Here is a 48,831-nt window from a genome sequence, read left to right on the forward strand (position 1 = left end):
GGCTGACAGCACCAGATAGTAGTCTCAACCGCTACTTCTGTTGGTCCATAAGCGTTATATAATTCACAGTTTAACTGCTGAAAAAATCGTTGATTGAGTTCATAAGATAAGGCTTCTCCCCCGACAATTACTCGTTTTAAATAGTGGCAATATTTGCTCTTGGGATGTTGCAGAAAAACTCGCAATATTGAGGGAACACAAGTGAAATAAGTTACTTGTTCTTGCACAATTAAATCTATTAAATAATCTATATCTTTATACCCGTCAGGTTTAGCCACGACTAGAGAAGCACCAGATATTAAAGACGAAAAAATTTCCCAGACTGAACCATCAAAACTCAAGGAAGTAATTTGGAGAATGCGCTCTTCAGAGGTAATATTATAATGACCAATAGTATATTTCAGAGTATTACAAATTCCTCTATGAATATTCATCACGCCTTTGGGTTTTCCCGTTGAACCTGATGTATAAATAACATAGGCTAAATTCTCAGGAGTCGTTAGATTGAAGGGATTTTCTGGACTATAGGTAGCTATCTTTTCCCAATCCCTATCTAAACACAGTAACTCGGGCCCAGTTTGGGGAAGAAAATCCCCTAAAGATTCCTGAGTTAACACCAAAGAAACCCCCGAATCTGAGAGGATATCCCCCAAGCGCTCGGTAGGATAATCCGGAGCTAAAGGTACATAAGCTCCCCCGGCTTTTAATATCCCTAATAAACCGATGACCATCCCTAGGGAACGCTCCATAAAAATCCCGACCAAACTTTCTGGACCTACACCCTTATCTCGTAAACAGTGAGCTAACTGATTGCCCCGGTTATTTAACTGTTGATAGGTTAATTTTTGGTCTTCAAAAATAACCGCTATTCCCTGCGGATTCTGTGCAACTTGTTCCTCAAATAATTGATGTAAAGACTTATCTAAAGGATAATCTGCCTCGGTATTGTTCCACTCTACTAATAACTGATGTTGCTCTTGTGTTGTCAATATAGGTAATTGTGTTACCCGTTGCCGAGTATCAGTAACAATCCCTGTTAAAATAGTCTGTAAATGTGCTGCCATCCGTTCAATCGTATCCTGAGTAAAACGGCTAGTATCATAGACTAACTGAATCAGTAACTCCTGTTTAGGAATAGCAACCACCGTCAAAGGATAATTAGTTTCCTCAAAATTCTCCACATCCTTAACCCTTAAGGATTGACGAGAATCTCTCGATAACGCTTCTCTAGGATAATTCTCAAAAACGACCAAACTCTCAAACAGGGGAACCCCCGGTGGAATATCACTTAATCTCTGTATTTCAGCCAGAGAAACATAAGCATAATCCTGAATTTCTGCTTGCTTTTGCTGTAATTCCTGTAACCAAGATAGCAATAAATCTGATTCTCTGATGGAGACTCGCAGCGGCAATGTATTAATAAATAATCCTACCCTATGTTCTACCCCTGATAAATCATGGGGGCGACCAGAAACCGTAACCCCAAATAAAACTTCTGACTCCCCACTATAGCGACTGAGAAGAATCGCCCAAGCGGCCTGTACTAGAGTAGATAAGGTCAGATTATGCTTTTGCGCCAAAGATTGCAGGTCTTTGGAGTGAGAAGCCGATAAATGACAGTTATACTCTTTATAAGTCGGCTTACCTTCAGATTTCATTAACTGGAGTCTGTCCACCCTCAGGGGGGTGGGAGTCATAAACCCTTCAAGAGTTCGCTGCCAAAAACTCTCAGCAATAGATGGGTTTTGCTGCTGTAACCAAACAATATAATCTTGATAAGGACGCGGCAAAGGAAGATGATAACTTTTCCCTTGAATACCTGCCTCATAAAACCCTAAAACTTCTTGATAAATAATAGGCATACTCCAACCATCCAGAATAATATGATGATGATTGCAGAGGAATTTATAAGTTTGGTCCGATAGTTGAATCATCAAGCAGCGCATTAAAGGAGCAACTTTGAGTTCAAACCCTTGTTGACGCTCTGTTTCTAACAATAAATCTAAACGTTGTTGTTGTTCTGTGGGGGAAAGATTGCGCCAATCTTGATAATCCCAAGGCAAATCAACCTTTTTTCGCACAATTTGCAGAGGGTTTTCCCGTTTTTCCCAAAGAAATAGAGTCCTTAATACCGAGTGACGCTCTACAACTTTTTCCCACGCTTGCCTAAAAACTGCAAGGTTAATTTCTCCCTCCAGAGTAATTAGAGTTTGACTACAATAAATCCCTGAATCAGGAGTATAAAGACTATGAAAGAGCATCCCTTCCTGCATGGGGGAAAGAGGATAAATAGACTCCACATTTTTGGCGGGTTGATTTTTTGTGTCTGCCATGAAAGATTCTCCTTATTAGTCAATTTCTGCCAGAATATCGTCTAATTCCTGTTGATTCAAGTGCGCTACTGGAAAATCTGAGGGAGTGTAACCCCCAGCATCAGGAGATAAACAATGCTCAATCAATTTCAGCAAAGCTTCTTTATAGCTGCGCCCTAAATATTCTACCGTCGAACGTTCATAGATGAGATCGCTATAAGTCCAGTGTACTTGTAACTGTCCCTCGATAACTCTGGCCGTAATCTCTAATAAATGACTACGATGTCCCTTAAGACTGTGATTGGGCCCCTTAGACTCATCCGCTAATTTCCAATCCCCTTTTTGCAATTGTCCTTGCTCAAATTGACCTAAATAATTAAACAAAACTTCTCTGGCAGGAATTTCAGCTAATTGAGACTTAATATCAGCATCATCACTCAAATATCGCGAAATTCCATAGCCAATTCCCCTGTGAGGAATAGCTCGTAACTGTTCTTTAATAGATTTGAGCCGCTCACCGGGGTGATTTTCGGGGGGGAGTCGCAAAATAACCGGAAAAAGACTGGTAAACCAACCTACCGTCCTCGATAAGTCAACCTCACTGAACAAATCTTCTCGTCCGTGTCCTTCTAAATCAAGAGATATGGTCAAATTTTCTGTCCATTGTGTCAAAGTTTCCGCTAAAGCGGTTAACAAAACCTCATTAATTTGAGTGTTATAGGCAGCGGGGACTTTTTGCAAGAGAGCCCGGGTTTGTTCTTCATCTAGAGTCACCGTGACATCATTTGCCGTCGCTACTGTATTGTATTGTTTTCCAGCCTCGTCATCTACAGGTAAATTTCTCGCCTCTAACCAAGGTTGAGTTAACCAATAGTCTAATGGCTCTTTCGCTTTTTCCCCTTGTCCATAATCCCTCAAGAGAAGCGCCCAATCCTGAAAGGCTATGGTTTTAGGTGGAAGTTCTACATTCTCCCCCCTTTCTAGCTGTTGATAAGTCATCAATAAATCTTCTAACAAAATTCGCCAAGATACACCATCAACCCCCAAGTGATGAATAATAATCAGTAACCGACTGGGTTGATAGGGTGCCAATTCCAATAGTACCGCCTTGATTAATAGTCCAGTAGAGAGGTTTAAACTTGCCTGTTGAGTTGTTGCCATTGCTAAGAGAGTTTCCCTTTGCTGAGATTGAGGAATAGAAGACAAATCAATCACTTCAAAAGGTACTTCCTCCGGCATTCCTTCATTAACTTGTTGCCATTGTCCTTCCTCCACAGTAAACCGTAACCGCAAAGCGTCATGATGTTCAATTAATTTTCTCAGAGATTGAGCTAACAAATCAGCTTTCAGGTGATGGGGAACTTCTAAGAGGACAGACTGATTAAAGTGGTGCATTTCAGCGCGATTTTGCTCAAAAAACCACAGTTGAATGGGAGTGAGAGGCACAATACCCGTCACTAAACCCTGTTTAGCTAATTCGGCTGTGGAATAATCGGCAACTGTAGCTAGTTCAGCAAGAGTAGGATATTCAAATATCTGTTTAGGGGTAATCTTCAACCCGGCTTGACGAGCGCGAGCGACAACCTGAATACTGAGAATAGAATCGCCCCCAACTTCAAAAAAGCGGTCATAACGACTCACTTGTTTAATGCTGAGAACATCTTGCCAAATACTGGCCAAAATCTTTTCTTTCTGAGTATGCGGGGGGACAAAATCCTGCTCAGATGTCCAAGGTATCTCAGGGAGGGGTAAACTGGAACGGTCAATTTTTCCATTGGGAGTCAGAGGGAGAGCTTCTAAGGAGACAAAAAGAGCCGGAATCATATACTCTGGCAATTTCTGTCCCAAGAAACGACGCAAATCCTCAGTATTTATCGGGCTATTTTCTCCTACTAGATAAGCGACTAACCTCTTATTCCGATAGGAGTCTTCCCAAACCTTCACCACCTTTTGCTTAACTTGGGGATAAGTCCCTAGAGTTGCCTCAATTTCTCCTAATTCAATGCGGAAACCCCGCAATTTTACCTGATTATCACCCCGCCCCAAAAAATCAATATTTCCATCGGGTAAATATCGGGCTAAATCTCCTGTTTTATAGAGTTTGGCATTGGGTTCATTACTAAACGGATTGGAGATAAATTTCTCGGCGGTTAATTCAGGTTGATTCAGATAACATCGAGCTAACCCTTTACCCCCGATATATAAATCACCAATAGTTCCTAGAGGAACCGGTTGCTTAAAAGAGTCCAGAATATAAACTTGAGTATTGGCAATAGGCCGGCCGATACTCGGTTGTCCATGGTGTCCTTTAGGCACTAAGCTAAAAGTGGAATAAGTGGTATCTTCTGACGGACCGTAGAGATTATAAACATTCTTAATGTTCTCCTGCTGGTAAAGCTTCTGGACCAATTGATTAGACAAAGCTTCTCCGGCGAGGTTTACCGTTTGCACAGTCTCAGGTATCGCCTCAATTTCCAGCAGTTGAGCGATCGCTGTAGGTACGGTATTAATTAATGTTACCTCTTTGGCTGCACTTAAACTAGGCAAATCTAGAACATTCTGGGCCAGAATAATCTTACCCCCCACAGCCAAGGGCAAAAATAGTTCAAATACTGACAAATCAAAACAAATAGAAGTAGCTCCCAAAACCCCCGCTAATTCCTCGCTGCTAAAGACTTCCTTGGACCAATTCAGTAAGGTTGTGGTGCTGTGATGCTCAATGACAACCCCTTTTGGTTTCCCCGTTGAACCGGAGGTATAAATCACATAAGCGGTATTACTGGAACTTACGGGTAAAGAGAGGTTTTCGGGACTTTCTAGGGCTATATTTCTGGCTTCTGCCTCTAATATCACCAGATTCCCTGGATAATTCCCTAATTTCTCTACTAATTTTGCTTGTGTTAGCAACAAGGAAACTTGAGCATCTTCTAAGATAACATTGAGGCGTTCAGTTGGATAAGCTGGATCTAAAGGTACATAAGCTCCCCCTGCTTTGAGAATAGCTAATAACCCTATAACCATCTCAGGGGTCCGTTCTAGGCAAATTCCCACCAAAGACTCCGTTTTTACCCCTTTTTTGCCTAAATAATGCCCTAATTGATTCGCTTTTTCGTTTAATTGACGGTAGGTTAATTGTTCATTTTCTGTAATAATAGCGATCGCATCAGGACTGCGCTTAACTTGCTCCTCAAACAATTGATGAATACACCCATCCGGATAGTGAACCTCAGTATCATTCCATTCTTTTAATAATTGATGTTGTTCTTGCTCAGAAAGTAAACAACAAGTTTCATAACGTTCTAACCCTTCCGTTGCCATAGCGATGAGAGTTTTCTCGTAGTATCCTCCGATTAACTCCATCTGCTTTTCCCCTAGATAATTCCCATCATATTTAAGGGTAAGTTCTATTTGAGATGAAAGGGGATGAAGACTAAAATTAGCTAACAATGTAAAATTAGTTTGATTAAAAAACTTCCCTCCTAAGACCTCTAAATCTTTCACCCCGATGATACCTTGATAAACATGGAAATGAATAAAATTAAAAGCCGTATCAAACAAAGGTTGACCTGATTTTTGTAACTCAGCGAGGGGATATCTTCGCCAAGATAAGCATTCTCTTTCAACATCAAAAGCTTGCTTAACTAAATCGCTCCAAGGGCCTCCAGATAACTCTAAACGTAGGGGCAAAGTATTCAAAAATAAACCTAATATCTTTTCCCCATCGGCTGCTTCTAACCGTCCATTAGAGACTAAACCCGTAACAATATCCCTCTGATTATTCAGTAAACTTAATACCCGAAAATGAGCCGCCAATAAAACACTTTTTAGGGGGACTCCCACTTGTTTACCGAGTTGTTTTAATCCCTGAGATACCTGACTAGATATAGGAACTAACCAATCCCAATCTTGATTAACTCGATTAGATTTCGACCACTGAGGAAGTTTAGTCAGCGTCACATCTCTGAGTTTTTCTTGCCAATAATTCTGGCATTCTGGCGATTGGACAGTTTTCTTTTCTAAGGCGACAAAATCCCTAAAACTGAGAGCGGGAGGTGGAGAGAGAGGGAGAACTTTTTTGTCGAGAAGATAGAGATACTGTTGTAACAATTCTGTGAGCAACGAAGCCACACTCCAACCATCTAAAATAGAGTGATGAAAACTGAAAGTTAGGTTAAAGTTATCCTGACTGCGGCGATGGAGATGAAAGCGAAATAAAGGAGGACTATTCCAGTCAAAAGTGCGGATTTTTTCCCGCTCAATCCAATCATCAATAGCCGTATCTTGTTCAGAAGGAGATAAATGGGTTAGGTCATCTAATCCTAAAGGAACATCGATTTGTCGGTGAACTAATTGTAGGGGTTCCTGATATTCAAAGAGTGCGAAACTGGTTCGTAATACCGGATGCCGCTGGACAATCTCCTGAATAGCACTATGTAAAGCGGGAAAACTAAAATCAGCACGAATATGATAGGTAAACACATCATGGTACACCGATAGATTCCCCTGATATTCACTATGAAATATCATCCCCAATTGTAGAGCAGTTAGAGGATAAGCATCCTCCACTTCCTCCGGTAAATTGAGGCGAACTTCTTGAGAAATTAAACTAAAAACTTCCGTTTTTTCAGTCCCTAAAGTATCAATTTCATAGCTAACGCAATTGGCCAATTCTTGAATGGTTTGATGTTGCAATAATTGGGGTAAAGAAAAATGAAAACCCATTTGTCGCGCCTTAGCGATCACTTGTATGCCCCGAATCGAATCCCCCCCAAGTTCAAAAAAATTATCGTGAATACCAACCTCTTCGATGCCCAAAACTTCAGCCCAAATCAGTGCTAAAATTTCCTCAAGAGGGGTACAAGGTGCTACAAAATTCTCCGAATTCCTTAAACTGTTATAGCTTGGAGAGGGTAGGGCGCGACGGTCAATTTTTCCACTATTTGTCAGAGGAATAGCATCCAATTGCACAAAGGCATGAGGTATCATGTATTCTGGGAGTTGGTTTTGCAGATAACTCCGCAGTTGGGGAATCAGTTTACTGTTTAACTTAGACCTTAAAGGGTGATTTGCATAAAGTTGCCATTCAGGTTTTGCGGTGTGGGTGGGGGTAAAAGCGATGTAATTTCTACGGGAATTTTCCAGCGGGGCAAAAATCACATCGTAACGGTCTGGAGTATCCGACCAAGTTACCCAAACCGAAAGGGATAAATCCTCAGCTAAAGCCGAAAAATCTTCAGGTTCTACGGCATTTTCTGGTATAATGTCCGATTTAATAGCTCTAAATTCCTCGGTCGTCCCCAAGTCTTGAGAATTCCTCAACAATTCCGCACTTTTTAAAGGTCTGAACAAGCGAGAATTAGGGACACCTATCACCCTTAACCCCTCAGATTTCCCCAGTTGATTTCTTACCTCAGATAAAGTCAGCTGCTGTTCAGTCCAGTTTAATTCTGGAAAGTCGGTGCTAAAATCCAGAATCGTTTCAATCCGCAGAACAACATTATAACGGAATTGAGTTAATTCGTTGTGGTGTTGACCTCTCTCTAGATGAATCTCGACTTCAGTAATCTGAGGAAAATAGGACTGAATTGCTCTAAAAAAATCCGGGTCAATGAATAACTCATTTTCTTGCTCAATTTTTCTCTGTACACGCTGTTTAAAATCCTTAATCGCATCCTCAGGGTTAGCCTTATAAAGTTCTACATCAGCGTGAAAAGCTTCCATGAGTTGCAAGTTTCGCACATCTCCAAGGAAAATACACCCCCCCGGAGTTAGTACCTTGATAGCTCCCTCTAAAACCCGCAATAAGTAATCTATATGGGGGAAATACTGCACAACCGAGTTAAGGATAATTGTATCGAATCTTTCTGACTCCAAACCCTCAAAATTATCGGCTGTGCTATGCAATAGCCTGACTTGCTCTAGCTGAGGCCCTTCTTGATTAATTCGCTGAATATCGTCTAAGGCTACTGATGAAATATCGGTTCCCCAATAACACTGGCAATGGGGAGCAACTTGGAATAATATTAACCCGGTTCCACAACCTATTTCCAGAACTTTTTTAGGTTGTTGAGCGAGAATAACCTTAACTTTATCATCTAGCCATTCTCGCATCTGAGCAACCGGGATAGGTTCCCCCGTGTAACTACTATTCCAGCCAACAATATTAAATATCCCTTGAGAATCTGCCGATGTTTGGCTGTAAATTTGGTTATAGAGGCTTTGCCATTGCTCGATTTGCTCATCGAATAATTGCCCTTTTTCTGAAGTCGCCAAGAGTTCCCCCTCTTGAGACTGACCCACAACATAAGCAATTAGTGTTTTACTCCCTGTTTCTGTCTCCGATGCAATGACTACCGCTTGCTCAACTGCTGGATGTTCACTGAGTATAGTTTCAATTTCCCCAAGCTCAATCCGGAAACCTCGAATCTTAACTTGATGGTCAATACGCCCCAAAAATTCAATATTTCCATCGGGTAAATACCGGGCTAAATCTCCCGTTTTATATAATTTTGCCCTAATTTCTCCCCCTATTTCTCCTTCGACCTTAGCAAAAGGATTAGGGATAAATTTCTCGGCCGTCAATTCGGGACGATTGAGGTATCCACGAGCTAAACCTATGCCACCAATGTGTAATTCTCCCACAATTCCTATAGGAACTGGTTGTAAATCCGGATTAAGAATATAAATCTGAGTATTGGCAATTGGTTGACCAATACTCACTAGAGCTTTTTGATTCTCCGGCAAACAGGGCCAGTAAGTCACATCAATCGCCGCCTCAGTCGGACCGTAGAGGTTGTGAAGTTCACAGTCAAAATGCTCAAAAAAGCGTTGTGTTAAGTCTAATGACAAAGCTTCCCCACTACAGAAAACCCGCTTGAGAGAACTACATTCTTTTAGCTCTGGTTCTTGCAGAAACACTCGCAACATTGAGGGGACAAAATGAAGGGTAGTGATTTGCTGCTTTTGGATCAATTGTATTAAATAGGTACTATCTTTATGACCTTCTGGTTTAGCTACCACTAGGGTTGCACCGGCTAATAAGGGCCAAAAGAATTCCCAGACTGAAACATCAAAACTAAAAGGGGTTTTTTGTAAAATGCCATCACTCTTAGTTAACTGATAAGTATCCTGCATCCACAACAAACGATTCCTAATCCCCTTATGATTATTCATTACGCCTTTAGGCTTACCTGTGGATCCCGAAGTATAAATAACATAGGCTAAATTTTCCCCCGTTACGCCACTGTCACAATTGTTCTGACTTTCTTGAGAAATTGCTGGCCAATCTGTATCCAAAGCAACAACAATTCCCCGGTATTCCCCCAACAATCCCCGCAGCGATTCCGCAGTAATGATCACTTTTACCCCAGTATCTTCTAATAGATAACTTAGGCGTTCTTGAGGATAATTAGGATCTAAGGGGACGTAAGCTCCTCCGGCCTTCAAAACAGCCAATAATCCTACTACCATTTCTAAGGAACGCTCTAGATAAATTCCTACTAATTCCTCTGGTTTTACTCCTAATTTTTGTAGGTAATGACCAAGTTGATTGGCTTTTTCATTTAATTCTTGATAAGTTAATTCTTGATTTTCAAAAATGACCGCCACTCTCTCAGGGTAAAGTTTGGCTTGCTCTTCAAATAGCTGATGAATCCATTGCTTTTCAGGATATTGAATGGCCGTATCATTCCAATCTCTCAGTAATTGTTCTCGTTCTTTTGTCGTTAATATATCAATTTCTGACAAATCTATATCGGGATTACTCGTCACTGTTTCTAAGATTTTCCGGTAATGTCCTAGCATTCTCTCGACAAAATCTCTGGGAAATTTATCTTGAATAAAAGTGACAGAAACACCACTATCATCCGCTGCTATGGCAAAAACTAATTGAAACCGATTTAAGGAAGAAATGTCGGCGCACAGTCCTTCTTTGATCACAGCAACGTCAAAAATATTCTCTAGATTTCCTCCTCTTGCTGCCAAGGTTTTGACCAAACTATCCAGCGTATAGTTTTGATGGCGATATCCTTCTTGTAAATCTTTACGAATGATTCTTAGTAAATCTTTAAATGAACTAAAATTCTGTTGATTGAATCGGCAAAATATCAGGCTATCTAATTTTTCTGTATTCAAAGCTGCTGTAGCCGTGGCAAACTCGACTTGAGCAGTATATTTAAACATTAAAACCTGGACAACAGCCAGATAAAATGCTAATTTATTAACGGAATTGTTTGCCGTTAAACTGTTGATTTTTTCCTGTAAATCTGTAGAGATAACTTCAATAACGCTATCTTGCTCCCCGGTTTTATTCTGACTTACATTACCAAATAGAGTAGTTACTGGATCTATTTCTTGAAGTTGCCGAATTTGGTAATCAATTGAAACCAGATGTGCTTCCATTGCTGTTCTAAGTAGTTGGACAAAAGTAAAGTTAACTGTAGGGTAAGGAGTCAGGAGACAGGAGACAGGAGACAGCTTTTGTGTATTCTCCCCACTTGCCACTTGCCACTTTCAAGTCAGGAGTCAGTAAGAATTGCGGCAATTTACATTTCTTAAGATAGACAACAGAATTTATGTCCGACTACTTAACCTTTTCCCTAAATAGTAGTTGATGGCGGTATTCAGAGTCATGGGGTACAATGCTTTTTTCCCCGTTCCCAGTTCCCTTAAAGCGATAATTCCCGTCTCTGACGAGTGGGATTATTGCTATACGAACTACAGGAAACCCGCCTAGGGCTAAGGTCGAGGTTTCTGTCGCTTGTTCAAAATTGTTCTGAGCCTCGACATCATAGCATATTAACCGACATTCCGCACATCTTCATAATATACTTTTACATATTTTTACATTCCCCAAGCTGTTTTGACGAAAAATCTTCATTGTAGAAACTACTGTGGGAGCAATAAATTAGTAAAAATTATTAATTGAATATTAAGAAGTGCGGAAAGTGTGACATTTAAAGATAGATTAGCGCAAGACTATCAGATCTGAGGATGCCACACCCCATAAACGTTTATTGCAGATGTCTATTGACAATTACTACCTTGATCAGGTACGATTAGCTGTCTGGTCGTAATAGCTGAAGGGGTGACAACGAGGTGGAAATTTAAGTGAGGTGGGGGAAAAATTTCCTCACTGTAAGCCATACTGTAAGCCATCAAATTAATCGACTTACCAGGTAAAAACCAAATTCCCTCGTTATCTTTCGGCGAAAGTCTAAAGCTTTTTCCCTACACCCGACACTCTACACCCTGTTTCACTTTCCATCTGCTTGTCACCCCGTCAGTCGCAATAATTATTCTTTTCCAAGTCGATTCTAACACTATGGACTTTCAAGATAAAAAGAACTTATCCGAAAACGACCAATCAATCCAAGCTAGAGTTTTTAAAGCTCTTAGTGAAGCTAAAGAAAAATTAAAAGCTTTCGAGTCTCAACAAAGCGAACCCTTAGCTATCGTCGGTTTAGGTTGTCGTTTCGGTCATAATATTGCGACACCTGAATCCTTCTGGTCTTTCCTCAAAGCGGGTAAAAATAACCTCAGAGAAATACCTAAGGAGCGCTGGAACCAGCAGGATTTTTATGATTCAGATCGGAATAAAGTGGGTAAAATCTATGTTTCTCAGGGGGGGTTTCTCGATGATGTCTCCCAGTTTGATGCCCATTTTTTCGGAATTGCTCCCAAGGAAGCCGTCGCTATGGATCCTCAGCAAAGGTTGCTTTTAGAGGTAGCCTATGAAGCTTTGGAAAATGCAGGAATGGCAACAACGACGGCTAGAAGGGGAAAAACAGGGGTTTTTATCGGGATTACTAACAATGACTATGCCCGTATTCTTACCTCAAATGAGGACTATAATGCCATCGGAGCCTATCATATTTCGGGCAATCATACTAATGCGGCAGCTGGGCGTATTTCTTACCTTTTAAATCTTAATGGTCCGAGTTTGGCAGTAGATACCGCTTGCTCTTCCTCCTTAGTCGCTGTTCATCTCGCTTGCCGTTCCTTACGTTCCCAAGAATGCAGACAAGCTTTAGTCGGAGGAGTGAACTTAGTTTTAACTCCAGAAGTCGTCATCGCCTTGTGCCGCAATCAGATGTTAGCCGCAGATGGCCAATGCAAAACCTTTGACGAAAGTGCCGATGGGTTTGGAATCGGCGAAGGTTGCGGAGTCATCGTCTTAAAAAGACTCAGTGACGCTCTTCAAGATGGTGATCACATTTGGGCAGTGATTCGAGGGACCGCAGTCAACAACGATGGAGCTAGTGGCGGCTTTACCGTTCCTAATGGGCCTGTGCAGAGAGAATTAATCAGAGAAGCTCTGGCTGACGCTCGTTTAGATGCCGAGGCGATCGATTATGTTGAAGCTCACGGTACAGGAACATCTTTGGGAGATCCCATCGAAATTAAAGCCATAGCCGAGGCATTATGCGTCAATCGTCGGAAATCTAACCCGTTATTAGTCGGTTCTCTCAAAACTAATTTAGGTCATCTGGCGGCGGCGGCTGGAATTTCAGGATTAATTAAAACCGCATTATCGCTACACTACCGTGAAATTCCGGCTCATCTAAATCTCAAAAAACCCAATCCTCATATTAATTGGGATGCCTTACCGATTAGTATCGTCACGCAAAATTGTCCTTGGAATGTTAATAATGGCAAGCTCAAAGCGGCTGGAGTCAGTTCTTTTGGAGCATCGGGAACCAACGCTCATGTTATTTTAAGCGAACCGCCTCAACCGCAACCCCAAAACCCCAAAATATCCCCCATTCTCGTTACTTTTTCGGCTAAAGAACCCGAACGTTTACGTCTTTTTACGAATCAATTTGTGGATGAGCTTGAGCAGAAAACAGTTCTCAACGTCAAGGACATTGCTCTATCTTTAAATACTGGTCGTTTTCCCCATAAACATCGTCTCGCTCTTTTAGTTTCTAATCAAGAGAATCTGCGCCAAGGCATTCAGGCTTTTCTCAAGAGCGATGGGGATGAAAAGCAATTTCGAAATATTCAAAATAATAGCTTCGACATCATTTATGGAGAAGCGCAAAGCCATCCTAAAATTGCTTTTCTCTGCCATGACGAGCAAGAAATTAGTCCAGAAATCATTGAAACCCTGCTCAATAATGAGCCAGTATTTCATGAGGCTTTTAGGCAGTGCGAGCATCTGTTTAAAAAATATTTAGAATTTTCTCTTCAGGAATTATTGTCATCTAAAAAAGCCTTAGAGCCTCAGATTTCTTTGTCTGTACAACCGGTATTATTTGCCTATCAATATGCTCTTTGTGAACTCTGGAAATCGTGGGGAATTTCTCCTTCTGCGATTTTAGGTTCTGGATTAGGGGAATATCTCGCCGCTCAACAAGCGGGCGTTTTTTCCCTTGAAGATACCGTCAAGCTGGTGGCGAAACGCGCTCAAATTAGCCCACAAAACCCCAACTCAGAAGACCTTTTATCCTTGCTCAAAAGCACCCCAGAAGTCGATTCTAACTCTCCCGATATTACCCTAATTTATCAGGGTGAAGTGGTGAAAAAATCTCTCAAAAATTCCGTGAATAGAGGGGAAAGGATTAGGCAAAAATCCGACGAAATCGCCCAGGGAATTTCTACTTTGCATCAAATGGGATATCAAATATTCCTAGAAATGGGAATCAGTGCCAATCTCATTAATATAGGTCGTCAAAAGTTAGGGGTAAATTCAATTCTATGGTTATCTAGTTTAGGGGAAGATTGTCACAGTGATCAGCATGAGCAAAGGGTGCTAGGTCAACTCTATGTACGAGGATTTAATATTAACTGGGAAGCCTTTCATCGCTCACATCCGGGGCAAAAAATTAGTTTACCTAATTCGCCTTTTATCCGCAAACGCTACTGGATAAATTCTGGCAATAAATCAGAGTCTTCTAGCTATAAAAACCCTAATTATTACTCTGGACATCCCTTACTAGGCGATCATTTTCCTTCTCCCTTAGCTCTCCTTCAATATCGAGGGAGCATTAGTCAACATAAACCTGCATTTTTAGGAGAACATCAGGTTTTTGATCAGGCCATATTGCCAGCATCTGCCTTGATAGAAATGGCTTTAGCTGCCGGGGAGAATCAAAGAGTTATTTTAGAAAATGTTGAATTTAAGAAGGCATTAATTTTAAAAGATACGGAAGACACATTACAGTTAATCATTGAGCAAAAAAGCTTTAAAATTTACCATGAACTTGAGCCAAATTGGGAAATATTAGTTACTGGAAAAATTGAGGAATTGAAATCAACTAATTTAACCCATTGTCATCTAGAAGAAATCGCCAAAAATTGTTCCGAAGAAGTCGATATCAACTCCTTTTATGAAACTTATCAAAAATCAGGGATAAATTACGGGAGTAACTTTCGGCTCATTCATCAACTGAAGCGCGGAGAAAATACAGCTTTTGCTCAAATCAAATTAACCGATAGGTTAGAGCGGGAAAAATATCATTTCCATCCCGCTATGTTAGACGCTTGTTTTCAAGGGATTGCTGCCATTTTATTTCAAGAAGAATCCTCAGTAACTTATGTTCCTGTTCGCCTTGGGCAATTGGCATTTTTCCACCCTCCTGATGAGCAGGTAATCAGCGCGGTTCGACTGAAAAACTCCTCCCCTAACCCTAACATTATTATCGCTGATATTGATATCTATTCCCCCCAAGGTCAACCCTTAGCATCCCTCACCAACTTAGAACTAAAAGCCGTTCAATCTCAAGAGATTATCCCCCAAGAAATCCCCCCTCAAATCTATCTAGAAGAATGGATACCTTCCGAGGAATTATTAGGGAATGGCAGAGACACTTTAGTAGCTCCCCAGGTGATTAAAAATCAAATTCACCCCGCACAGTTAGAACAACAACTAGGGGAAAAATTGGGGCAATATGAGCGCTTAATGGAGGCCTTAGAAAAGTTAAGCGTAACCTATATTTGGGAAGCCTTAACAAAACTTAATGGACAGCCAAAATCAGGTCAAACTTATTCCGAAGCACAGATAGCAAATCAAGGTCAAATTGTCGATTTTTACCGACCTTTATTATCTCGATGTTTAAGCATTTTAGCTGAAGAAAAAATCGTTAATCAGACAAAAGATGGCTGGTTATTCGTCAAAGAATTAGAAGCACCTTCATCGCCATCGCAAATTAAAATTCTCCGCCAAGAATTTGCCGATTATCCAGCAGAAATTAGTCTCATGGAGCGTTGTGGCTCTGCTTTGGCAGCAGTCATGAGTCGTCAAGTTGAGCCATTAGAATTACTCTTTCCTCAAGGGGATTTAGAAGTGATCGCATCAATTTATTCGGAAGCCGCCGGAGCTAAATTGATGAATCAGTTAGTCGCCACCACAATCAGCCGTGCTATTGAGAATTTACCCCCCCATTATACCCTAAGAATTCTCGAAATTGGAGGAGGAACAGGAGCCGTTACTGCTGGCATTTTACCTCACTTACCCACAGAACATATCGAATATGTATTCACCGATATTTCCTCTAGTTTCTTAACAAGAGCCAAGGAAAATTTTAGAAACTATCCCTTTATTAAATATCAAACTTTAGACATTGAAAAAAATCCCTTTACTCAAGATTTTCTCCCCGGCAGTTTTGACATAATCATCGCCGCTAATGTTCTTCATGCCACAGCCAACCTTCAAAAAACCCTGGAAAATGTGCGCTCTCTCATCGCTCCTAAGGGACTACTAATCCTCTTAGAAAGTACAGGGGCAAGACGTTGGGTAGATTTAACCTTTGGCTTGACAGAAGGATGGTGGTTATGTAGTCAAGATCTGCGGCGGAATGGTTATCCGTTAATCAGCACAAAAGATTGGCAAAATTTACTGATTGAGAATCAATTTGAAGACATTAATATTATCGAACCAAGCCAAGCAAAAACCCGAAATTTATTAAAACAAAGTGTCATCATTAGTCGCAGCAGTGAGCAATTACCTTCTCTTCCGGCAAAATCTTACTATCATCAAATAATCTGGGCAGATAGTCAAGGAATTGCTAACGGTTTAATCCCTCTATTCCAACAGAGAGGAATAAGTTGTTCCTGCGTCTTTTCCCAAGATATTAACCCGGAGATGGCTGAAGATTACCTATCAATATTGAGAAACTCGATAACTTCAGAAACTCGTCAAATACTGTACTTCTGGGGCTTAGAAAAAATCCCTGGAGAAATGGATCAACAAGTCGAGATTCATTGTCAAAGATTTCTCTTTTTCTTACAAGCGTTATTGCAGCAAGAAAATCCGCCGGCTCTGATTTTAGTGACTCAAGGAGCAGTACCAGCAAAAGCCATTAAAACCCTGACCTCTCCCTCTCAAGCATCCTTATTAGGAATAGCCTTCAGCCTAGTCTTAGAACATCCTGAACTTAATTTTAAGGCGATTGACCTAGATCCAGATGAAGTAAACTCAGCCGACAAACTGCTGCAAGAAATCTACAGTAATCCCCAAGAAAACCGGGTTGCTTTGCGGGGGGAACAGCGTTTTTATCCCCGTTTAGTGCAGAGAAAACTTGAAGAGGGAAATATCAATTTTAGTCCTGATGGCTATTATTTAATCACAGGAGGCACAGGGGGGTTAGGATTAGCAACAACCCGATGGATGATTGAAAAAGGGGCGCGGAATTTAGTTTTGTGTAGTCGTCGAGGGGCAGAAGGAGTTAGCCCTGAAATATTAGCCAATCTCTCCTCTAGTGGGGCAGAAATTACCCTCAAAAAACTTGATATTACCGATGCTGAAAAACTGCACACTGTCTTAGAAGAATGCCGTTCTAAATATCCTGTACGGGGCGTTTTTCACATTGCTGGAACCTTAGACGATACCACCTTATTAAGACTAACACCAGAGCGCTTTAATTATGTTTTAGCTCCCAAAGTTAAAGGAACTTGGTTGCTTCATCAACTCACCCTAAATGACCCATTAGAATTCTTTGTCTGTTATACTTCTGCTGTATCTTTAATTGGCTCAGCTGGACAAGCCAATGCCGCGGCAGCTAATGCCTTTGAAGACGCTTTTATCTATTATCGTCAGGCGCATCATTTACCCGGAACGGTCATAAATTGGGGTCCTTGGAGCGAAATAGGTGCAGCAGTAGATCGCAATGTTTTGGAGAGATTAGCCGCTAAAGGATATGGGGCTATGAAACCCGATTTAGCCCTTAATGCTCTCGAAAAAATTCTCCTAAATCAGATTATTCGCGCTGGTGTAATTAAGATTGACTGGCAACAATTTCCTTATATTCATCAAAGCTTTTATAAAAACTTTCTGCCTCAAGGAAACCCCCAAGCAGCCCCCTCATCTGAGTTTTTAAAACAATGGCAAAATTTAACCTTAAAAGAGCGTCCTAATTGGCTAACTAATCATATCATTATGCGTGTTTCTACTGTCTTAGGACGCTCAAATGATGAAACTTTTTCCCCTCAACAAGGCTTTTTTGATTTGGGGATGGACTCTCTCACTTCTACAGAGTTACGAAATCTGTTACAAACTGACTTTAATTGTTCTCTCCCTTCGACAATTACTTTTCGTTTTCCGAACGTTGAAGCCTTAGTTAATTATTTACAGCGAGAAGTTCTAGATAATTGTCAACCAGTATTTACCCCTCAAATAAAAGCAGAAATTTCTCAAAAACAGCCAGAAAAATCACAACTCGATGATGATCCTATTGTTATTGTCGGCATGGCTTGTCGATTCCCCGGCGGTGCTAAGAATTTACAATCTTTCTGGGAACTTTTAGAACAGGGAAAAGATGCTATAACAGAAATTCCTCAAGAGCGCTGGGATCAGGAAACATGGTATGATCCTAATCCCGATGTCCCCGGCAAAATATACGCTCCTTACGGTGCATTTCTAGAACAAATTGAGGAATTTGATGGAGAATTTTTTGGCATTATTCCTAGAGAATCTGTCGCTATGGATCCTCAGCAGCGTTTACTCTTGGAAACCACCTGGCAAGCTTTAGAATCTGCTGGACAAAATCCCCAAAAATTACGCAACAGTCAGACGGGAGTTTTTATCGGTTGCATGACTCAAGATTATGCCCAATTAAGTTATTCTCCTCAAGCCATTAATGCTTATACTGGTTCAGGAACTTCTGTTAGTATGGCGGCGGGTCGTCTTTCTTATGTCCTTGGTTTACAGGGTCCATCAATGACTATTGACACCGCTTGTTCCTCCTCATTAGTAGCGATTCATTTAGCTTATAATGCCTTACTTAATGGTGAGTGCGATCTGGCTTTGGCTGGAGGGGTTAATATGATTTTAACTCCCATTATTTCTTTAATCGAAAGTCGCGCCCATATGCTTGCCCCTGATGGACATTGCAAAACCTTTGATGAGAGCGCAAATGGCATGGTGCGAGGAGAAGGCTGTGGAATAGTTGTTCTGAAAAGATTGAGCCAAGCACTTAAGAATGGAGACCAAATTTTGGCGAAAATTTATGGCACAGCCGTCAATCATGATGGTCCAAGTAGTGGGCTAACTGTTCCTAATGGTCAAGCTCAAGAAAAATTATTACATCAAGCCCTTAAACGTGCTAATCTCAAGCCTGAACAAATCGATTATATTGAAGCTCACGGCACTGGAACAGCCCTTGGTGATCCCATTGAATTAGAAAGTATGTCCGCCGTTTTTGGTCAACGCTCCCCTAATCGGCCTTTAATTATTGGTTCAGTAAAAACGAATTTAGGCCATTTAGAAGGTGCTGCTGGAATTGCCGGATTAATTAAAACCGTTCTAGCGTTACAACACCATAAAATACCTCCTCATCTTCACTTTAAAAATCCTAATCCCCGCTTTGATTGGAGTTCTCATATTTTTGAAGTTCCTGTACAAGGAAAACCTTGGGATATCAGCGAACGTCCAAGGATTGCTGGAGTAAGTTCCTTTGGATTTAGTGGAACGAATGCTCATATCATTGTTGGGGAAATTGACGCTGATTTACCTCAACCTTCGGAGAATAATTTTTATCTATTACCCCTTTCGGCTCGTTCTGAAAAATCGCTGCAAGAGTTAGCGAGAAATTATCAAGATATTTTGACTGAGTCTATCAATTTAGCTGATGTTTGTTTTACCGCCAGTACAGGGCGGGGGATTTTTCCGCAACGAATCTGTATTTTAGCAGACTCAATAACCACGGCACAACGAGCATTAATTGATTACCAAGATGGTGAAAATTCTGACTCATTAATCCGACCGATTTTATCAGAGACTCCACAAAAGATAGCTTTCCTCTTTTCTGGACAAGGCTCTCAATATTCCGGCATGGGAGAAACCCTTTATAACCGAGAAGTTGTTTTCAAGGAAACATTAGATCTTTGTGATCAAATTTTAGAACCCCTTTTAGAAAAATCTCTCTTAGATTTAATCTTTCAAGAGCAAAATAGTGAGTTATTAGAGGAAACCCAAATCACTCAGCCGGTGATTTTTTCCCTTGAATATGCACTCGCCAAATTATGGCAATCTTGGGGAATACAACCTTCAGCCCTTTTAGGACATAGTATTGGGGAATATGTGGCGGCTTGTTGGGCAGGAGTCTTTTCTTTAGAAGATGCCTTAAAATTAGTGACTCAACGGGGTAAATTAATGGGAAAATTGCCCCACAATGGCAGTATGTCCGCTATTTATGCTGATTATGAGACGGTAGCAAACGCTCTAACTTCGTATGAAAATCAAGTTAATATTGCTTCAGCCAATGGCTCAATTACCGTCATTTCTGGATTTAAAGAGATTGTTGAGCAACTCGAAAAAGACTTTATTGATCAAGGGCATAAAACTAAACGTTTAGCGGTATCTCATGCTTTTCATTCGCCTTTAATGCAGCCCATTCTTGATGATTTTTCCCAGGTCTTAAAAACAATTTCTTTTCATGAACCTAGCTTAACGATTATTAGTAATCTGACGGGGAAAGCTGTAGGTTCAGAAATTACAACTCCTGATTATTGGGTAGCTCATCTGCGTAATACTGTACAGTTTAGTCAAGGATTTCAGTCTTTAATTGATCAGGGTTATCGTTGTTTTCTAGAAGTCGGTTCTAAGCCTGTATTACTGAGTATGGCTCGCCTTATTGCTGCCAACCAGGATCTATTATGGTTGCCTAGTATTGTACCCGGGCAGGATGAACAGGCACAAATGTATAGAAGTTTAGCGACACTTTTTGTTAATGGTTATTCTGTAGAGTGGACTAAAGTATTTAAACAAGGTAAGCGAATTAGTTTACCGACTTATCCCTTTCAAAGAGAACGGTATTGGCTATCTAATTCGGAATTTTCTCTAGGGTCAATCAAGACTCAGTTACATCCTTTCATTAGAGATTTTAAAAAGTTAGCAACGGGAGACATGATCTTTGAAGGTGAGGTGAGTTCTCTTAACCCTAGTTATTTAGAAGAACATAAGGTATTTGAAAACATTGTATTTCCAGCTACCGGTTTTATTGAAGCCATTTTAGCCGCAAGTCAGAAAATATTTAATGGGCATTTTGTCACCCTTGAAAATGTCTCTATCCATCAGGGATTAATCTTATCTCCAACTCCCTCAATAATCCAAATAATTTTTAAACCTAAAAAATCATCTCAACTGATTTATACTTTTGAGATATTTAGCAGTGATTCTGCACAAGAACAATGGGTTCTTCATGTTACAGGTGAAGTCAAACCTAAGGATATACAAAGCTTGGCTGCCTCAGAATTAAACCAAACTAAATTAGAAAGGGAAAACTCTAAAGAATCGATTTCTATTCGTGAATTCTATGAGCTTTATCAGCAGATGGGTATCAGGTATGGAGAGCAGTTCCAAGCGATTCAAGAGTTATATTCTTTCAAAAAAGGCTCTCAAGCTAAAATTAGTATTAACCCTAGTTTAGCGGATCGGCGTTATTATTTTCATCCAGTTCTTTTGGATGCTTGCTTACAGAGTATTGGGGCAGCTTTCCCCGAAATTCATGGTCAAGAATTGCATCTACCTTATGGATTCTCTTCCTTGGAAATATTCCTAAATCCAACTTCGCAAGTTTGGACGGAAGTTCAGGTCATCTCAGATACTAATGGTGAAATGAGAGTAAATGTTAATATTTATGATGAACAAGGACAGCTTTGCGCTCGCTTTACTGACTTAACAGCACGGCGCATAAATCCAGCTATTTTACAGAGTTTATGGCAAGAAAAGTCAAATAATTGCTTTTATAAAGTGGAATGGAAAAAACTTTCTTCAATGCCAACTGTTGCCGTCGATCCTCAAAATTCTTGGTTAGTCTTGGTTCGTCCAGAAACAGACTTAAATTCCCTAATTAATTTATACAAAAAGGCAGGAGAAAAAGTAATTACTGTAGAAATGGGGCAGAATTATCAATGTTATTCTCAAGATTCTTTTGTGATCAATCCGGCTCAGAAATCTGATTTTCAGCGTCTCTATCAAGAAGCTTATCCATCTGGAGAATTTCCGACTGGTGTTGTTTTTTGTTGGGAATCTTCAGAAGCTGAAGAAGTTCTAGATACAGTATATCAGAGTTCTCATGCCGTCTTAAATTTAGTGCAAACCCTCACTAATAACTGGGAGAAATTACCCCATTTATGGCTGATTACTCGCGGGGCTAATAAGATTAGCAATGATACGGCTTTATCTCCTCAACAGTCCCATTTATGGGGATTAGGAGCAGTCATTAATCAAGAGTATCCTAAAATGGGTTGTGTTTGTTTAGATTTACCAATACATAAAGAAGCTAATGAAGCTGCACTTTTATTCAATGAATTAAAGTGTTTCCCCCATGAATTCCGTTTGGCTTTACGTCAAGGAAACCGCTACGCAGCCAGGTTAGTTTCTGCATCTCTTCCTATCTCAGAAAAACGACAGTTTATTAATCAGTCAGGGGCTTATTTAATCACGGGAGGGGGAGGAAAACTCGGCGGATTAGTGGCTCAATGGTTATCAGAAATGGGAGCAAGTCACCTAGTTTTGTGTAGTCGCCATGTTAAATCTTCAACAGAATTGATCGCCCCATTAGTAGAGAAAGGAACAAAAGTAACCTTGATTGAAGCTGATATTACTTCCCCCACAGATATGAAAAATTTATTCTCTCGTTTTGGGGCAGACTTGCCCGTCTTACGAGGAATAATTCATGCAGCAGCGGTCTTAGAAGATGGGCTTATCAGTAATCAAAGTTGGCAAAAATATCAAAAGGTAATGAGTCCAAAAGTAGCAGGAACTTTATTATTAGATCGTTATACTCGCTCTCTATCTTTAGACTTTTTCGTAAGCTTTTCTTCTGCGGCTGTCATCCTTGGTTCACCGGGTCAAAGTAATTATGCGGCGGCTAATGCTTTCATGGATGCTCTAATGCAGCAACGGCAAAGTTTAGGATTACCTGGTATTAGTATTAATTGGGGAGCTTGGGAGACGAGCAACCAAATTGATCAACAACGTTTCGCTAATTGGGGTTTGCAGATGATGCCTTCTGAGCAAGCGTTTCAATATCTCAACCAGATAATTTTAGATGATATTACCCCAGGGATAGTTCTCGATATTAATTGGTCGATTTTTAATCAAACTTTCAATATTAATCAACCCTTCTTTAGCGAGGTATTAACCCTAAAAAATCAAAAACAAACAAGTCCAGCAAAACTATTAGAACGATTAAAATCTGTCTCTATAGACGAACGAATAAACGCTTTAGTAGAAGGACTGGAGAAAATATTAAGAGAAGTGACAGGGTTAAATGGGAACAAAGTTATTCCTCAACAAACATCATTCTTAGACTTAGGTTTAAACTCTCTAATGGTCATAGAATTTAAAAATCGCTTAGAAACAGATTTAGGTTGTAAATTGCCATCTTCGATCATTTTCGATTATCCTAATCTTCTCAGCTTAAGTACCTACTTAAGGGAACAAATTCTAGCCAATCATCTCGATTTTGAGATTAAAATAAATCCAATTCCTGACAATCATAATCCCTATGACAGCCTCAGTGAAGACGAACTGGCAAGATTACTTAATCAAAAATTAACGGAGCTTGATCAATATGGAGGTTAAATTTTAAAAATAATGTTTCAAAAGCCATAAGATGTGGTAGGCTAAGTAGGTGAACATGAGTAAGCTTAACTCTGTGGGGTTAAACTTTTGTTTATATTCACTGATAGTAGCATCCTAATTTATGTTTAACGGCGTATAAACTTAGAAATTATCGAGAATGGGGCATGGTTGAGAGTATAGATTACAAAAAATTAATGGCAACGACCTTAAGCAAAATGGAGGTAATGCAAGCTCGTATCCATGAATTAGAGACGAGACAAAGTGAATCCATTGCGGTGGTCGGAATGGCTTGTCGTTTTCCTGGAGGTATTAATTCCCCAGAAAAGTATTGGAGTTTTTGTCAAGCCGGACTTGATGCTATAGTAGAAGTTCCTAAAAGCCGTTGGGATATCTCAAAACTGTATTCTCAAGAACCAACTTTAGGAAAAATGAACACCGCTTATGGGGGATTTCTTCAAGAGAATATCACAGAATTTGATGCCCGTTTCTTTTCGATCTCAGCAAGAGAAGCAGCCTCCATGGATCCTCAACAAAGGTTACTCTTAGAAGTTGCTTGGGAAGCGTTAGAAAATGCCAATTTACCTCTGAAAAATTTAGCCGATAATAAGGTAGGGGTATTTGTGGGGATTACTAGCATTGATCATGCTCTGAAGGTTTACGGCACAAACTATGATCAAATTGACTCTTTTTTTGGCACTGGCAATGCTCTAAGCGCAGCCGCTGGAAGGCTATCTTATTTTCTCAATCTTCACGGTCCTTGTCTCTCCATTGATGCAGCCTGTGCATCCTCATTAGTAGCCGTCCATCAGGGGATTCGTAGCCTGAGAAATCGTGAATGTGAACTCGCTTTAGTGGGTGGGGTAAACCTCATTTTAGAACCCGCAATTACGATTAGTCTTTCTCAGTCGGGAATGATGTCCCCCGATGGGCGTTGCAAAACCTTCGATGCCTCTGCTAACGGATATGTGCGAGGGGAAGGCTGTGGGGTTTTGATTTTAAAAACTTTATCAGAAGCCCAGAAAAACGGGGATCAAATTCTTGCCCTGTTGCGAGGTTCGGCGGTGAATCATAATGGTGCTGCTGCCGGTTTAACCGTACCCAGTGGACCCGCTCAGCAAGAATTGCTCCGTCAAGCTCTAGCTGATGCCAGAATAGTCCCTGAAGATGTCAGCTACATAGAAGCTCATGGCACAGGCACTTCTTTAGGAGATCCCATCGAATTGAATGCCATTGCCTCAGTTTATGGAAAGCGCTCTGACCCTCTTTATGTCGCCTCAGTGAAAACCAATATCGGCCATCTTGAAGCCGCTGCTGGCATGGCTGGAATGATTAAAACAATTCTGATTCTTCAACAGGGTGAAATCCCGCCCCATCTTCATTTCCAAAGCCCTAATCCTCTGATTAATTGGCAAGACCATCCTATTAAAATTCCTACTCAAAATATACCTTGGCCGAATAACAATAAAGTCCCTGTAGCTGGGGTAAGTTCTTTCGGGTTTTCCGGCACAAATGCCCATGTCATTGTTCAACAAGCACCCGTCAGCAAAATCTCAGAAATTCAACAACAAATTCCTAGTCATCTCTTAACTCTTTCAGCCCACAACAAAACCGCTTTAAAAGAATTAGCTAAACGTTTTCATACCCTCCTAGAATCTCATCCTGAAATTGGAGATATTTGTTATAGTGCAGCTGTCGGAAGGATAGATTTACCTGAACGTTTAGCCATTGTTGGTGATACTTGTCCAGAATTACAACAAAGATTAGCCGCTTTTGCTGAAGAAACCCCGCTTGATGATTTGACTTTTTATCAACGTTTTACATCGGAAAAATCCCCTAAAATTGTTTTTCTTTTTACAGGGCAAGGGGCTTGTTATCCTGGCATGGGACATCAACTCTATCAAACTCAGCCGACATTTCGTCAATATATTGATCAATGTGCCGAAATATTAGCGAAGTATTTAGACCATCCTTTAACTGAAATATTATTTGGTGAACAGACCGATTTACTCAATCAAACCGCTTACGCTCAACCGGCTATATTCGCCCTAGAATATTCCCTAACAATGCTATGGAAATCTTGGGGAATTACCCCCAGTTTACTGATTGGCCATAGTGTGGGAGAATATGTAGCAGCTTGTATCGCAGGAGTATTTAGCTTAGAAGCTGGACTCGCCTTAGTTGTCAAACGGGGGCAATTAATGCAAACCACGACCTCTGGGAAAATGGCTTCAATTTTTGCTGATGAAGAGACAGTAATTTCCCTAATTAAAAATTATACTCAAACAGTTTCAATAGCTGCCATTAATCACCCTCAACAGATTGTTATTGCTGGAGAAAGTGCCAGCATTGAGGAAGTTATTAGCACCTGCAAAAAGCAAAAAATTCCCGCTCAATATCTCCCCGTTACTCAGGCTTTTCATTCCCCTTTAATGGAGCCAATTTTAAAAGAATTTGAAAAAGAGGCTCGTCAAATTTCTTATCAACGCCCCCAAATTCTGCTACTTTCAGGACTTGATGGAGAGCTTTTAGAAAATGCACCAGATGCCGCTTACTGGAGCAAACAATGCCGAGAACCAGTAAGATTTTTGTCGAGTTTAATAACCGCTTTCAACAAGGGATATAACCTATTTTTAGAAGTGGGACCAAGACCAATACTGGCAGAACAAGGTCGTCGTTATAAAGATGAGGTCATCTGGTTAAGTTCTCTCAATCGTGGCTTAGATAACTGGCAGACAATTCTTTCAGCCTTGGCACAACTCTACCTCAATGGCCTGCCTTTCAATCCAGAACAATTCAATCGAAATTATGGCTATAAAAAAGTCAGATTGCCGAACTATCCCTTTCAAAGGAAACCTTTCCAATTTCAGCCTAATCCTCGAACAGAAAATCAGAGCATTGACAAAATATTCCTAGACGCACAAACCTCTAACCTTACCGATACCGAAACCACAGTTTTCAATATGCAAAAACATCAACAGGAAATCCGTAATCAATTAAAATCAATTTTGGCTTTACTTCTGAAAGAAGATGAGAACGAACTGCCGGAGGATGAGACATTACTAAACTTAGGAGCAGACTCAATTATCTTGACTGACTTTTCTCGCAAAATTGAAGAAAAATTTCAAGTCAAAGTGAAAATAGATCAACTCTTTACCGATTTACAAACTCTTGTTGATATCGCCGAATACCTCTGCCAATTTGTCAAAGAAAAACCCTTAGAAAATGCTTCAGAAATAACGGCTAAAGTTATCGATGACGAGACAGAATTAAGCAATTATCTGCAAGTCATTGATCAATTGCAACCCATCGCTACAGCCTATATCATCAAGGCTTTAGAGTCCTTAGGGAAAAAACTTAATCAAGGGGAACAATGGACAATAGAAACCCTAAGACAAACCTTACCTGTTGCCCCCAAATATCACATTTTGCTCAATCGTTATTTGCAGGATTTAGAGCAAGCTAATATTCTTCAAAATCAAGGGAATATTTGGACTGTCAAAAACTTGCCTGACTCTTTTTCCTTACCCCAAGCCCTACAAAAGCTAGAAAAAACTTGTCCATCTGCAAAACCTGAATTAGAAATGTTGCAACGCTGCGGCGAAAATTTAGCAGAAGTTCTCAAGGGAAATATAGACCCCTTGACATTAATTTTCCCAGAAGGTTCCGTTGCTCATGCAGAAAGTATCTATGGCAATTCTCCCGTATCTCGATTGATGAATCAACGAGTCGCCCAAGCTATTAACCAGATTTTAACCAACTTTTCTAATAGTGATCGCCCCTATCAAATTCTCGAAATAGGAGGAGGAACTGGTGCCACTTCAGAAGCAATTCTTCACCACTTAAACCTCGATCATGTCACTTATTCTTTTAGCGAAGTTTCTCCCTTCTTACTGCATCAAGCTAGGCAAAAATTTCAGAAAAAATATAACCTAAACTTTCATCAACTAGACATTGAAAAGTCCCCCATTTCTCAGGGGATACCTGCCCATAATTATCATATTGTTGTCGCCGCTAACGTCCTTCATGCGACCCGAAATATTACAGAAACTCTAACCCATATTCGGGAACTTCTGCGCCCCGGCGGTTACTTAGTTCTCCTCGAAACCGTAGAAAATAACTCATGGCTGAATTTAACCTTTGGATTAACCCCCGGATGGTGGCGCTTTCAGGATCAACAATTACGCTCAGATACACCCTTATTAAGGGGTGAAAATTGGTGTTCCGTTTTAAAAAGTTGTGGGTTTGCTACGGCGAATAGTTTCTCTAAACAAAACAATATTCCCATTAACAATGGACAAGAATTAATTCTTGCTTGTGTGCCAGATGAACCCCTCTCAATTCCTGCAAGGACTAAGCTTACTGTCTCCGGTGAAAGCTCCGGTAAAGAAGCCTTAATGATGGCTCAATTACAATCTTTAAAAGACCTAAAAGAACTCCATGAGAAAACCATTATCAAGCAATTAGAAGTTCTTCAAGCTGCCCCCGTTTTTCCAGGTATAGTCCCCGAAATATTAACGAATCAGACTCAAATCATTCCTGCCCAAAGCTCTAAAATAGAAACTTACCCGCCGGTTTCTCAAGAGAAGCCCAAATCTCCTGAGAAACCTAGTTCTCCCAATTTAAACCCCTTAGCCTTAAAGCTCACTGAGAACAAATCCTTAACCGAACAACAACAAGCCTTTATTCAAAATTTACAGAGTATTTATAACCAGAAAACCGCCAAATCAAAAGCCTATTCACAAAATAGCCGTAAGACAATGGTAGATGTTAAACCGACCATTGACTTCCGCATGGCCTTAAAAGAATTTCAATATCCGATTGTTTCAGAATCCGCTCAAGGGGCTTATTTTAAGGACATTGATGGCAATAATTACATTGACTTAGCTATGGGGTTTGGGGTTAACTTTTTTGGGCATAGTCCTGATTTTGTCATTGAAGCAGTTCAAGAACAAATGAATCGAGGAATAGGCTTAGGAATGCAGTCAAATCTGGCCGCCGAAACCGCCGCTTTAATTAGTGAAATGGGCCGAGTCGAAAGAGTCGCTTTTAGTAATACGGGAACCGAGGCGATTATGGCGGCTGTTCGCATTGCTCGCTCCCGGACAAAACGTCAAAAAATCGTTATGTTTGCCGGCTCCTATCATGGAACTTTTGACGGCATCTTAGCACGAGTAGGAGAAGATAAAACCACTGCTCAACCCTTAAGTCTAGGCACCCCTTTAGGAATGGTTGAAGACGTAATAGTCTTGAGTTATGGAGTTGAAGAAAGCCTCGATATTATTGCTACTCATGCTGATGATTTAGCCGCCGTATTAGTCGAACCAGTTCAAAGTCGCAAACCCGATTTACAGCCTCAAGAATTTCTGCAAAAACTACGACAAATAACCCATAAAAAAGGAATCACACTCATTTTTGATGAAATTATTACCGGCTTTCGGATTGCTCCGGGAGGAGCGCAAGAATGGTTCAATGTTGAAGCTGATATAGTCATTTATGGTAAGGCCATTGGAGGAGGTTTACCAATTAGTATGATCTGCGGTAAAGCAGATTTCTTAGATACCGTTGACGGCGGTTTCTGGCAATACGGAGATGACTCTCATCCGCAAACCGAGTTAACCGCTTTTGGGGGAACTTTTTGTCGTCATCCTTTAGCCCTTGCTGCTTGTCGTGCTGTGCTGTTACATCTTCGGGAAAACAGCCCAACGATTCAAGAAAAAGTGAATCAATTAACTCATCGATTAGCCACCCAAGTCAATCAATTCTTTCAAGAAATAGGCATTCCGATTCGGGTTGTTAATTTTGGGTCTTTATTCCGCTTTGAACCCTTTGGAGCTTATAGTATCTTTTTACAACCCATCGAATTACCCCTCTTTTATTACCTATTAAATCTTAAAGGAATCTACACATGGGAAAAACGAGTTTGTTTTCTCTCCACCTGCCATACTAATGAAGATATAGACAAAGTTATAGTAGCCGTCAAAGAAGCGATTACGGAATTGCAGCAAGCCGGTTTTTTTGCTAATGCTAAACGCCCCCAAGTCAAGAAAGAAGAAAAAAAGCCGCTTTCTGAAGATGAAGATGGTAGGGGACATTTACCATCTTTAAATCAATCCTTTCCCACCAGTGAAGCTCAACGTCAGCTTTGGTTATTAGCTGAATTAGACCGTAATGCTTCAGCATCCTATAACGTCACAACATCTCTAGAATTACGAGGTTCTTTAGATGTTTACATTTTAGAAAAAACGATTAATCAAGTTATTAATCGCCATGAAGCTTTGCGAACCCAAATTATAGAACAAGGAGAATTACAGGAAGTTGTCAATCAAGTTAAAATTAAATTAAACTTCATTGATTTGAAGGATGAAGATAATCCCGAAGCGACGGCCTTAGCGTTACGATCTCAGTTTTCCCAAAAACCCTTTGACTTGTCGATTGCTCCCTTATTTGCTGTGATTTTAATGCGCTTAAAACCTGACCATTATCTGCTGTCTTTAAAAACTCATCATATTGTGGCAGATGGTTGGTCACTAGGATTAATTTTGCAGGAAATTGGTCAACTTTATTCATCCCAAAATAACACAACTAAAGAGGTTCTCACACCACCGATGCAGTTTCGGCAATATTTAACTTTGCGAGCGCAAGAGACGCAAAGTCCACAAATGTTAGAGCATCGGGATTTTTGGTTGAAAACCTATCAGGAAGATCTCCCAACCTTTGAGCTTCCCACCGACTTTCCCCGTCCCGCCGTTAAAACCTACACTGGCGGACAAGAAAGTCAAGTCATTCCCTCTGAAGTTGGGCAAAATTTGCAGAAAGTAGGACGCAAAAATAAAGCTACATTATTTATGACGATGTTCGCCGCTTATACTGCTTTTTTGCGTCGAATTTCTGGTCATAAGGATTTAGTCATTGGTATTCCTATTTCTGGGCGACAAATAGAAGGCAGTGACAACTTAGTAGGCTTTTGTTCTCAATTTTTACCCCTGCGGATACAAGTCGATGCTACCACCTCTTTTATTGAACATTTACAACATACTAAACAAACCCTGATCGACGCTTTTCGCCATCAGAGTTATACTTTAGAGGATTTATTAGCAGCTTTACAATTACCTAGAGATTTTTCTCGTTCTCCTCTCATTTCTGTATCTTTTAACATGGATCCTAGTTTAACTCTGCCTGAGTTTAAAGACTTAAAAGTATCCTTGCCACCGTCACCAATTAGTTACACCCCTTTTGATCTAGGATTTAACTTAATTGAACTTAATGATAACCTCATTATTTACTGCAATTACAATACAGAACTATTTAAACAAGAGACAATTAAACAATTTATTGAAAGCTTTCAAATTTTGCTGAGGGGAATCATTGACGATGCTAATCATCTCCTTTATCAGTTACCTTTATTAACCCCAGTCCAACAAGAGAAGTTACTCAGACAATTAACGGGAAAAACTCGCAAACTCCCAGAAAAAGCCACCATCATTGATGACTTTGTAGCTCAAGTTAAATTAACCCCTAATGCTCCCGCCTTAATTGCGGGAAAAATTAGCCTTAGCTATCAAGAATTAAATGAAAAAGTCAATCGTCTTACTCATTATTTACAGCAGGAATATCAGCTAGGTGTAGGAAAAGTGATTGGGGTCATGCTCCAGCGTAATCACCACTTAATCATCGGGATTCTGGCTACCTTTAAAACTGGAGCGACTTACGTTCCTATAGACTCTCAATATCCTCACAGTCGCATTGAGTTTATTTTAAAAGATAGTGGCTGTCATGTTTGCCTAACGGAGAGTAATTTTATCTCTAAGTTACCTGAAAAAATGGAGAAAATTTGCTTAGATAAAATCGATCCTATTGTTGAAAAATATGACAAAGATGAGCCTAAAATATTTCGCAATTCTAGCCAAACCTCCTATATTTTCTACACTTCAGGTTCAACTGGTAATCCTAAAGGAGTCATGGGCCGTCACATCTCAATTTTGAATGTTATTCAAAGCTTACGACTTACCTTTGATTTAGATAAACATCCTGAATGGCGCTATATTTTCACAGCTGCTGTTACTCATGATCCATCTATTCGTAATATTTTTCTCCCCTTAACCATAGGTGCATCCCTATATATGTACGAAATAAAATATATAGGACATTTGGTTTCTTTCCTACAGGAAAATCAAATTAATGCCCTACACACCACCCCATCTATCTATCGAGAAATCTTGGGGCTACTTGAACCAGGAGAAACCATTTCCAGCTTAAAATATATCTCGGTAGGAGGGGAAAAATTAGATCGGGAAACTGCCTTAGCTTTGCGGAAACGTTTTCCAGCAGAAATTATTAGCAATGTTTACGGATCTACAGAAACTTGTGTGGGAGTATCCCAGTATGAAATCAAGGAAAACTTAGACAGCGAAATCCCCCTCGGTCAAGTTTTCCATAACAATCGCTTAGGGGTTCTTGATGAATTTAATAATCCCGTTCCCCTCCATGTAATCGGCGAAATTTGTGTAGAAGGTGCCGCCCTAGCATCGGGTTATCATAACCAACCCGAAATGACTCAAGAAAAATTTAAACCTAGCTTTCTTGATGAGACAAAAACTCTCTTTAGAACCGGCGATTTAGGCAAGCAAACTGCTCCCGGTATCATTGAGTTTATGGGACGAAAAGATAATCAAGTTAAGGTCAATGGTTATCGAATTGACCCCGGAGAAATTGAATATCAATTGACTCGTTATGCTCCCATTGAAAGAGCGATTGTTTTACCCGTTCAAGTTAATAATCAAACTCAATTATCTGCTTACTGTCAAACAGACAAAACTCTAGAAATTGCTGAGATTCGAGAATTACTTGCCAAATTTTTACCAGTTTATATGATTCCGAGTTACTTTATTTTTTTAAAGCAATTCCCCTTAACTCGACATGGGAAACTTGACCTGCACTCCCTGAGAGAACTCAGAGAAACTGGTAAATCTCTGGTGAATTCTAATTATGTTGCACCCCGGAATTATTTAGAATCCAATCTCGTTAGTATCTGGGAAAAAATTCTCTCTAAACATCCTATCGGTATTTTTGATAACTTCTTTGAAATTGGCGGTCATTCTCTACTCTTATCAAGGGTTGTAACCCGGGTTCATAAAGAACTAAATGTATCCGTAAAATTGGCTGACTTCTTTAAAGTTCCAACCATTGCTGGATTGGCGACTTTAATCTCCCAGACTCAATACAATTATCAAGAACCCATTTCGGCAATTCCCCCCCAAAAATCCTATCCGATGTCTCATGGTCAGCGTCGTCTTTGGGCTTTAGAATTTCTAGATCAAAATCATAATGCTTACGGAATGCCCAGTGCTTATCAATTCAAGGGCAATCTCAATATTGATGCTTTTGAAAATGCCTTTCAACAGTTAATTCAACGCCATGAAATTTTGCGGACAACCTTTACTTTAATCAATAATCAACCCCGTCAAGTTGTCCATAATCAAATGAACTTTGTCATTAAACAAATAGACCTGACAGCTTATGTTAGCACAGAACAAGAAAACTTGATCGAAGAAGCGATCAGCCATAATGCCAAAACGACTTTTGATTTAGAAGTCGGACCGTTACTTAAAGTTAACTTACTTAAACTAAGCCAAGAGAATTACATCGTCTTGTTTAATATGCACCATATCATTTCTGATGGTTGGTCAGCAGGGGTTTTAATTAAAGATTTCCTCAGCCATTATCACGCCTATGGACAAGAAAATTCCCAATTAATGCCCCCTCTCAGAATTCATTATAAAGACTATACTTCTTGGCAAGAAAGTCAATTAGAAACCTCGAAACTTCAAGATCAACGGGATTACTGGTTAGCTAAATTAACTCCTGTCCCTGTGCGTCTTAACTTACCTGTTGATTATCCGCGCCCACCTGTTAAAAGTTTTCAAGGAAATACAATTACATGGCAACCTGAACCCGAATTGATCGATACTTTTGAGAAGTTAATTAAAGCACAAGAAGCCAGTTTATTTATGGGTTTAGTTAGTTTGGTTAAGAGTTTTCTATTCCGTTATACTGAGCAAAATGAAATTACAATCGGCTCTGCTATCGCCGGCAGAAATCATCCTGATTTAGAAGATCAAATCGGATTTTATGTTAACACTCTCGTCCTGCGGGATCAGATAGCAGATCACGACAGTTTTACGGATGTCCTTAGCAAAGTAAAAACCACCACTTTAGAGGCTTATGATAATCAAGACTATCCCTTTGATCAGATCGTATCTGATTTGAATTTACAACGAGATCCTAGCCGGAATGCTCTCTTTGATGTGGCAATTGTCCTGCAAAATAATCAAAATATAGATCTGGCATTGAACGGAATTACAGTTAACTCCATTGACCCCAAAATGATGACCGCTAAATTTGATTTAGAATTTATCTTTGTTGAGGAAGAAGAACTTTATCTCAAGCTAATCTACAACACAGATATATTTATCCATGAGCGAATTTTATTGCTCATAGATTTGTTCAAAAACTGGCTAGAGCAAGTTTTAAAATTTGCCCATGAACCTTTGATCAACTTATCCTTAGCTTCCTCAGAAAATCTTATTCAAGAGGGGCAGGATCTGTTCACAGAAGATTTTAATTTTTAGTCAACAGCAATTATACGAGCAGGAGATTTTAATGAAGACAAAACTACCGATTCTTGGCGTTTTAGGGGGTATGGGACCAGTGGTTACCGCCGAATTTCTTAAGTCGATTTATGAATATAATCCTTTTATTGATAAGGAACAAGAATCCCCTAATGTCATCGTTTTTTCTCTTCCCTCTGCACCCGATCGCACAGGTTCTATTGATAGTGGAAAAGAAAGAGAATTTATTGATTTTATCCAAGTCAATCTGGAACATCTCAATAAACTGGCTGATTGCATAGTCATTGGCTGTTGTACGGCTCATTATGCTCTACCCCAGATCTCCGAAAATCTGAAGGATAAACTTCTTTCCTTAATTAAAATAGCGGATCAAGAACTCCAAGAATATAATGAACCTACCCTTTTACTTGCTAGTACAGGGACTTACCAGAAAAAATTATTTCAGGAAGGCTGCACCACCGCAGATCTGATTATTTCTCTCTCAGAAAGCGATCAAAAGTTGATTCATGAAATGATCTATAAAGTGCTAAAAAGAGGACACGATCCGTTAAGTATTCTTAGGGATATAGAAGCATTATTAGAGAAATATAACACTCGCTCCTATATTTCTGGGTGTACCGAATTTCATCTCTTAACAAAATCTCTCAAACTCAAAGGAATTGACTCCATTAAAGCGATCGATCCTTTAAGTACCATCGCTCAAAACTTTTCTCAGTTAATCATCAAACAAGCTCAGGTAGACCGAGGGACCGACTGCCATCAACCTTCAACCCCAAAAAGCCCTTGACCATCGCAGCCCTAGGAGGTACAATTCAAACTTGAATTGGCCACTTCTGACTTTTAACTTGCGCGTAGCGATATACTGATTCATAGGGTTTTCGAGATTGGTTCTATTTTTGATCAAGAGGTGTAAAAAAAGTGTCTAAGCATTCAATCAGTTTTGGAGGACAATTGGAAGATAATTGGCGGACTCTGTCAGAAGTCTTAGAAACTGCCACTAAACATAATAATCATGGAATTACTTATATCAAAAATGACGCAACTGAAGATTTTCAGAGTTATCAAGACTTATATCAAGATGCTCTGGTTATTTTAAATGGACTGGAACAAAAAGGAATAAAATTAGGGCATAAAGTCATTCTACAAATTGCCAAAAATCAAGACTTTATTCCCGCACTCTGGGCTTGTTTTTTAGGGGGAATTATTCCAGTTCCTTTGACCGTTGCTCCTAGCTATGATCTGGAAAATTCTGCCGTCAAAAAACTAGAGAATGTTTGGAAAATTTTAGACAATCCTTTGATATTATCCGATAGTGAACTAATTACTGAAATTGAAAAATTAGGAACTTCCTCTCATCTAGAAGGGTGGCAAGTTATCTCAGTTAATGAACTCAGAAAAGCCCCCTCTAAAGTCCATCAATTGCCGATTCTTGATCGACAAGCTCCAGCCTTATTACTCTTTACTTCGGGTAGTACAGGTATGCCCAAGGGAGTAATATTAACTCATCATAATATTCTGTCCATGACTGCTGGTACAGTGGCAATGAACCACTTTACCCAACAAGAAGTTACCCTTAATTGGATGCCCTTAGATCATGTAGGAGCTATCGTATTTTTAGGAATTATGGCGGTAGATTTGGCTTGTCATCAAATTCACGTTCCGATGGAATTAGTCCTACGCCAACCCCTCCAATGGTTAGAACTCATTCAAAAGCATCAAGTAAGCATTTCTTGGTCCCCTAACTTTGCATTTTCCTTAATTAATCAACAGGCAGAAGAACTTAAGCACGCCTCTTATAACCTCTCCTCAATGAAATTTTTAGTGAATGCTGGCGAGCAAGTTTCAGTAAAAACGATTCGCCTATTCTTAGAAATTCTTGAAAAACATCAACTACGGGAGAGAGCGATTAAACCAGCTTTTGGCATGACTGAATCCTGTTCTGGGATTACTTGGTCAGCCGGTTTAAGTAAAAATGAACTCACCGAAGAAAATAGTTTTGTCTCTCTAGGAAAGCCGATTCCTGGAGCAACTATCCGGATAGTCGATCAGGAAAATAATCCTTTACCTGAAAGAGAAATTGGAAAGCTTCAAATTCAAGGTAATTCTGTTACTAAAGGATATTACAATAATACTGAACTCAACCAGGAAGTTTTTCAAGAAGGGTGGTTTACTACGGGAGATTTGGGGTATTTATTTAAGGGCGAACTCTTTATTACTGGGCGAGAAAAACAAGAAATTATAATTAATGGTGTTAATTACTTTGCCCATGAACTTGAAACAACAATCGAAGAATTAGAAGGGGTTAAAGTATCTTATACAGCCGCCTTTGCCGTCTTTGATCAAAGTCGAGAAACTGACTTATTAATTATTACTTTTAGCCCAGAATCTGATCAATTTGAACACTGGATAAAAGTTGTTAGAAAAATTCGCAGTCATTTGACCCAAAAATTCGGAATTGCTCCAGCTTATGTCATTCCCTTAGAAAGAAATTTAGTTCCTAAAACCTCTATTGGCAAAGTTCAAAAATCCAAATTAAAAAAGGATTTTGAACAGGGATTATTTAGCAGCCGTATCCAAGAAATAGATCAATATTTAGCAAAAGAGCGTCAGAAAAATCAAACCTTACCTCAATCAGAAAATGAACGTCAAATAGCAGCAGTTTGGAGTGAAGTTTTACAGTTAACCTCAGTTGGTTTAGAGGATAACTTCTTTGAACTAGGGGGACATTCTATACACTTAATCCGAGTTCAAAATGAACTTGAAAAACTTTTTAACCGTCAGCTATCCCTTGCTGAAATGTTTAAAAATCCTACCGTTGCCACCCTAGCCCGTTGCTTAAGCGAAGAATCAAATACCACTCAAGTTATAGCACAAAAAAGCCGTCAACGTGCCGAAAATCGGATCCGTCGCCATAATGAAACCCATGACATTGCAATTATTGGTATGGCGGGGCAATTCCCAGGGGCTAAAAATTTAACAACCTTCTGGGAAAATTTAAAAAATGGAATCGAAACTATCTCTTTCTTTTCGGAAGAAGAATTACAAGAGTCGGGAGTGTCTCCGGAACTCTCGAATCAGCCTAATTATGTTAGAGCTAGACCAATTCTCGAGCAAGTTGAATACTTTGACAGCGAATTTTTTGGCTATACAGATAGAGAGGCAGAATTACTAGACCCTCAGCAACGTTTACTTCTTGAATGTAGTTGGGAATGTTTAGAAAACGCCGGTTATAATCCTAGTACTTATCAAGGATCAATTGGTATATTTGCTGGCGCAAGTATGAACACCTATTTGATCAATAATTGTTATCCTAATCGGGGTCAATTAGATAGTAATGACGAGTTACAACCCTTCACACTAGATTCAACGGGAGGGTTTCAAACAATGGTAGCTAATGACAAAGACTATTTAACAACGCGAATTTCTTATAAACTAAACTTACACGGCCCAAGCGTTAATGTTCAAACTGCTTGCTCTACTGGATTAGTTGTAGTTCATCTCGCTTGTCAGAGTCTAATTAGTGGAGAAAGTGACATGGCTCTAGCTGGAGCTGCTTCAATTAATTCTCCTCAAAAAATTGGTTACTTATATCAAGAAGGACTGATCATGTCTCCTGATGGTCATTGTCGCGCCTTTGATGCGGAAGCAAAAGGGACTATTTTTGGCAGTGGAGTAGGAGTAATTCTGCTCAAAAGATTGTCAGATGCTTTAGCCGATCATGACCATATTTATGCAGTTATTAAAGGCTCTGCTATTAATAATGATGGTGGCCAAAAATTAGGATTTACTGCGCCTGGTGGAGAGGGTCAAATTGCTGCCGCTACGGAAGCCCTAGCCTTTGCCGGTGTTGATGCTAATACAATTAGTTTTGTGGAAGCTCATGGCACAGGAACCCCCCTTGGAGATCCCATTGAAGTTGATGCTTTAGCTAAAGTTTATCAGGGTGCAAATGAGGGAGAATGTGCTTTAGGTTCAGTAAAAACCAATATCGGACATATGCAGATTGCTTCCGGTATTGCCGGTTTAATTAAAGCGACTTTAGCCCTCAAATATAGAGTTATTCCGCCTACATTACATTTCCAAAATCCTAACCCTCAAATTAATTTTTCTCAGACTCCTTTTTATATTAATAATGAAGCTATTTCTTGGACTACTAAGCAAGACAAGGACGAAAAATTACCCCGACGGGCAGGGGTAAACTCTTTAGGTATTGGCGGGGTTAATGCTCATGTTATTCTAGAAGAAGCTCCTCCCATTATTCCTCAAGACAATCAGAGCAAACGTCCCTATCATTTGCTCACCCTTTCCGCTCGAACCGAACCAGCTTTAAAAGAGTTAGTAAGTCGCTACATAGACTTTTTAGAAAGTCAACCTGAAAAGGATATGTCTGATGTAGTATTTACGGCAAATACAGGCCGAGTTCATTTCTCAAATCGGTTAGCCTTAACTGGCTATAAAAACAGTGATTTTATTGAACAATTACGTCAGTTCAAGCAACTAGATTATCAGTCAACTATTCATGGTATAGCTGATGAAAAAAGACCGCCTAAAATTGCCTTTTTATTTACAGGACAAGGGTCTCAATATGCAGGGATGGCTCATCAACTCTATCAGACTCAACCCACCTTTAGAAAAACTTTAGACGCAGGGGAAAACTACTATCAAAAACTAACGGGTAAATCCCTGCTAAACGTCGTATTTGCTGATACAGATGACCCCTTAAACCAAACCGCTTATACCCAACCGGCACTATTTCTGATTGAAGTTGCTCTCGCTCAATTATGGCATTCTTGGGGAATTCAACCAGCCGCCATTTTAGGGCATAGTTTAGGAGAATATTCTGCTGCTTGTTTTGCTGGCGTTTTTGATCTTGAAAGTGGCTTAAAACTGGTCACCCATCGAGGCAATTTGATGGGGCAGTTACCCCAAAATCAAGGGGAAATGGCCGCTATTTTTCTCGATAAGAACTCAGTTATTGAGCAGTGCCAAAGCCAAGGCATAAAAATCGCTATTGCTGCCATTAACGCGGAACAACATACCGTTATTTCTGGAGAAAAAAGCGTAATTCAAAAACTCTGTAACCATTTCACTAATGCCGGGGTGAAAGTTCGTCAACTCAAAGTTTCCCATGCTTTTCACTCCCCTTTAGTAGAGCCAATGGTTGCAGAATTTAAAACGATTCTTCAAGAGATTTCTTTCAGTCAACCTCAAATTTCTCTGGTCTCTAACCTAACAGGAGAAATTGCTGATGACAGCATTATGACTCCTCAGTATTGGCTTCAACATTTACTAAATACGGTACAATTTCATCCAGGGGCTTTATTCCTACAATCTCTCGGATGTGATACCTTTATTGAAATTGGACCTCAACCTATTCTCTCAGGAATTGTTCAATCATCCCTATCTTCATCTGAACCTCTAACTCTACCCAGTTTACGCTCAGGATTTTCTGATTGGCAAGTTTTATTAGAAAGTCTGGGCAAACTTTATGTTCGCGGTGCAAAGATAGACTGGTTTAGTTTTGATCAAGACTATCATCCTAGACGATGTGCTTTACCTACTTATCCCTTTCAAAAACGTCAACACTGGATTCCTTTAAAAACCCCATCTGCAACTGTTCCACAGGAATCTAATCTAGTCAAAATGTTATCTGAAAAGGACAAAAATACTTTGATGCAAACCCTCTTAGAAACAGGTCATTATTCTGAAGATGAAAAACCAACAATATCCGCAATTGTTCAACAGTTGATTAAACTCTATTATCAAGAAAAAGAGGACTTTAATTTTGCCAAATTACTTTATCAAGTAGCTTGGCTTCCCTGGGATTTAGCCAACGGTAAGCTACAAAATTTGACCCCCCTTAAAACTGATTTAGAGGTTTACTTAGAACCCCAATTACACTCCTCAGAATTGATGGGAGTTTCTCTCGCTTTTTCCGAAATGGAAAAACTGGCAGCTGACTTTGTTGTTAAAGCTCTGAAAGATTTAGAACTCTTTCAAATGAATACCTTTCTTGATCCCGATCAAAGTTTTATTCAAGCTGAACTTAAACAAGAATATAAATCTTTCTGGAATCATCTTCTAGAAATATTAGCGAAAGTCGGCATTTTAGAAAAGCAAAATACCCTATGGAAAATTGTTAAAGAACCCGAACACTCTAATCCTGATTTAGCGGTAGAGGATTTAATCAATCATTATCCTAATGCTCAAATAGAACTCAATCTATTTCGACAAGTTGCCACAAATTTAGCAGCCATTATTACGGGAAAAATATCTCCTTTATCTATCCTATTTTCTCAAGATGGACAAGGAGGAGCCAGCGAGTTTTATAAAAATACATCTTCGGCAAAAATTCTCAATCTGGGTATCTCTAAAACCGTTGAACTTCTCCTCTCAAGTTATGCCCCCTCAGCCTCCCTCCGCATTCTCGAAATTGGCGCGGGAACTGGAGCTACAACCCAACAGGTTCTTAAAGCTTGTAACTCTCGTCAAATTACCTACACATTCACTGATGTTTCCCCCTTCTTTCTAGAGAAAGCTAGAGATAATTTAGCTGAATTTTCTGGACTAGAATACAAAGTACTCGATATTGAAAAAGCTCCGAAATTACAAGGGTTTTGCAGTCATTCTTATGACTTGATTATCGCAGCTAATGTCTTACACTCTACCGCCAATTTACAAGAGGAAACCTTGCCTCATATTCAAAGTTTACTACGTCCAGGCGGTCATTTATTACTGTTGGAATTAACTCAGCAATCTTCCTGGATTGATTTAATCTTTGGTGTCACTCAAGGTTGGTGGCGTTTTAGCGATTATCATTTGCGCCCAAATCATCCTATAATTACAGCATCGACTTGGGAATCTATTCTGCTTAAATCGGGTTTTTCTCAGGTAGAATTTGTTTCTCCTGATCAAAAAATAGGTAGTGTTTTATTTCAGCAAAGTATTATTCTGGCTCAAAGTTCAGAAATCTCCCCTAACACCGCTAAAAACTGGCTAATTTTTACTGATATTGACCCAGAACAAGATACTTTTCCCTTAGGGATTCAAGAGCAACTACTGAAAAAGTGTGATTCCTGTCGGATAATTTATCAAGGGCAGAAAAATACACAAATATCATCTTCTGAGTCTTGTTTGAATGCTAATCAACTACAACAATTAGAGGAATGGTTTGCGTCAAATCCATCTCCAGATCGGATCATTTATCTTTTGAATAGTGATGGCAAAGAGCAACCAGAATCCATTTTATTGAATCGCTGTAACTATCTTTTAAATCTTCTCAAAGCTATTCAAAAAATCCCTAATCCTCCTCAATTATTCCTTGTCACTCAGGGGGCCCAACCCTTTGAATTAGAACAGCCTTCTTTAGGGTTTCAGTCTCCTCTTTGGGCAATGGGGCGTGTTATTGCCCTAGAAAATCCGCAATTATGGGGAGGTATGCTGGATCTTGATCCCGACGTTGATATTAATCAAAATATTACCGCATTACTATTAGGATTAACTCATGCTCACGATGAGGATCATTTGGTCTTCCGCAAAGGTCAAGGCTATATTGCTCGTCTGCTTCCTCTCAAGTCTCTAGAGACAACAACCGTTAAGATTCAACCTGAGGCTACCTACCTAATTACGGGAGGAATAGGACATCTAGGCTTAGAATTGGCGGAACATTTAGTCAATTTAGGAGCAAAACATCTCATTTTAACGACACGCCGCTCATTACCGGCTCGCTTCCTGTGGGATTCAGCAACCGAATTAGCCCAAATATCAGAAAAAATCAGAAAATTAGAGGAAAAAGGAGCATCAATCGAAGTTATTTCGGCAGACGTTGGCAATTTTGAGGCTATGCAGGCCATATTTACCCAGATTGAAAAAACCGCTTATCCCTTGCGTGGCATTTTCCATCTTGCCGGAATCTCAGGCCGACAAGCTCAATTAAAAGACTGTACTTTGCAGGATCTCGAAGCAGTTTTTCAGGCAAAAGTTAAGGGTTCTTGGAATTTACATCAACTATCTTTGGGTACTCAATTAGACTATTTTGTGCTGTTTTCTTCGGCGGGTGCAATTTGGGGGGCAAAGGAACAAGGCTTATATGATACTGTTAGTCATTGGCTGGATGCTTTGGCTCATTTCCGTCATCTTCAAGAACTTCCTGCAACGGCTTTAAATTGGGCATTATTGGCGGGTAATGGTATAGTGTCTCAAGACTATGAGGACTGGCTCAAACAGATTGGCATCAGGGAAATTGCTCCAGATATGGCCTTGAGGGTGATGGATGCTATTATGGCTTCTAATCAAACACAAGTTTTAATCGCTGATGTGGATTGGGTTCGTTTCAAAAATATCTATCAATTTAAAGGCGAGAAACCACTCCTAAAAAATTTAGGACTCTCAGAAATTCCCATTAAGTCTGTTCAAGAATCAGACTCTGTACTGCATCTTTTAGAGGATATTCCTTTAGGAGAACGTCGGGAATATTTGTTAGAATATGTTAGCAAGCAAGTCAGAATTATTTTAGGGATTAAATCTATGCCAGATTCAGAACAAGGATTGATAGAAATGGGGATTGATTCCTTATCCTCTATTGAATTGAAAAATCGTTTAGAGAAAGGATTAGAAGTTCTCTTACCCACTTCTTTAGTCTTTGACTTTCCTAATATTAGACGCTTAGTTGATTATCTGTTTGACCGTATTTTCGGTGAAAAAGTTCAAAAAACAGCCGAGAAGATGATTAACTTCACTGAAGTTCAGCAGGAGATTAGTGAGGATTTAATCTTACAAGAACTTACTGATTTGGAGGCTTTTTTAGGAGATTAAATAATCCTAAGCCTTGAAGTTAGAAAGCTTGAAATTAAAAAAAATTCAAGGCATTTCCTAAAAGTTACCCTATATTCAAACTATGCAAACTCCATTTTTTCAACAAGAAACCGTCAAAAGTTCTCATCAATTTTTTGACAATCTGAAATTGATTGCCGCTCCTTACTGGTATCCAACCGATCCTAAAGGAAGGACATTTTCAGAGGTAATAAGTTCATGGGGAATGCTGTTTCTCCTTGTTTTAGTAATTGTTGGACTGGTGGCCTCTAATGCAGTTAATAGCTTCGTTAATCGCTATTTGGTTGATGTCATTATTCAAGATAAAAATGCCTCTAAGTTTATGACAAGTTTATTACTTTATGGCTTAGGATTACTTTTAATTACCCTGTTTACTGCATTTTCTAAATTTGTTAAAAAAAGAATTATTCTGGATTGGTATGAATGGCTAAATCAGCAGGTTGTTACCCAATATTTGAGCCATCGCGCTTATTACAAAATTAATTTTAGATCCGATGTGGATAATCCGGATCAAAGGATAGCCCAAGAAATAGAACCCATTGCTAGAAATGCTGTTAATTTTGGAGCTATTTTATTAGAAAAAGTCTTAGAAATGACTACTTTTTTAGTAATTCTTTTCTCAATTTCCCGACTAGCCGCCTTGATTCTAGTGGCTTATACAATTATCGGCAACCTAATTGCTGTTTCTTTAAGTCGAGAATTAGATAAGATTAGTCAAGAAGAATTGGAATCCAAAGCTAATTACACCTACACTTTAACTCATGTTCGGAATCATGCTGAATCTATTGCCTTTTTTCAAGGCGAAAATCAAGAGTTGAAAATCATTCAACGTCGATTTAATAATCTCGTCAGAAATTCTCTCAGTAAGATTGATTGGGAGAAAAATCAAGACATTTTTAGTCGAAGTTATCGCTCAGTTATTCAAATATTTCCCTTTGTCGTCTTCGCTCCGGCCTATATTCGGGGGGAAATTGATTTCGGACAAGTTAATCAGGCTATTATTGCTTGCAGTATGTTTGCTAATGGTTTTTCTGAGTTAATCCTTGAATTTGGTTCTTTGGGCAGATTTTCCAGTTATGTTGAGCGTCTATCTGAATTTTCGTCGGCCTTAGAAGAAATGGACCGACAACCCAAGGATGCTAGTACCATTAAAACCCTTGAACAAAATGAGATCGAGTTTGAGGATGTTACTTTACAAACACCGGATTATGAAAAGGTAATTGTTCAACATTTATCCCTATCTATCGAACCAGGCGAAGGTTTATTAATTGTCGGACCGAGTGGACGAGGTAAAAGTTCTCTATTAAGAGCTATTGCTGGCTTATGGAATGCAGGAACTGGTTGTTTAAAACGACCTCCCTTAGAAGAATTTCTCTTTTTACCTCAACGTCCTTATATTATTTTAGGAACTCTAAGAGAACAGTTACTTTATCCTAAAACAACCCGTGAAATGACCGATGGAGAACTTGAATCGGTTTTACAACAAGTTAATCTTCAAAATATAGCCACAAAAGTTCATGGCTTTGATGCGGAAGTTCCCTGGGAAAATATATTATCTTTAGGAGAACAACAACGCCTTGCTTTTGCCCGATTGTTAGTAACCCATCCCCGCTATGTAATCTTAGATGAAGCCACAAGTGCTTTAGATTTGAACAACGAACAAACCTTATATCACCAGTTACAAAAAGCACAGACAACTTTTATTAGCGTAGGTCATCGAGAAAGTTTATTTAAGTATCATCAATGGGTCTTAGAACTTTTAGAGGATTCTAGTTGGCGACTTGTTTCCATAGATGATTATCGAGCCTCAAAATCTCTGTAACTGTTTCATTGCTAAAACTCAATTTAGGAAAAATTACGATGACTACTACTTCACCAAAAACTCTGACTATGGATATTCAAAAACACAGGGTTCTTTTAATCGGAAAAATGTATGATGAAGCGGGGCAAAAACTTCTTGAAGAATCTACTAATATAGAGATTTTGTCCAACCCTACACTGGATAAAATTAATGAGGCCATTCAAGAAGTATCTGGCGTATTTGTGCGTTATCCTAATAAGTTAGAGGCTTCATCAATCCGATTAGCAAAACAATTAAAAGTAATTAGTACCTCTGGATTTGGCACAGATTCTATTGATATTATGGCAGCAACAGAACAGGGGGTTATCGTTGTTAATAATCCCGGAATGTCAACTACAGCTGTAGCAGAACACACCTTATCTATGATTTTAGCCCTTGCCAAAAAGCTCCCTTTTTTAGATCATTGTGTGAAAAAGGGTAACTATTTAATTCGCAATCAGATGCAACCGATTCAACTCGAAAACAAGACCCTTGGTATTGTAGGTTTAGGAAGAATTGGTACTCTGGTGGCTCACAAATGTAACCTAGCACTGGGGATGAGAGTATTAGCTTATGATCCCTATGTTCCAGCCAGCAAAGCGGAGACAGTAGGAGCAACTTTGGTCAAAGATTTAGATGTTCTTCTGGCTGAATCGGACTTTGTTTCTTTGCATACTGAACTAACAAGTGAAACGCGGGAAATGTTTAATATCTCAGTTTTTAAAAAGATGAAACCAACAGCTTTTTTAATTAATACCTCCCGGGGAAAAGTCGTTTGTGAAAAGGATTTAGGGATCGCCCTTAATCAAAAATTGATAGCTGGATGCGCCCTCGATGTCTTTGAACCAGAACCGCCGGCTTTAGATAATCCTTTATATAATTTTGAGAATGTCATTCTCTCACCTCATTTAGCCGGAGTAACCCCTGAAGCGAGTCTAGCGGCTGCTGTTTCGGCGGCGAATCAAATATTACAAGTGCTTCAGGGAGAGAAGCCTCCTTATATGATTAATCCGGAGGTGTGGAATCTTTTTTAAAGCATCTAGAGAATCTCAGGGATTCGGTTAATTAAAAATGGCAATATTTCTGCAAAATCCTTAGGAGGATAATAATTTGGAAAACATCGGCAAAATTCCCCTCAAAGATGAATGGCGTAATCGCTGGGCAACCATCAAACAATTTATCCTTAATCCAGCTCGAGAAATGGCGTTTTTGCAAGATCAGTTTCAAGTTTCTGAACTGTATACTAATATAGCGAAACGCGATCCTCATCTTCATGATCCTAATTTTCCCCAATGGCTTAATTTTGGTTATTGGCAAGAAGAAACAACTTATAACGGAGCTTGTGCCGCTTTAGCGCGTAAATTAGCCGAAGTAGCCGAACTTAAAGCCGGAGATCACCTTTTGGATGTGGGTTTCGGTTTTGCTGAACAGGATTTACTCTGGGTAAGAGAAAACAATGTTGGCTCAATTATCGGTCTAAATACAACCGAGTTACAAGTAGAAATTGCTCAAGAAAGAGTAGCTAAAGCAGGGTTATCGGACAGGATAAAACTTCAAGTAGGCTCGGCTACTCAAATACCTTTTCCTGAGAATTCTTTTGATAAGTTGACCGCTTTAGAATGTGCTTTTCATTTTGACACTCGTGAGGATTTTTTCGCGGAAGCTTTTCGAGTTTTGCAGCCCGGTGGAAGGTTGGCTATAGCGGATTGTTTGCCTAGAGTGGGTCGAGAAATTAACTTCTGGCTGCGGGTTAATAGTAAGAAAATGTGTATTCCCTTTCCTAATCAATACGACCGACATACTTATGTAGAAAAACTCAAAAAGCATGGATTTGTTAATATCCAAGCTTTATCTATTAGTGAATATGTTTGGCCGGCAATGGTTCATTATTTTGCCCAGATTAGCCAAGGAATTAGTAAGCATGATTTAGTTATCGATCTCCAGAAAGATAACCCTGGACTTGAAGCTTGGTCAAGAAATCGGGGTTGGTTTATGGCGTTTGATGATTATCTTTTGTTTTCGGCAGAAAAGCCTAAATTAAACTGAGTTCGGTTTAAGCAGATTGATGTAAAACCCAGTCCATCGGTAGGGAGGACTTCTTGTTAGCGATCGCCTATTAATCAAGGAGTTGAGAATCTAGAATTGGCCAAGGTTTTCTAACAGTCTCTTCTATAGCGTTATCCCGAACGCAGGTTAAGCTAGAAATCGCTAGTCACCCCCCAGATGTAGGGCCGATTCATTCTCTCTTATGTCATTCTCTCAACTCCTTATCTGGCAACGTTTTTAGTCGATTTCTCGGAAATACATAGGGTTTGCGGCAAAAAGTTTTTCGTGGTAGGGTGTGGGGTGTGGGGTTTTACCCATTTTCAGGTGGTCAATTACCTAATTTTCAGGGAAAAAGTCCAGGGATTTTCCCCCCAATCACTCCAATGGTCGGCACTTTTTGAGGGAAAAAAAGTCTAACAACCTTATCCAACAAGGTTGTTAGATTTATTCAGCAAGCCCTACATAGCTGAAAATTTGTCAAAACGTCGTGCTTTGTAGGTTGATTCATGAATCAACCCTACCCTGCCCTAGGGTCGTTTCATTCTCTCAAATGTCATTCTCTCAAGTCCTTATCTGGCAACGTTTTTAGTCGATTTCTCGAAATACATAGCTGAAAATTTTTAAAAACGTCGTGCTTTGCTTACCTCATAAGCGATTAAAGGTAGCAAAAAAAGAATTAGATTCGGAGAATGAATCAGCCCTAGGGGCCGGGGGGGTCTTATCTCTTGCCTCGTCTCAACAAGCAATTTAAATGCGCGGACAGCTTACTGACGAATTTGTACCGGCATCACCAAATAGGTCATCTTTAAACCTCCCAAGGGGGTAAAAATAACCGGTTGGGTACTAGCATTTAACTGCATTTGGATATCATTATTAGGTAAAGCCTTCAAACCGTCCATCAAATATTTAACATTAAAGGCAATATCGCCACTTTCTCCCTGAATTTCCGCCGCCATGGACTCTTTAGCACTACCTAAATCAGGAGATTCCACCGCTAGGGATAAACGGTCATTTTCGCTATCGAGACTAAACTTGACTAAGTTATTCTTTTGGTCCGATAAAACCGCCACTAATTCCAAACAACGGATTAATTGTTTGCGGTCTAAAACCAAAGAGCGCTCGAAGGATTTAGGAATTAACTGATTATAAGTGGGATAGGCCCCTTCTAACTTACGACTGGTTAACCTCTGTTCCCCCATTTCAAAGATGACTTGAGAATCATCCACATGCAGAGTAATAGTCTCGATATTTTGTTTTGTTGCCATCATTCTTTCCAATTCTCGCAGGGCCCGGGCCGGAATGGTGACATTAAAGCCACCAGAGGCACTTTCCACCTCCTCTAGGGGAGTTTGTACCACCGCTAAACGATGACCGTCTGTAGCGGCAAATTCTAGACAATCGACGGTTTTAGTTAAATGTACCCCCGTCAACACCTGTTTAGTTTCATCGCCACTAGCGGCAAACAAGGCACCTTTTAGTCCCTCTGTCAAGGCAACTACAGGTAAATTAACAATTTCCCCATCGGCCACCGTGGGCAATTCTGGGAACTCATCGGCTTTCATGCCGCGAATTTGGAACTGTGCCGAGGCAGTTTTCAGGAAAGCGAGACTATGCTCCTCATCATTCTCGTTTTCTTCCACAGAGATAGTGATTTCCCCCTCTCCCAAACGAGAGACAATATCGTTAAGCAATTTTGCCGGCAGGGTAATTTTGCCCCCTTCCACCACCTCGGCCCGAAAACTGGTGCGAATCCCTAAACTCAAATCAAAAGCAGTCAGGCTAATTTCGCCCTTTTCCTCATCGGCACAAAAGAGAACATTGCCCAACACCGGATGGGTAGGACGACTGGCAACGGCCCGACTAACTAGGGATAAATTGCTGTTGAGTTCGCTTTGACTACTGGTAAATTTCATCGAAAATTTTGGGTCTGAAACCCCGTCGTTCTACGACGGCTTTACTGTTAAATATTAGCACATTTACGAAATATATGCTAAAATGTGAGGTATGGAAAAAGCCTATTCGTTTCGATTTTACCCCACACCAACACAAGAGTCGCTATTGCGGCGCACTTTGGGCTGTGTAAGATTGGTTTACAATAAAGCTCTCCATCTCAGAACACAAGCATGGTACGAAAAGCAAGAAAGA

The 48,831-nt window shown here is 39.8% G+C and carries 11 protein-coding genes; 8 read left to right on the forward strand and 3 right to left on the reverse strand.

Translation table 11 applies throughout. The features are described from left to right. Window positions 1-2,333, reverse strand: a 2,333-nt coding sequence (locus O9295_RS04170) for a non-ribosomal peptide synthetase (RefSeq protein ID WP_288031929.1), incomplete at its 3' end; no start/stop codon positions are given. Between the two features lie 15 nt (window positions 2,334-2,348). Continuing rightward, a complete protein-coding gene (locus O9295_RS04175) occupies window positions 2,349-10,712 on the reverse strand; it encodes a non-ribosomal peptide synthetase (protein ID WP_288031931.1) in 8,364 nt (2,787 codons plus the stop codon). A 922-nt stretch (window positions 10,713-11,634) separates the two neighbouring features. Here O9295_RS04175 and O9295_RS04180 point away from each other — a divergent pair. The 7 genes from O9295_RS04180 to O9295_RS04210 all read left to right on the forward strand — a co-directional run bounded on the left by O9295_RS04180 (window position 11,635) and on the right by O9295_RS04210 (window position 46,686). Next, the gene (locus O9295_RS04180) at window positions 11,635-23,340 is read left to right on the forward strand and encodes a type I polyketide synthase (protein WP_288031932.1); all 11,706 of its coding nucleotides are present in this window, start codon (window positions 11,635-11,637) and stop codon (window positions 23,338-23,340) included. Window positions 23,341-23,534: 194 nt separating this feature from the next. After that, window positions 23,535-33,968, forward strand: a complete 10,434-nt coding sequence (locus O9295_RS04185; RefSeq protein ID WP_288031933.1) for a non-ribosomal peptide synthetase/type I polyketide synthase — start codon at window positions 23,535-23,537, stop codon at window positions 33,966-33,968. Window positions 33,969-33,999: 31 nt separating this feature from the next. After that, window positions 34,000-34,755 carry an aspartate/glutamate racemase family protein gene (locus O9295_RS04190; protein WP_190723008.1) on the forward strand — a complete coding sequence of 252 codons (756 nt, stop codon included), beginning with the start codon at window positions 34,000-34,002 and terminating at the stop codon, window positions 34,753-34,755. 131 nt (window positions 34,756-34,886) lie between these two features. Next, window positions 34,887-42,782: a type I polyketide synthase gene (locus O9295_RS04195; protein ID WP_288031936.1), complete on the forward strand. Its 7,896-nt coding sequence runs from the start codon at window positions 34,887-34,889 to the stop codon at window positions 42,780-42,782. A gap of 82 nt (window positions 42,783-42,864) precedes the next feature. Beyond that, complete coding sequence (locus O9295_RS04200) at window positions 42,865-44,622, forward strand: ABC transporter ATP-binding protein/permease (RefSeq protein ID WP_147068649.1); 1,758 nt, start codon at window positions 42,865-42,867, stop codon at window positions 44,620-44,622. A gap of 68 nt (window positions 44,623-44,690) precedes the next feature. Beyond that, window positions 44,691-45,674: a hydroxyacid dehydrogenase gene (locus O9295_RS04205; RefSeq protein WP_288031938.1), complete on the forward strand. Its 984-nt coding sequence runs from the start codon at window positions 44,691-44,693 to the stop codon at window positions 45,672-45,674. Window positions 45,675-45,750: 76 nt separating this feature from the next. After that, window positions 45,751-46,686, forward strand: a complete 936-nt coding sequence (locus O9295_RS04210) for a class I SAM-dependent methyltransferase (RefSeq protein ID WP_288031941.1) — start codon at window positions 45,751-45,753, stop codon at window positions 46,684-46,686. Window positions 46,687-47,450: 764 nt separating this feature from the next. On the opposite strand, the gene dnaN is transcribed toward O9295_RS04210, so the two are convergent. Then, on the reverse strand, window positions 47,451-48,599 hold the full coding sequence (gene dnaN, locus O9295_RS04215) for a DNA polymerase III subunit beta (protein WP_287627202.1): 1,149 nt from the start codon (window positions 48,597-48,599) through the stop codon (window positions 47,451-47,453). Window positions 48,600-48,690: 91 nt separating this feature from the next. On the opposite strand from dnaN, the gene O9295_RS04220 reads away from it, so the two are divergent. Continuing rightward, the coding region (locus tag O9295_RS04220; protein WP_288031943.1) for a helix-turn-helix domain-containing protein at window positions 48,691-48,831 on the forward strand (141 nt) is incomplete at its 3' end.

Source organism: Microcystis sp. LE18-22.4A, assembly GCF_027531105.1.
Classification (GTDB): Bacteria; Cyanobacteriota; Cyanobacteriia; order Cyanobacteriales; family Microcystaceae; genus Microcystis; species Microcystis aeruginosa.

Excerpts from the sequence above, each read along its gene's own strand:
- O9295_RS04185 (WP_288031933.1), top strand. The coding sequence starts at position 23,535 with ATGGCAACGACCTTAAGCAAAATGGAGGTAATGCAAGCTCGTATCCAT.
- dnaN (WP_287627202.1), bottom strand. The coding sequence starts at position 48,599 with ATGAAATTTACCAGTAGTCAAAGCGAACTCAACAGCAATTTATCCCTA.
- O9295_RS04200 (WP_147068649.1), top strand. The coding sequence starts at position 42,865 with ATGCAAACTCCATTTTTTCAACAAGAAACCGTCAAAAGTTCTCATCAA.
- O9295_RS04205 (WP_288031938.1), top strand. The coding sequence starts at position 44,691 with ATGGATATTCAAAAACACAGGGTTCTTTTAATCGGAAAAATGTATGAT.
- O9295_RS04175 (WP_288031931.1), bottom strand. The coding sequence starts at position 10,712 with ATGGAAGCACATCTGGTTTCAATTGATTACCAAATTCGGCAACTTCAA.
- O9295_RS04190 (WP_190723008.1), top strand. The coding sequence starts at position 34,000 with ATGAAGACAAAACTACCGATTCTTGGCGTTTTAGGGGGTATGGGACCA.
- O9295_RS04180 (WP_288031932.1), top strand. The coding sequence starts at position 11,635 with ATGGACTTTCAAGATAAAAAGAACTTATCCGAAAACGACCAATCAATC.